This is a genomic window from Flavobacterium sp., assembly GCF_028689845.1.
Taxonomy (GTDB): Bacteria; Bacteroidota; Bacteroidia; order Flavobacteriales; family Flavobacteriaceae; genus Flavobacterium.
The window spans coordinates 1-41,350 of sequence record NZ_JAQVCH010000024.1 but is presented as its reverse complement, the minus strand read 5'-3'; the positions used below and the strand labels follow the sequence as shown (position 1 = coordinate 41,350).

Annotated in this window: 37 protein-coding genes; 15 read left to right on the top strand and 22 right to left on the bottom strand. The window is 33.4% G+C overall.

Features of this window, described 5'->3' with window-relative positions; all coding sequences use genetic code 11:
- On the top strand, positions 1–124 hold a 124-nt coding region (locus PHR76_RS13190; protein ID WP_366143590.1), incomplete at its 5' end, for an IS3 family transposase.
- Position 125: 1 nt separating this feature from the next.
- Here the strand turns inward: PHR76_RS13190 and PHR76_RS09880 are convergent.
- The 4 genes from PHR76_RS09880 to PHR76_RS09865 all read right to left on the bottom strand — a co-directional run bounded on the left by PHR76_RS09880 (position 126) and on the right by PHR76_RS09865 (position 5,070).
- Positions 126–827: a Fic family protein gene (locus PHR76_RS09880; protein ID WP_300061760.1), complete on the bottom strand. Its 702-nt coding sequence runs from the start codon at positions 825–827 to the stop codon at positions 126–128.
- Positions 828–955: 128 nt separating this feature from the next.
- On the bottom strand, positions 956–2,773 hold the full coding sequence (locus tag PHR76_RS09875; RefSeq protein ID WP_300061755.1) for a chloride channel protein: 1,818 nt from the start codon (positions 2,771–2,773) through the stop codon (positions 956–958).
- A gap of 33 nt (positions 2,774–2,806) precedes the next feature.
- Positions 2,807–4,489 carry a gamma-glutamyltransferase gene (gene ggt / locus PHR76_RS09870; protein ID WP_300061752.1) on the bottom strand — a complete coding sequence of 561 codons (1,683 nt, stop codon included), beginning with the start codon at positions 4,487–4,489 and terminating at the stop codon, positions 2,807–2,809.
- Positions 4,486–5,070: an acyl carrier protein phosphodiesterase gene (locus PHR76_RS09865; RefSeq protein WP_300061749.1), complete on the bottom strand. Its 585-nt coding sequence runs from the start codon at positions 5,068–5,070 to the stop codon at positions 4,486–4,488. The genes ggt and PHR76_RS09865 overlap by 4 nt, the downstream gene beginning before the upstream one ends.
- Positions 5,071–5,228: 158 nt before the next feature.
- On the opposite strand from PHR76_RS09865, the gene glmM reads away from it, so the two are divergent.
- Positions 5,229–6,614, top strand: coding sequence for a phosphoglucosamine mutase (gene glmM, locus PHR76_RS09860; protein WP_300061746.1), 1,386 nt, complete (start codon positions 5,229–5,231; stop codon positions 6,612–6,614).
- A 19-nt stretch (positions 6,615–6,633) separates the two neighbouring features.
- Here glmM and PHR76_RS09855 read toward each other — a convergent pair whose 3' ends face one another.
- On the bottom strand, positions 6,634–7,041 hold the full coding sequence (locus tag PHR76_RS09855; protein WP_300061744.1) for a 5-fold beta-flower protein: 408 nt from the start codon (positions 7,039–7,041) through the stop codon (positions 6,634–6,636).
- A gap of 151 nt (positions 7,042–7,192) precedes the next feature.
- On the opposite strand from PHR76_RS09855, the gene PHR76_RS09850 reads away from it, so the two are divergent.
- Together PHR76_RS09850 and rpsA are read left to right on the top strand one after the other, a co-directional pair.
- Entirely contained in the window at positions 7,193–7,996 is an 804-nt protein-coding gene (locus PHR76_RS09850; RefSeq protein ID WP_300061741.1) for an SDR family oxidoreductase, read from the top strand.
- A gap of 297 nt (positions 7,997–8,293) precedes the next feature.
- Entirely contained in the window at positions 8,294–10,069 is a 1,776-nt protein-coding gene (rpsA, locus tag PHR76_RS09845) for a 30S ribosomal protein S1 (RefSeq protein ID WP_300061738.1), read from the top strand.
- Positions 10,070–10,382: 313 nt separating this feature from the next.
- Here rpsA and pheT read toward each other — a convergent pair whose 3' ends face one another.
- From pheT to trmD, 5 genes are all read right to left on the bottom strand, one after another.
- On the bottom strand, positions 10,383–12,803 hold the full coding sequence (gene pheT / locus PHR76_RS09840) for a phenylalanine--tRNA ligase subunit beta (protein ID WP_300061735.1): 2,421 nt from the start codon (positions 12,801–12,803) through the stop codon (positions 10,383–10,385).
- A 180-nt stretch (positions 12,804–12,983) separates the two neighbouring features.
- Positions 12,984–13,517: a hypothetical protein gene (locus PHR76_RS09835; protein WP_300061732.1), complete on the bottom strand. Its 534-nt coding sequence runs from the start codon at positions 13,515–13,517 to the stop codon at positions 12,984–12,986.
- Positions 13,518–13,777: 260 nt separating this feature from the next.
- Complete coding sequence (gene recG, locus PHR76_RS09830; protein WP_300061729.1) at positions 13,778–15,895, bottom strand: ATP-dependent DNA helicase RecG; 2,118 nt, start codon at positions 15,893–15,895, stop codon at positions 13,778–13,780.
- 150 nt (positions 15,896–16,045) lie between these two features.
- Entirely contained in the window at positions 16,046–16,396 is a 351-nt protein-coding gene (gene rplS / locus PHR76_RS09825; protein WP_300061726.1) for a 50S ribosomal protein L19, read from the bottom strand.
- A gap of 225 nt (positions 16,397–16,621) precedes the next feature.
- Positions 16,622–17,296, bottom strand: a complete 675-nt coding sequence (gene trmD, locus PHR76_RS09820) for a tRNA (guanosine(37)-N1)-methyltransferase TrmD (RefSeq protein ID WP_300061724.1) — start codon at positions 17,294–17,296, stop codon at positions 16,622–16,624.
- A gap of 364 nt (positions 17,297–17,660) precedes the next feature.
- On the opposite strand from trmD, the gene PHR76_RS09815 reads away from it, so the two are divergent.
- Both PHR76_RS09815 and dcm read left to right on the top strand, forming a co-directional pair.
- A complete protein-coding gene (locus PHR76_RS09815; protein ID WP_300061721.1) occupies positions 17,661–20,150 on the top strand; it encodes a T9SS type A sorting domain-containing protein in 2,490 nt (829 codons plus the stop codon).
- A 634-nt stretch (positions 20,151–20,784) separates the two neighbouring features.
- Entirely contained in the window at positions 20,785–22,029 is a 1,245-nt protein-coding gene (dcm, locus tag PHR76_RS09810) for a DNA (cytosine-5-)-methyltransferase (RefSeq protein WP_300061718.1), read from the top strand.
- Here the strand turns inward: dcm and PHR76_RS09805 are convergent.
- Positions 22,005–22,769 (bottom strand): Eco47II family restriction endonuclease, encoded by a 765-nt coding sequence (locus PHR76_RS09805; RefSeq protein WP_300061715.1) that lies wholly within the window; start codon positions 22,767–22,769, stop codon positions 22,005–22,007. The genes dcm and PHR76_RS09805 overlap by 25 nt on opposite strands.
- Positions 22,770–23,063: 294 nt before the next feature.
- On the bottom strand, positions 23,064–23,864 hold the full coding sequence (locus PHR76_RS09800; protein WP_300061758.1) for a class I SAM-dependent methyltransferase: 801 nt from the start codon (positions 23,862–23,864) through the stop codon (positions 23,064–23,066).
- Positions 23,865–23,968: 104 nt separating this feature from the next.
- Here PHR76_RS09800 and PHR76_RS09795 point away from each other — a divergent pair, with 104 nt between their 5' ends.
- The 4 genes from PHR76_RS09795 (at position 23,969) to PHR76_RS09780 (ending at position 28,190) form a co-directional block, all read left to right on the top strand.
- A complete protein-coding gene (locus tag PHR76_RS09795; protein ID WP_300061712.1) occupies positions 23,969–24,901 on the top strand; it encodes a peptidylprolyl isomerase in 933 nt (310 codons plus the stop codon).
- Between the two features lie 252 nt (positions 24,902–25,153).
- On the top strand, positions 25,154–25,873 hold the full coding sequence (locus PHR76_RS09790) for a hypothetical protein (RefSeq protein WP_300061709.1): 720 nt from the start codon (positions 25,154–25,156) through the stop codon (positions 25,871–25,873).
- A gap of 200 nt (positions 25,874–26,073) precedes the next feature.
- On the top strand, positions 26,074–27,528 hold the full coding sequence (locus PHR76_RS09785; RefSeq protein ID WP_300061706.1) for an NAD(P)/FAD-dependent oxidoreductase: 1,455 nt from the start codon (positions 26,074–26,076) through the stop codon (positions 27,526–27,528).
- A 107-nt stretch (positions 27,529–27,635) separates the two neighbouring features.
- The gene (locus PHR76_RS09780) at positions 27,636–28,190 is read left to right on the top strand and encodes a hypothetical protein (RefSeq protein WP_300061703.1); all 555 of its coding nucleotides are present in this window, start codon (positions 27,636–27,638) and stop codon (positions 28,188–28,190) included.
- A 48-nt stretch (positions 28,191–28,238) separates the two neighbouring features.
- On the opposite strand, the gene PHR76_RS09775 is transcribed toward PHR76_RS09780, so the two are convergent.
- The 3 genes from PHR76_RS09775 to PHR76_RS09765 are packed head-to-tail and all read right to left on the bottom strand — an operon-like array spanning position 28,239 to position 31,492.
- A complete protein-coding gene (locus PHR76_RS09775; RefSeq protein WP_300061700.1) occupies positions 28,239–29,513 on the bottom strand; it encodes a glucose-1-phosphate adenylyltransferase in 1,275 nt (424 codons plus the stop codon).
- Positions 29,513–30,934 (bottom strand): glycogen synthase, encoded by a 1,422-nt coding sequence (locus PHR76_RS09770; protein ID WP_300061697.1) that lies wholly within the window; start codon positions 30,932–30,934, stop codon positions 29,513–29,515. The genes PHR76_RS09775 and PHR76_RS09770 overlap by 1 nt, the downstream gene beginning before the upstream one ends.
- Positions 30,935–31,492 carry a thioredoxin family protein gene (locus PHR76_RS09765; protein WP_300061694.1) on the bottom strand — a complete coding sequence of 186 codons (558 nt, stop codon included), beginning with the start codon at positions 31,490–31,492 and terminating at the stop codon, positions 30,935–30,937.
- 91 nt (positions 31,493–31,583) lie between these two features.
- On the opposite strand from PHR76_RS09765, the gene PHR76_RS09760 reads away from it, so the two are divergent.
- Positions 31,584–31,916: a tRNA-binding protein gene (locus PHR76_RS09760; RefSeq protein ID WP_300061691.1), complete on the top strand. Its 333-nt coding sequence runs from the start codon at positions 31,584–31,586 to the stop codon at positions 31,914–31,916.
- 33 nt (positions 31,917–31,949) lie between these two features.
- On the opposite strand, the gene PHR76_RS09755 is transcribed toward PHR76_RS09760, so the two are convergent.
- Together PHR76_RS09755 and PHR76_RS09750 are read right to left on the bottom strand one after the other, a co-directional pair.
- Positions 31,950–32,327, bottom strand: coding sequence for a PUR family DNA/RNA-binding protein (locus tag PHR76_RS09755; protein WP_300061688.1), 378 nt, complete (start codon positions 32,325–32,327; stop codon positions 31,950–31,952).
- A 69-nt stretch (positions 32,328–32,396) separates the two neighbouring features.
- A complete protein-coding gene (locus PHR76_RS09750; protein ID WP_300061685.1) occupies positions 32,397–34,157 on the bottom strand; it encodes an ABC transporter ATP-binding protein in 1,761 nt (586 codons plus the stop codon).
- Between the two features lie 201 nt (positions 34,158–34,358).
- On the opposite strand from PHR76_RS09750, the gene PHR76_RS09745 reads away from it, so the two are divergent.
- The 4 genes from PHR76_RS09745 (at position 34,359) to yajC (ending at position 37,348) form a co-directional block, all read left to right on the top strand.
- Positions 34,359–35,462, top strand: a complete 1,104-nt coding sequence (locus tag PHR76_RS09745) for a Glu/Leu/Phe/Val dehydrogenase (RefSeq protein WP_300061682.1) — start codon at positions 34,359–34,361, stop codon at positions 35,460–35,462.
- A gap of 79 nt (positions 35,463–35,541) precedes the next feature.
- On the top strand, positions 35,542–36,486 hold the full coding sequence (locus PHR76_RS09740; protein ID WP_300061679.1) for a transcription antitermination protein NusB: 945 nt from the start codon (positions 35,542–35,544) through the stop codon (positions 36,484–36,486).
- A gap of 10 nt (positions 36,487–36,496) precedes the next feature.
- Positions 36,497–37,060, top strand: coding sequence for a DUF1573 domain-containing protein (locus PHR76_RS09735; protein WP_300061676.1), 564 nt, complete (start codon positions 36,497–36,499; stop codon positions 37,058–37,060).
- A gap of 12 nt (positions 37,061–37,072) precedes the next feature.
- Positions 37,073–37,348 (top strand): preprotein translocase subunit YajC, encoded by a 276-nt coding sequence (gene yajC, locus PHR76_RS09730; RefSeq protein ID WP_300061673.1) that lies wholly within the window; start codon positions 37,073–37,075, stop codon positions 37,346–37,348.
- 169 nt (positions 37,349–37,517) lie between these two features.
- Here yajC and PHR76_RS09725 read toward each other — a convergent pair whose 3' ends face one another.
- From PHR76_RS09725 to PHR76_RS09705, 5 genes are all read right to left on the bottom strand, one after another.
- A complete protein-coding gene (locus PHR76_RS09725; RefSeq protein ID WP_300061669.1) occupies positions 37,518–38,300 on the bottom strand; it encodes a reverse transcriptase family protein in 783 nt (260 codons plus the stop codon).
- 55 nt (positions 38,301–38,355) lie between these two features.
- A complete protein-coding gene (locus PHR76_RS09720) occupies positions 38,356–38,712 on the bottom strand; it encodes a helix-turn-helix transcriptional regulator (RefSeq protein ID WP_300061667.1) in 357 nt (118 codons plus the stop codon).
- 736 nt (positions 38,713–39,448) lie between these two features.
- A complete protein-coding gene (locus tag PHR76_RS09715) occupies positions 39,449–39,643 on the bottom strand; it encodes a hypothetical protein (RefSeq protein WP_300061663.1) in 195 nt (64 codons plus the stop codon).
- A gap of 272 nt (positions 39,644–39,915) precedes the next feature.
- On the bottom strand, positions 39,916–40,323 hold the full coding sequence (locus PHR76_RS09710) for a hypothetical protein (protein WP_300061660.1): 408 nt from the start codon (positions 40,321–40,323) through the stop codon (positions 39,916–39,918).
- Between the two features lie 831 nt (positions 40,324–41,154).
- A partial coding sequence (locus PHR76_RS09705; protein WP_300061657.1) for an IS3 family transposase occupies positions 41,155–41,350 on the bottom strand: 196 nt, incomplete at its 5' end.

The window sequence follows — 41,350 nt, the reverse complement described above, 5'->3', positions numbered from 1 at the left end:
GGAACTAGAAATCTTTGAATACATAGAAATCTGGTACAACAAAAAAAGACGCCACAGTGCATTGAATTACAAAACAATAGAAGAATTTAATAATCAAAACAACATTTACAAAAATGTCGCTTAACTTACACTGTAATTTTTATTTGCATATCCAATGCTTCATCATATTTTTTTCGATCATTTTTTAAAATGATAGCAGGAGGAAAGCCTTTTCGCATGAGTAGTAAATTCATGACTAAACGGACAGTTCTTCCATTTCCATCAAAAAAAGGATGAATCCAAACGAGTTTGTGATGAAAAACAGTAGCAAGCTCAATAGCATTTAAATTTAATGGATTACGATTGACAAAATCAATTAATTCATCAACTAATTGTGAAACTTTAGAAGCATTCGGAGGGATAAAATTTGCTCCAGAAATTCGAACACCACCATTTCGAATTCTTCCGGCAAAATCATCTTCAATCATTCGCAACACTAATTCATGTAAAGAAAGTATATCAATACTTCTTAAAGAATAGGTTTCATTAACTAAGGTGTAAAGATAGTCAATAGCCTTTTCGTGATTTTTTGCTTCAAAATGTTCCCGAAGTGATTTTCCTTTAATAGTTATGCCTTCTTGTAGAATTAGCTTTGTTTCTCTAAGCGTAAGGGTGTTTCCTTCAATACTATTTGAGTTATAGGTCCATTCTATAGTAAGTGATTCTTTAATTTTTCGCAAGGCGATTGCAGGCAATGGTCTGCTTTGTTTTAAAACAGCCAATTTTTCATATAACCGATCAAATGTCGATTGAAATTCAGGACGATATGATGTATCAATATTCCACATCACTCCACAAAGATACTACTATCGTTTTGATAAAAAAAAACAACTAACCGATATTAACACTAATTTTAGCACTGTTTATAATTAGGTTATTTTTTGCTGATAAAATAAGTTGTAGAAAATGCAAAAGATTATTCAATAATTATTGTTTTGAGTTTTTCTCGATAAGCCTCTAATAACGCATTTTTAGAAATGAGACCAATAACCACTTTATTTTCAACAACGGGTAGAAAATCAGCCTGAGAACGTTCAAACTTTTCCATGATGGTTTCCGCAGTTTCGTCATAATTTATCATTTCTTTTGGTGGACTCATAATATCTTTTACAGCCGTATATTTTATTTTAAATTGATTGAATAAAAAGGGTTTAATCTCTTCAAAATTGATGATTCCAAGCAGTTCATTCTTATCATTGATAACAGGGAAAAGAACTTGATTGTGTCCAGCAATTTTTTCTACTAATTCCTCCAAAGTAGGTGCTAGTTTTATCGTTTGAATTTGCGTTTGAATTAATCGAGAAACAGTGATGGCAGACAAGATGTTTTTATCTCGATCATTCGTGAAAACATCACCTTTATCAGCTAAATTTTTAATATCAAAGGAATAAGGTTCATAACGTTTTGAAATAGCAAAACTAATAGAAGAAACTACCATTAAAGGAACCATTAAACTGTAGCCGCTTGTGATTTCAGCAATTAAAAAGATTGCCGTTAACGGAGCATGAAATAAACCACTTAAAATACCTGCCATTCCTACCATTGTGAAATTGCTAACTGGAAGTTTTACAAATCCTAACATGTTAAAAAAAGTGGCAATGACAAATCCTAAATAGGAACCTACAAAAAGAGAGGGAGCAAAGTTTCCACCATTTCCACCGCTACCAAGTGTAATACTTGTGGCGTAGACTTTGATGAATAGCGTTGCACCTACAAAAAGTAATAAAACCCAAGCATTGTCTTTAAAGTCCTGAAGAACAGTATTATCTAAAAGCTGTTGCGGATTTGAAGTCGCAAGAATTTTAATACTATTATAACCTTCACCAAATAAACTCGGAAAAAAGAAAATTAAAACGGCTAAAATACTAGCACCAAAAAAGGCTTTCCGAATAGGACCAATTCTCAGTCGGCTAAAGTAATGTTCGATTTTTCGAAAGGTTCTTGCATAATTAACTGAAACAAAACCAGATGCAATTCCTAAAATGATATAAAACGGGAGATTGTAATAATCAAATCCCAGTTGTTTGCTAAATGTGATTAAAATATCTTCGTCTAACACTATAGTAGAGACCAAAGCACCAGTAGCCGATGAAATCATAATCGGGATGAATGCCGTGATGCTTACGTCAACTAAAACAACTTCAATTGCAAAGAGAACACCTGCAATAGGTGCATTAAATGCAGCTGAAATCCCCGCTGCTACACCGCAAGCCAAAAGTAAGGTTCTGTCTTTGTAGCTTAAACGGTAATTTTGTGCAAAATTACTTCCAAAAGCTGCTCCTGTAATGGTAATTGGTGATTCTAATCCAGCGGATCCGCCCATCCCCACAGTTAAACTACTCGTAATAATTTGAGCATACATTTGCTTTTTCGGAATTATTCCCGACTTTTTTGCAACGGCATACATAATTTGCGAAGTTCCTTTTTCTAAGCTACCATCAAACATTTTTTTAACAACCCATGCGGTTAATACAATTCCAATGATGGGTAAGGTGCTATTGCTATAGGGTAAATGTAAAATAGTATCAATATATTGAGCAAAAACATAAACCCAATGTGCAAAAGTTTTTAAGATGATAACCGCTAATGCGGAAGAAATTCCGACTAAAAAACAAGATAAATAAATAAATTGTCTAGGTGAAAGATAGGCTTTTAAATAAAAAATAAATCCCTCTAATCTTCTGAAATTTTTTCGGAAGAATAATTTAAAATTGATTTTTTTTGGATTGGGCATGAAAGAGGGTTGAATCGCAAATATAAAACTAATTTAAAAACCAACAGCTTTGTCATCGCCTCTTTTATCTGCCCCACCTTCCAATTTTCCAGAAGGCAAATACAAAATAGCGTCTACTTTGCCTATAATTGGGGTTTCTTTTTCATTAATAAGGTATTTTTTCTTTTTTAAGCGTGTTAAAACTTCAGGTGAAAAGCCAATTGGTTCAAAAATTACCTCATCTGGAAGCCATTGATGATGAAAACGAGGAGCGTTAACCGCTTCTTGCATACTCATTTGAAAAATAGCCACATTTAAAAAGGTTTGTAAAACCGAAGTGATAATGGTTGAACCACCTGGCGAACCTAAAACCATAAACAAAGTATTGTTTTTTTCAATAATGGTTGGTGTCATTGAGCTTAACATTCTTTTTTGTGGAGCTATACTATTGGCTTCTGTTCCAACTAATCCAAACATATTGGGAACACCAGGTTTGGCAGAAAAATCATCCATTTCATTGTTTAGAAAAAAGCCTAATTCATCACAATAAAATTTAGAACCAAAAGCATCATTGATTGTCGTTGTAGCCGAAACAGCGTTTCCAAATGAATCAACGATAGAATAATGAGTTGTTTCTGAACTTTCATTAAACGAAATGGTGCCATGAGCAATTTCAGAAGAGACCGTAGCTTGATTAAATGAAAAACTCTTCATCCGATTTTTTAAATATGTAGCATCTAATAATTCTTTAGTTGGAATTTTTATGAAATCAGGATCGCCTAAAAAATGATTTCGATCGGCATAAGCCCGCCGTTCTGCTTCTACTAAAACCTGAATGTATGCTGCAGAATGATAGCCCATTTTTTCAAGATTGTAAGGCTCTATCATTTTTAAAATCTGCCCTAATGTAATTCCACCACTACTAGGAGGAGCCATTGAAATCACTTTGTAATCCTTATAAGTATAGACGATGGGATTTCTCCATTTGGCTTCATAATTTGCTAAATCTTCTAGCGTCATATTTCCACCTTTTGATTGCAGGTAATCGACTAATTTTTTGGCTGTTTCTCCTTCGTAAAACTCACTTTTACCATTTTTTAAAATACGTTCAAAGGTTTTGGCGAGAGCTTTATATTTAATGGTATCATTTTGCTTAAAAGCTTGAGCCAATAAGGTTTTGTCACCATTGGCTTTTATGATTGAGGCTCTGTATTTTTGAAGTCGCTCCTCTTGTTTGGCGGTTACAATCACCCCTTTTTTGGCAAGTGCAATGATGGGTTTTAAAAGTTCTTCCATCGGGAGTGAACCAAATTTTTCGTGAACGGCAAACATTCCAGCAATGGTTCCCGGAACACCTACCGCCAAACCGGATTCTGTACTTAAACCCTGAATAACATTCCCGTCTTGATCTAAAAACATATCTTTAGAAGCCGCCATTGGAGCTTTTTCACGGTAATCTAAGCTACCTACTTCGCCATTTGATTTTCGATATACCATAAAACCACCACCGCCAATATTTCCGGCATACGGATAAGCAACTGCTAAGGCTAATTCGGTTACGATCATCGCGTCAAAAGCATTTCCGCCTTTTTGCATGATTTCTGAACCTAATCGTGAGGCTTCTTCTCGGGCAGAAACCACCATTCCTTTAGAAGTAACTAAACCTGTGGGTTTAATTTGGGAGAATAGGAAGTTAACCGATACGAGAAGGAAAGCAAAAAGAATCGTTTTTTTCATAAGGTGGCTAATTTTTCTTGACAATGAATTTTTATTTCTTCAAAAAAGGCGGTGAATTCCGATTCAAATTCGGCATAAAATTGATTTAATTCGACTATCGACTCGTGCATGGCCACTCTTTTTTTGGTGCGATGATCCATTTGGTATAAAATTAAACTCAAACCTTCAAGTGTTGAGTAACTTATGAGCCAATTTTGAGAAATCAAATAGGGCATCATCTTTTTAACGGGTTCTGTTAATAAATCATAATGCCGTTGCAAATTATCATAAAATGCTTCTGCTGTTTGTTCTAATGAAATAGAGGAATAATTAGCCCAGTTTTTGGCTAAAAAATGATCATAAAAAATATCCATAATGACTCCAGAATAATGACCGTATTTTTCGTGTAAACGGTGTTTGCTCTTTCTGAAAATTGGATGAGCGTCGGTAAACGTATCAATTTCACGATGTAATAAAATTCCTTTAATAAGTGGAGGTGAATATAAAGTATAAGATTTTCCTCGAATGCTATCCGCCATAAAATTCCCAATTTGAATTAATTCATTCTCACCAGAAAGATAAATATGGGCTAGAAAATTCATATAATTGATTTATTGATATCAGTAAAAATAGAAAACTTAATCTATTTTTGAAGTTAATAACTTAAGAATCTACAAATAACATTAAAAACTCGATAAAAGACTACCCGATTTTACTAGTTCCTTTTTATATTTGTATCCTAATTTAAAAACCTATTTTAATGACGCTTATCAAATCAATATCTGGAATTCGAGGAACTATTGGAGGAAAAGTAGGAGATAATTTAACGCCTGTTGATGCCGTAAAATTCGCTTCGGCCTATGGAACGTGGCTTAAAAAGGCTCATTCAAAAGATAAACTAAAAGTTGTTGTTGGAAGAGATGCTCGCATTTCGGGTCCTATGATTCATAATTTAGTGGTCAATACACTTATTGGATTAGGGATTGATGTGATTGATTTAGGCTTGTCTACAACACCAACAGTAGAAATAGCCGTACCGTTAGAAAATGCGGATGGCGGAATTATTTTAACTGCTTCTCACAATCCAAAACAATGGAATGCGTTAAAATTGTTAAACAACAAAGGTGAATTTTTAAATGGAGAAGAAGGAGCTAAAATTTTAGCAATAGCCGAAGCCGAAGCTTTTGAATTCTCAGAAGTAGACGATTTGGGAGAAATTACAATCAACGATGCCTACATGGATATTCATATTGATGAGGTTCTCAATTTGGCTTTAGTAGATGTTGATGCCGTAGCTAAACGTAAATTTAAAGTAGTAGTCGATGGGGTGAACTCATCTGGCGGTATCGTAATTCCGAATTTATTAGAGCAAATGGGCGTTGAAGTCGTTAAATTATATTGTGAGCCTAACGGACATTTTCCACATAATCCGGAACCTCTAAAAGAGCATTTGGGTGATATTTGTGCATTGGTTCTGAAACAAAAAGCCGATTTCGGAATTGTAGTCGACCCCGATGTAGATCGTTTGGCTTTTATTTCAAATGATGGCGAAATGTTTGGCGAAGAATACACGTTGGTGGCTATTGCCGACTATGTATTGAGTAAAACACCAGGAAATACAGTTTCTAATATGTCTTCTTCCCGTGCTTTGCGTGATATCACACATAAACACGGCGGGAGTTATCAAGCAAGTGCTGTGGGCGAAGTGAATGTGGTTGAATTAATGAAAGCCACAAATGCCATTATTGGAGGAGAAGGAAATGGCGGAATTATTTATCCAGAATCGCATTATGGTCGTGATAGTTTGGTGGGTGTTGCTTTGTTTTTAACATATTTAGCTGGATTAGAGATGACTGTAGCCGAATTGAAAGCTTCGTTACCGCAGTATTTTATGAGTAAAAATAAAATTGAACTCACGCCAGAAATTGATGTTGACGCTATTTTAGTTGCGATGACAGAAAAATATAAGGACGAAGGGATTTCTACGATTGATGGTGTAAAAATTGATTTTGAATCAACTTGGGTACATTTGCGAAAATCAAATACAGAACCGATTATTCGTATTTATACAGAAGCAGCAACACAAACGGAAGCTGATACTTTGGCTTTAAGAATTATACAAGAGATTAAAGAAGTAGTTAATTGAAACTAATTTTTTTACGGATTTACTCCATCTCAAAAAAGAAAAACAAAACGGCGGCCCATTCTTTTGGGACGCCTTTTGCATATCCGAGCGTAGCATAATTTTGGTTTTGAACGGTACCGTTTTCTTTTATAAATCCTAAAGTTGCATAATTGTTATCTTGAACAGTGCCATTTTCTTTTACATAACCAACGGTTGCATAATTTTGATTTTGTATGGTTCCATTCTGTTTTATATAACCAATTGTGGCATAATTTCGATTTTGAATTGTCCCATTACTTTTGATATATCCAATAGTAGCATAATTTTGATTTTGAATGGTTCCGTCGCTTTTAACATAGCCTGTCGTTCCATAATTACTATTCTGAATTTTTTGAGCGTATGAAATGCTAAAAAGCATACTAAACAGTAAAATAATTCCTTTTTTCATCTTTCAATTGGGTTGAATTAATCAAAGTTACAATTATAAATAGAGTTACGGCTAAAATTTTGTTTTAGATTTAAAATCAAAAAATTGATAGAATTTATTCGATTGAATTGTAAAGTATCTTTACATTTGGAGTTCATTTAAAATAGGTAAAATGTTTAATTTTCATCATAAAAATGTGGTCATCACAGGAGGTGCCTCTGGAATCGGAAAATTGATGGGCGAAATCGTCCTAAAAAAAGGAGCAAACCTTATTATTTGGGACATAAATCAGCAGCATATTGATGAAACGTTACAGGTTCTTTCTCCTTTAGGAAAAGTTTCTGCCTATTTAGTTGATGTATCCGATACGCTAAAAGTAAATGAAACAGCTCAACAAGTTCTACTAGCTGAAGGTTTTGTAGATGTTGTTATTAATAATGCCGGGATAATTATTGGAAAATTTTTTCATGAACATTCTGAAGACGATGTAAAAAGAACGATGGCTATTAATACGATGGCTCCGATGTACATAACCGCCGCTTTTCTTCCTACAATGTTGAATGAAAATAAAGGAAACATTTGTAATATTGCCTCTTCCGCAGGATTAATTTCAAATCCGAAAATGGCGGTTTATGCAGCTAGTAAATGGGCTTTAATTGGATGGTCTGATAGTTTGCGATTAGAAATGAAACAACTCAAAAAGCAAATTGGGGTAACAACAGTCACTCCTTATTATATTGATACAGGAATGTTTGACGGCGTTCAATCCATTATTCCATTATTGAAGCCTGAAAAAGCAGCTCAACAAATTATTCGCGGAATTGAAAAGCAAAAAGTGTATGTAAGTATGCCTTGGAGCGTCGGATTTGTTCGGTTTTTTCAAGGAGTTTTACCGATTTGGTTTTTTGATTGGTTTGTTGGACGCGTTTTTAAAATTTATCATACAATGGATCATTTTGAAGGAAGAAAATTATAATTTTTTTAACTTTTGTAAGTGATTGACAGCTAATTTTATATCTAACGGAGAGTGTCTAAATCAGACTCATTTAGGCGTTGTTATATCCAGTAATGCGTAACCTACTTTTAGGCATTCAAAAAAGAACTTAATTCCCTCAAAAATAGTTTTGTAAATCAAAATAAACTTTGTAATTTTGCACACCTTTTGGCGAGTAAGAGTTTCCACTGGGTATAAACTATTTATCTAAACAACTTCTGTTGTTTTCTTTCGTGTCATGAAACTCTGGAGAGCACAGAATACAAATTTTTAATCAGCATGTCTGAAATTTTAAAAGAACAAGAAGCGTTTTTAGCAAACTTTAACTGGCATAATTTCCAAGAAGGAATTGATGTAGTAGATGAAAAAAACCTAAGAGAATTTGAAGAGTTAGTTGCTAAAACCTTCATCTCAACAGATAGTGACGAAGTAGTGATGGGAACTGTAGTTCGTGTTACTGATCGTGATGCTATTGTTGACATTAACGCGAAATCTGAAGGAGTTATCTCTTTAAACGAATTCCGTTACAACCCAGGATTAAAAGTGGGTGACAAAGTAGAAGTTTTAATCGATGTTCGTGAGGACAAAACAGGTCAATTGGTTTTATCGCACAGAAAAGCGAGAACAATCAAAGCTTGGGATCGTGTTATTGCTGCTAATGAAACAGGTGAAATCGTAAACGGTTTTGTTAAATGTAGAACTAAAGGGGGTATGATTGTAGACGTTTTCGGAATCGAAGCGTTTTTACCAGGTTCTCAAATTGATGTGAAACCAATCCGCGATTACGACCAATATGTGAATAAAATGATGGAGTTTAAAGTGGTAAAAATTAATCACGAATTTAAAAACGTGGTTGTTTCTCACAAAGCTCTTATCGAAGCAGATATTGAAGTACAGAAAAAAGAAATTATTGGTCAATTAGAAAAAGGACAAGTATTAGAAGGTGTTGTTAAAAACATTACTTCTTATGGTGTGTTTATTGACTTAGGTGGTGTAGATGGATTAATCCATATTACTGACCTTTCTTGGTCAAGAATCAATCACCCAAGCGAAGTTCTTGAATTAGACCAAAAATTAAACGTAGTAATTCTTGATTTTGATGATGAGAAAACAAGAATCCAATTAGGTTTAAAACAATTAAACGCTCATCCATGGGATGCTTTAGATGCTAACTTAAAAGTAGGCGATAAAGTAAAAGGTAAAGTAGTGGTTATTGCTGACTACGGTGCATTTATTGAAGTGGCTGAAGGTGTTGAAGGTTTAATCCACGTTTCTGAAATGTCTTGGTCTACACATTTACGTTCAGCTCAAGATTTTATGAAAATTGGAGACGAGGTTGACGCAGTTGTTTTAACCTTAGATAGAGACGAAAGAAAAATGTCTTTAGGTATCAAACAAATGTCGCAAGATCCTTGGACTGATATCACTTCTAAATATCCAGTAGGTTCTAAACATTCTGGAATCGTTAGAAACTTTACAAACTTTGGTATTTTCGTAGAATTAGAAGAAGGAATTGATGGGTTAATCTATATTTCTGACCTTTCTTGGACTAAGAAAATTAAACACCCATCTGAATTTGTAAATGTTGGTGAAACTCTTGATGTGGTTGTATTAGAATTAGATGTTGATGGTCGTAAATTATCTTTAGGTCATAAACAAACAACAGCTAATCCATGGGATAAACATGAAGATGCTTTTGCTGTAGGAACAATTCACAACGGAACCATTGCTGAAATTGTAGACAAAGGTGCTACAGTTGATTTTGGTGATGAGGTAGTTGCATTTGTACCAGCTCGTCATTTAGAGAAAGAAGATGGTAAAAAATTGAAAAAAGGTGATGTAGCTGACTTCAAAGTGATTGAATTCAATAAAGAATTCAAACGTGTAGTCGCTTCTCATACTGCCATTTTTAGAGAAGAAGAAGAGAAAAATGTAAAAGCTGCTACAGAATCTGTTGCTGCTAATAACAACTCTAATGCTCCTGCTCAAACCTTAGGTGAAAACAATCAAATTTTAGCCGACTTAAAAGCTAAGATGGAAAAAGGAGAGAAATAATAGTTCACACCCTTGAATAAATTAAAGAGTCCTCTGTAAAAAGAGGACTTTTTTTATTTCCTAATACGATCTTTAATTTAAAAATACCTTCAGAAGTTTTATAGCAAGGTTACTATTTAAAGCGTTAAAATTCCAGCATTGAAATTTGTTTATAGCATAAATCCCCACATTGTTCTTGCTTAATTTTAAGCTCACTGTTTGCTGATTATATAGGATGAAGCACTTTTTGAACTACTTAGTTTTGGGTGTTTACTAAAACAAAAAAAAACTGACCATAAGCCAGTTTTCTTCAATTCTTTTGTATTGGAATAATTTATCTTAAAACAGCATCGAATTCTTTTTCAAAATTCAACTTCAATTTATTCATAATTTTGTCAATTTGTTCATCGGTTAAGGTTTTCGAATTATCTTGGATGATGAAACTTAACGCATACGATTTTTTACCTTCCGGTAATTTATCTCCTTGATAAACATCAAATAAATTGATTTCTTTCAACAACGATTTTTCGGTTTGACGAGCTGTAGTATACAACGATTCAAACGTAACTTCGTTCGATAATAACAACGCAAAATCACGACGAACTTCTGGGTATTTAGGGATTTCTTGGTATTTAATTTTATTTGAAAGTAATTTTAAAATCAATTCCCAATTAAAATCGGCATAAAACACTTCCTGTTTAATATCAAAATGTTTTAAAATTGATTTTTTCACAGTGCCTAATTCTACTAAAATATCTTGACCAACTGCTAGAGCAACTCCTTCACCAAACAAATCGGAAGCCACCGGAACAGATTGTGTTTTTGGCAAAGTTAGTCTAGAAAAAACACTGTCCACATATCCTTTAAATAAAAAGAAATCACTTGTTTTTTGTGTTGAATTCCAACCTTCTTTCTGTCTATTTCCAGTTAAGAATAGGGTTAAGTGTTTATTTTCTTCATGTCCAGAAAGCAATTTATGGTAACTTTTTCCAAACTCAAACAATTTTAAATCCCCATTTTTTCGGTTAATATTATAAGAAACCGCTTCTAATCCAGAAAATAACATGGTTTGTCGCATGGCAGATAAATCATGACTTAACGGATTAAGCATCATTACATTATGCTCTTCTTTTAAACTTTCTGACAGTTGCACATAATCTGGAGTGGTCAATGAATTTGCCATCATCTCATGAAAACCTAAAGAATTCAGTTGATTTGCGATGATATTTTGTACTTTATAATCTTCTGTTCTTCCAGAATTGGCAACTGATGCATTGAGTTTTTTACTAAATTCAATGTTATTATAACCATAAACACGTAAAATTTCTTCAATCACATCCACCTCACGTTGCACATCCACACGATAAGCCGGAATGGTCAAACCTAATCCCGCATCTGAAACACTATTTACTTTAATATCTAACGAAACTAAAATCTTCTTGATTGTTTCTTTCGATATTTCCTGACCAATTATTTTATTTACTTTATTGAAATTTAAAAGAACTTGAAAATCTTCTATTTTCTTTTGATACACATCGATAATATCAGAAGTAATTTCGCCACCAGCAATTTCTTTAATTAAATTTGCCGCTCTTTTTAAAGCATATTCTGTAATGGTTGGATCGATTCCTCTTTCAAATCGGAATGAAGAATCTGTATTCAATCCGTGTCTTTTTGCCGTTTTACGAACAGAAACAGCATTAAAATAAGCACTCTCTAAGAAAATAGAACCCGTATTTTCTGAAACTCCAGAATCTTTTCCGCCATAAACACCAGCGATACACAACGGTCCTTTTTCATCGCAAATCATTAAATCTTCTTCATGTAAAATGCGTTCTACATCATCTAGGGTTTTAAATTTTGTGCCACTGGCTACTGTTTTGACTATGATTTTTCCGTGTATTTTTGACGCATCAAAGGCATGAAGAGGCTGACCTAATTCGTGTAATACATAGTTGGTTACGTCAATAATATTGTTTTTTGGACTGAGTCCAATAGCTTTTAATCTATTTTGTAACCAAGCTGGAGAAGGCTTAACATCAATTCCAGAAATCGTTACTCCACAATAACGTGGAGCTAATTTGTTGTCTTTTACTTCAACATCTATTTTAAGCGTTCTTTTATCTACTCGAAAACTCGATACCGAAGGCGTTATCAGCTCGGGATGAATATTTTTTTGTACCAATCCAGCTCGTAAATCTCTGGCGACACCCCAATGTGACATGGCATCTGCACGATTAGGTGTTAAACCAATTTCAAAAATTTGATCCGTTTCAATTTGCATCACTTTAGAAAAAAGTGTGCCCGTGGCTATATCCGAATCTAAAATCATTATGCCGTCATGATTTTCGCCTAAACCTAATTCGTCTTCAGCACAAATCATTCCGTGACTTTCTTGTCCTCGAATTTTTCCTTTTTTGATTTGAAATTCTTTCCCTTCTTTATCGATTAAAATAGTGCCAATTGTAGCGACTGGAACTTTTTGACCTACGGCAACATTCGGAGCTCCGCAAACAATTTGTACGGGTTTATCATCGCCTAAATCAACGGTTGTAATTCTTAAACGATCCGCATCTGGATGTTGTACGCAGGTTTTAACTTCGCCAACTACAATTCCTTTAAGTCCACCTTTGATGGATTCAAAAGTGTCAATTCCTTCCACTTCCAGTCCTAAGTCGGTTAGTACAGCAGCTGTTTCTTCTGCAGAGGAATCTAATTTGATGAATTGTTTGAGCCAGTTATAGGAAATACGCATTTTGGTTGATTTTATTAGTCTGCAAAGATAATAATTGTCTTTTTAAGCCTAACAAAAATAGGAAGGAAAATAAGGTGAATTTAGAATTATTATTAACAATAGCTGAATTTATTAACTAATATTCAAAAATCATTTTAGGATTCATGATTATAGCTTATCTGCAATCTAAATAAAAGAAAATTAATGAATGCAGTATAGAAAATAGGTTGACTTCGTTTCTTTTGGTAAATGATTTGAAACACATAATGCTCTTTCTAACTTATTGGATTCTAAGTTTTTTACTGTAAAATAGGTCGAAATGAATAGACAGCCGTTTTCATCCGTTTGAAGACGACTCTTTTTTACTTTATAAAAAATAGCAGGTGATTCGCTAGTTTCGATTGAGTTTAATTCTTCAGAATGTGTAAAAGCTGATTTATCTAAAAAATCTTGATTTAGTGGAAGTTTCTCATAAGTTCCTAAATAGAATGCGGTTTCCACAATTTGAAATTTTACATTGGTTTGACAAGAAATATAGACATTTTCATGGTCATCATAAACTTTTAAATCACCAATAATTTTGGAATCTTTATTCCATAAATCATAATTCATTTCATTTAGCTTTTCAACTAAAGTAGTTTTGTTAATAGTGGGATTTGAAACGACGATTACATCATCATTACTACAGTTTATAGCCAAAAAGGCAATGAAAATTACAAGTGTAATTTTTTTCATGTTCGGTTATGTTTTAGTTAGACTTGGGATCTAGCTCAAATTCAAATTGGGCAAACTTGATTTGATGAGGCTAAACTAAATGCAACATTGTCACAAAAAAAATTAAATCGATAAAAAACATAAATAATCGGTAATGAACCTTTTAGGATGGAAAATTATAATTCTGTAAAAACATAAATTAAAAATATGAGAAAATCTATTAAAACCGTAATCCATCAAAAAGTTGAAATTCCTTTCCACCTTTCACCGCCGACTTCAAGCTAACTAATATAATTCCAAATATTCTTCTTCTTGCTCATCTCTATAAAAACAGCTCGCATGGCTTGATGTTCTGGTAAAGACATTGGTGCGTCTTTTTTCAGGAGTTTAATAGCTTCATGTCGGGCAATTTGTAAAATATCTCGGTCGCGAACCAAATCGGCAATTTGCAAATTCAATACGCCGCTTTGTTGGGTGCCCATTAAATCACCAGGTCCACGGAGTTTTAAATCTACTTCGGCAATTTCAAAACCATCGTTGGTGCGACACATGGTTTCCATCCGAGTTTTTGAATCGTTACTCAATTTATGACTCGTCATTAAAATACAATAACTTTGTTCGGCACCACGGCCTACACGACCTCGAAGTTGGTGCAATTGTGATAATCCAAATCGTTCGGCACTTTCAATCACCATAACACTGGCATTCGGAACGTTAACACCCACTTCAATGACCGTAGTGGCGACCATAATATTGGTTTTTCCAGCTGCAAAGCGTCGCATTTCTTCTTCTTTATCCGCCGCTTTCATTTGACCATGAACAATCGATACGCTATAGTGTGGCAATGGAAAATCCCTGGAAATACTTTCGTAACCATCCATCAAATCTTTATAATCCATTTTTTCACTTTCGTTGATGAGTGGATAAACAATATATATTTGCCGACCTTTTGCGATTTCATCTTTTAAAAATTTCCAAACCTTCAAACGATTTGAATCAAAACGATGCACCGTTTGAATAGGTTTTCTGCCTGGTGGTAATTCATCAATCACTGAAATATCTAAGTCGCCATATAAACTCATCGCCAACGTTCTCGGAATAGGAGTGGCGGTCATCACTAAAACATGGGGCGGAATCTCATTTTTCTTCCATAATTTGGAACGTTGTTCAACGCCAAAACGGTGTTGCTCATCAATAATGGCCAAACCTAAATTTTGAAATTTCACTTTGTCTTCTAACAAAGCGTGCGTGCCAATTATAATATGTAATTCGCCTTTTTCTAATTCATCATGTATAATTTTTCGAGCGGCGGTTTTAGACGAACCCGTTAATAATTTAATATTGATGTTCATGTCTTTCGCCAATTCCGAAAGTCCGATAAAATGTTGGGTTGCTAAAATTTCGGTGGGAGCCATCAAACAACTTTGAAAACCGTTATCCAACGCCATTAACATCGACATAAAAGCGACGATGGTTTTTCCAGAACCCACATCGCCTTGCAACAAGCGATTCATTTGAGCATTACTTCCTAAATCATTTCGAATTTCTTTCAACACTCTTTTTTGAGCATTGGTCAATTCAAAAGGCAAATGATTTTGATAGAAATTGGTAAAATAATCACCTACTTTTTCAAAGGGATGTCCTTTGATTTTGTGTTTCCTAATCAGATTTTTGGTAATTAATTGCAGTTGGATAAAGAACAATTCTTCAAATTTTAATCGAAATTGAGCTTTTGCTAATAATTCTTGACTTTTTGGGAAATGAATATTGAACATCGCGGCATTTTTTGGAATTAGTTTTAATTCCTCTAACAGATAAATAGGCAATGATTCTGAAAATCGTGCTTGGGTTTCCATAAACAATTGCTGCATCATTTTGTTGAGTGTTCGATTCGAAATACCTCTTTGCGTTAATTTTTCTGTCGACGGATAAACCGGCTGTAACACTGACCTTAAGCTTTCCTGATGTTCTTCGAGTAATTCCAATTCGGGATGAGCCATATTGAAGATTCCCGAAAACGAACTTACTTTTCCAAAAATCACATAAGGAGTGTTGATTTTTAAACTTTCACGAATCCATTTTTGTCCTTGAAACCAAACGAGTTCCATTTCTCCTGTTTCATCCACAAAAGTGGCAACTAATCGGCCGCGGCCTTTTTGCTGTTCAACCGTTTTGATAGTTCTAATTTTGCCAACCAATTGCACTTCTGCATTGCTGCCCAATGAATGAGCACTTAATTCATTGATTTTATAATATCGCGTTCGATCAATATAACGATTCGGAAAAAAAGTTAACAAATCGCCATAGCGGTAGATGTTGAGTTCTTTTCGAAGCAATTCGCCACGAGAAGGACCAACTCCTTTAAGGTATTCGATAGGCGTTTGAAGAATGTCATTCATCTAAAAACAAATTTTGGCAAAATAAGATGTCAAGCGAAGATAGTTTTTTGAATGCTATTTTAAAAGTCAATTTTGAAGATTTGACTTTTTATTCAAAAAAAAATCCCGATATGAATTTCACATCGGGATAACTTATAAGTAGAAAAATGACTATCTTCTTCTTTCTTTGATTCTTGCTTTCTTACCAGTAAGTTCTCTAAAGTAGAATATTCTAGCTCTACGAACTTTACCTCTTTGATTTACTTCCACTTTTTGAAGAGCAGGCATGTTTACTGGAAAAATTCTTTCCACTCCAATTGCACCTGACATTTTACGAATAGTGAACGTTTCTGTAGCTCCTGAACCTCTTCGTTGGATAACTACACCTTTAAAGAACTGTGTTCTAGTTTTTTCACCCTCTTTAATTTCATAATAAACGGTGATGGTATCTCCAGCTCCAAATTCTGGAAAATCTTTTTTAGTAACAAATTCGCTCTCTACGAATTTCATTAAATCTGACATAACAATTAAGTTAAATAGTTGGTAATCAAAGCAACATACACGATTTTCGTCAGAGGTTGGTCTAATGTGGGTGCAAATTTACAACTAAAATCCAATTACACAACTTTTTTAATTCGTTTTCAACCACTTTTACGCTCTAAAAGAATGGAAATAGTAGATTTCCTTATAACTGCTACCTAAACTAAACACTATGGATGTAAACTTTAAACTGCAAACTAACCAAAACTATTCTAACAAATCTGGTCTTCTGTTTTTAGTATGTTCAAACGACATATTTTCTCGCCATTTGTCAATTTCTGCAAAATTCCCACTCAATAAAACAGCCGGAACTTTCCATCCTTTATATTCAGCTGGTCGTGTATAAATCGGACCAGAAAGTAAATTGTCTTGAAAACTATCCGTCAAAGCGGAAGTTTCATTACTTAAAACACCAGGAATCAAACGAATTAACGCATCTGCCAAAACTGCTGCTCCTAATTCGCCGCCCGATAAAACATAATCGCCAATCGAGATTTCTTTGGTAATAAAATGATCGCGAACGCGTTGGTCCACTCCTTTATAATGACCACATAAAATGATGATGTTTTTTAAAAGCGACATCGAATTGGCCATTTTTTGATTCAACGTTTCACCATCTGGCGACATATAAATGATTTCATCATAATCCCGTTCACTCTTTAAAAAGGCAATACAATCGTCAATCGGTTGAATCGACATGACCATGCCAGCACCACCACCAAACTGATAATCATCCACACTTTTTTGCTTATTGGTGGTATAATCACGTAAGTTGTGCACATGAACTTCGGCCAACCCTTTGTCTATTGCACGTTTTAAAATGGAAGCTTCAAACGGACTTCGTAAGAGTTCAGGTAAAACAGTGATAATATCAATTCGCATACTATTAATTTTTAGCAAAAATACCTTTTTTTTAGAAGCTAATCCGGCTTTTCACGACAAGTTTTTTTCAAAACAAAGGTTTTGTAAAGCGTTCTAAGTGCTTCGACATTTGTAAAGAACCATGTTGTTTTATAATTGGAATACTTCGATTGCCATCGAGTTTCGGGCTATTTTAAAGAGTGAATACTAGGATAGCTGGAGTTATTTGCTTTTAACCTATCCCCACTTGGTCCTTAAAAAGCAATTAGAAAATAATGTTATGCATTCCCTTAATTTTAATTACATTTGGAAACCAAAAACAACAAAAAGATTAATCCTATTTATTGGTTTATAAAAAACAATCTTACCTTATAATAACTATCAAATGAAAGCAAAATTACTTTTTACTTTATTTCTTTTCACTGCTTATTGTTCTGCTCAGATTGTTAATATTCCAGATGCCAATTTTAAATCGAAGTTGTTGGCGGCTAATTCTACTAATTTTTACGCTACAACCAACGCCGCAGTTTATAGTGCGTTTTATAATAATTGGAGTGGACTTGGCTCTCATGCTGTCGACACCAATGGTGATGGAGAAATTCAAGTTTCGGAAGCACAAGCAATTAAATGCTTGGATTTAAAAAATTCAAATATTAGCGATTTAACAGGTATTTCTTCTTTTACAAACTTAGAGTCGTTGCGAATTAATGGTAATATTTTAACTGCGTTAGATGTAAGTCAAAATACGGCTCTACTAAATTTGCGATGTGAATTTAACAATTTAACCACCATAAACCTATCCAATTGTACTACTTTACTTGATTTTGATTGCAGTAATAATCAATTACTAAATTTGGATGTAACACCTTGTACATCTTTACAAAAAATGTATTGTACTAATAATAGCTTAACTAGTTTAACTATTACGCAATCTCCTGCTTTGCAAATTTTGCATTGTTATTATAATAATATCACAAGTTTGGATGCCTCGCAATGTAATGGGCTTTTGAATTTACAATGTAACATTAATGAGCTTACTAGTTTAAATCTTGCTGGATGTTCAGCTTTGCAAATGCTTCAATGTTATAATAACAATTTAACAACTTTAGCTCTTACAGATTGCTCGTCATTAACCTATCTTAGATGCGAACTTAATCAATTAACCACATTAGATTTTACGCCATCTGTTGATTTAGAATACGTAGATTGTCACTCTAATCAATTAACTACTCTTAATCTTTCGCAATCTACTTCTTTAATGCAACTGCGATGTAATGATAACAACTTAATCAGTTTAGATGTTTCTCAATGTATTGCGATGAATAAATTACATTGTAATAATAATGAGCAACTAACCACTTTAAATTTAAAAAATGGTATTCCAGAATGGATTGATTTATATATTCAATATAATTCTAACTTGGAATATATTTGTGCCGACGAAGAGGATATTGAGTATTTACAACTTTTGATTGATAGCTATAATTTTAGTAATTGTCATGTTAACTCTTACTGCACTTTTACACCGGGTGGAACTTATTATAAAATTACAGGAAACACCTTGCTAGATTATACAAATGACGGTTGTGATAGCAATGATTTTATTTATAAAAATCTGAATTTTACCATCTCCGATAACGAAAACCAAAGTGTTTTCATTGCTAATGAATCGGGTAATTATTTTATTCCTGTGGGAACTGGTGTTTTTACTATTACTCCAAACCTAGAAAATCCGAGTTATTTCAATATTAATCCACCAAATTTCACGGTTGATTTCCCAGCGGAAGTGAGTCCGTTTACTCAAAATTTTTGTGTCACAGCCAATGGTTTACATTCTGATGTTGAAATTGTTATACTTCCTATTAACGCTGCTCGTCCAGGTTTTGATGCAAAGTATGAAATTATATATAAAAATAAAGGAAATCAAGTAGAAAACGGCACTATCTCGTTTACTTATAATGGAACTGTTTTAGATTTAATGATAGTAAATCCTATTTATGATAATGAAACATCAAATACGTTTACTTGGAATTATACGAATTTACAACCTTTTGAAACTAGATTGATTGAAGTTAAGTTTAATGTAAACGCTCCTACCGATATTCCAGCTGTAGAAATTGATGATATTCTTGATTATTCGGCAACTATTACCACTTTAAACACCGATGAAACACCAAATGACAACATTTTTTTATTAAATCAAGTTGTTGTTGGCTCTTTTGATCCAAATGATAAAACTTGTTTAGAAGGCAAGACAATCGTGCCAAGTAGCGTGGGTGAATATGTACATTATTTAATTCGCTTTGAAAATACCGGAACCTATCCAGCCGAAAATATTGTTGTAAAAGACATGATTGATGTGGATAAATTTGATGTTAATTCATTGGTTCCGATTGGTTCTAGTCACGATTTTGTTACAAGAATTAATGGCAATAAAGTTGAATTTCTTTTTGAAGGAATACAGTTGCCTTTTGATGATGCCAACAACGACGGTTATGTGGTTTTTAAAATTAAAACAAAATCAAGTTTAGTACTTGGCGATTTTTTTAGCAATGCTGCATCAATTTATTTTGACTATAATTTTCCGATAGAAACTAATAATTATAGTACAATCATTCAAAATGCGTTGGGATTAAATGAAAATGAATATGCTAAAACAATGGTTCTTTATCCAAACCCTGTGCTAGATTTTTTACATTTTAGTACGAATGAACAGGTGTTAAAAGTGGCCATTTACGATCTAAATGGAAGAATTTTACAGTTGGTTTCGGTTCATGAAAATAAGGTAGATCTGAATGCTTTAAAAACAGGAAACTACTTTGTAAAAATATATACCGAAAAAGGAATAGTGAACAGGATTATTATTAAAAAATAAGTACAGTCAATCTCCGAATGAGTTTATTTCCGGCCATAAATTAATTGTAATTTCTTTTAGGATGAGATATAGGTAGACATTTTATTGTCTATTCAACTTCTATTGGCGTGTTTTTTTTTAAAATTGATTTAACATACCTTTTAAGTTATTCAAAAACCTAAAAATATCAACTTCAGCTCCTCGAAGTCTCTCTATTAACACTTTGCTCTGCAAACGTTTTCAACTACGAAGAAATAATAAGTTTTATTTATGCGTTTTGTTGAAGACACAATAATCCAATCAGCTATTGTTGAGTGATATAATTTGCCAAACTTTAATCTCTGATGACATAACCTTCTTTGGTCTAAGACATTTATCAAATATAATAAAAAATAGATTTTTTTAACACTTGATGCACACGGAAGAGAACAGGTTTTTTTATTGTGTTAATGCGAAATAGGGATACTCCTGTGGTAAGAGAAATTTTATTTACTAGGAATTTATAAACAATTTACAGAGCATTGTGCTGTTTTAGAAGAAGTAAAATTTATATAGCTGTAAAATTAAATAAATGAAGTTGAATCATTTCTTGATTCTCACTTGTATATTCCATTTTTTAGTATAAATTTGTAACCATTGTGTAAGGTTAAGCAACTTGGTTATGGATGAATATATGACGCTTTCAGAAACTTCTGAATATATAGGTAAAAGTAAAGAAACGCTGCGACGTTGGGATAAAGAAGGAAAGTTAATTGCCGTTCGTGAACCTATGAGTAATTATAGGGTTTACAGAAAATCTGATGTTGACACTTTATTTGCAGATTTCTTGGATGATAATATTCAAGAAATAACATCAAATTATATTGAACCACATAATGAATATAATGTTTTAGAATTATTTGCTGGAGCAGGTGGATTAGCAGTTGGAATGGAAAAAGCTGGATTGAAATGTGTTGCTTTAAATGAAATTGACAAATGGGCTTGTAATACATTAAGAACAAATCGTCCAAATTGGAATATTTTAGAAGGAGATATTAAATCGTTTAGTTTTGTGGAATATACAAATAAAGTGGATGTTGTAACTGGTGGATTTCCCTGTCAAGCATTTAGTTATGCTGGAAAAAAACTTGGGCTGTCCGACGCAAGAGGAACGTTGTTTTATGAGTTTGCTAGAGTTGTAAAAGAAGTAAATCCGCCAATTTGTATTGGTGAAAATGTACGTGGACTATTAAGCCATGAAAATGGTAAAACACTCCAAGGAATGATTTCTATTTTAGATGAAATAGGTTATAATGTTGTTCCGGTTCAAGTTCTAAAAGCAATTAATTTTAATGTTCCTCAAAAAAGAGAACGACTGATTTTAGTAGGAATTAGAAAAGATATTGATTTGAAATTTGACTATCCAAAACCATATAAGAAAATATACAATTTAAAAGATGCTTTAAAAAAAGGAGAATTATTTGATTGTGATGTTCCAAAATCTGGAGGTTCAAAATATCCACAAAGTAAAATTGATGTTTTAGATTTGGTTCCACAAAAAGGTTACTGGCGTGATTTACCTTTAGATATTCAAAAAGAATTTATGGGTGGAAGTTTTCATCTCGGCGGTGGCAAAACCGGAATTGCAAGGCGGATAGGTTGGGACGAACCTTGTTTGACTTTAACTTGTAGTCCAGCACAAAAGCAAACCGAAAGATGCCATCCCGAAGAAACTAGACCTTTTACAGTTAGAGAATATGCGAGAATTCAAACTTTTCCTGATGATTGGAAATTTGAAGGTTCTATTGCTCAGCAATATAAACAAATTGGAAATGCTGTTCCGGTTAATTTAGGAAAAGAAGTTGGTTACTCTATCGTGAAGTTTTTGAACAAATATTACAATTTGTCAAAACCTAAATAGTAACTATAATTTTCAAAGGTTATTTGATCTATAATTGTCCTTTTTGAAATTTTGGTTTCTTTTTTGATTTCTTCTAATGCAGAATTTTCTTTTACAGATTGGTTTTTTTCAATGGAATTAAGGTAATCTTTCACTGCAACTGGAAGACTTTTATATAGCTGAAATAGTGCGTTTTCTTTTCCTGAAAGTAATGCATAAAATTGATCACCAGAAATTTTGTAAACACGACTATGGCTGTACTCTTTTCCATTAATATCTCCTTTCCAATGTTCACAAAAACTATTTTTTGCTAAAATTTGAACCCAATAGCATTTTGCTTTTTTGTAGTCATCTGCATATCTTGAAAGTTTTTGAAAAAGAGCTTCGGCGGAACTACTGTTCATAGTGTTGTGTTTGTTTTTTATATCTGCAAACAATGTGTCATCTGTCGCTTTTATATCAAATCCACTCAAATTTCCAATTTCAAAACCTTTAATCCCACCCAGTATTTGTTCATGAAAAGTACCTATAGAATTATTTATGGATTTGTCTATTTGTCGCAATATTTCGGCCTGAATTAAACTTTCTTCATCAATCGTATTAAATTCAGAATCAAAAGTTAACTTTATAGTATCAACTTTATTTGTATAAAAGTTCTTTTTCGTAATGTTGTTTTTAGCTTTTAAGTAGGCGAAATGAAGATTTGCAATGCAATCTAGAAAGTGTTTATCAGAAATAAAATCAACATACTTATTTTTCATGTTTCTTTAAATTTGTTTTTGTTTGCTAAACTATGAACTTAATTTGGATTTTTCAAAAGATCAATTTTCTAAGATTTTAAAGTGATAAATTGTTCGTTTGTGGGAAAAACCGTTACACCAAGTTTCTCAATTAACGCTTTGCTCTACAAACGTTTTCAACTTCCTCAACTCAAACTATTTGCTTTTCACATTTTGTCTATTATTCAATATCAATCAAATATATTAAAAATTGAACTATTTTATTTATTCGGGAATAAACATAATTCGCTTAATCATCTGTTCTTCATAAAATTTTTAACTTCGAGTCGCAACAACCGCATAAACCAACGGAATCTTATGCTTAAGCTGTTTGCTTCTAAATTTTTTAGGCTCAAATTCTTCCATTTCGCCTAAACAATTATAAGGTGAATAATCAAATTCCTCAAAAGAATTTAGCGTTAAACCATTTGCTAGCATCGCTTGTAAAACTTCAGAAATGGGATGATTCCATGTAATTGTTTTTGTAGTTAAAGCAGCATTTTTATCCGCATAAGTACCGGTTTCTTCTTCAATTATAGTTTCTACGTTAAAATAACTGTATACAATGTTTTTAACCTCATTATCAAACATCCAAACCATCGGATGAAATTCTACCAACACGATTTTTCCACCTGGTTTTAGCAATTTAGAAACAATTTCCGCCCATTTATTTAAATCTGGTAACCATCCTAAAACGCCATAACTGGTATAAATAATATCAAATTTTTCATCAAGGTGAGCCAAGGTTTCATACACATCACAACAAATAAAACGAGCGTTTAGTTGCATTTCTTCTGCTAATGATTTTGCTACAGCAATAGCTTCTTCGGAAAAATCGACACCCGTAACGTCAGCACCTAATCGGGCTAGGGATAGCGTGTCTTGTCCAAAATGACATTGCAAATGAAGGATTTTTTTATTTTCCACATCGCCCAAAAGTGAAAGCTCAATTTGATTTAACGACGATTTTCCGTTTTTGAAATTTTCCATTTCATAAAAATCAGATTCTACATGAAACTTTGTTTTGTGGTTCCATGTTTCTTGATTTATGCGGATGTAATTATCTTCTACTTTTATGATTTTTCTTTAAAAGAGGTATGAATTTCAAAAGTAGCCATTTTTGAATTTAGTATTCCGTTTTTTTATTCGTAATTTTGCACTTTATTTTAAAACAAAAAATGATGGAAAACGGAATTTACGCTAAATTTAATACCTCAAAAGGAACAATAACAGTTAAATTAACGCATGATAAAACACCTGGAACGGTTGGAAATTTTGTTGGTTTAGCCGAAGGACAATTAGAAAATGAAGCAAAACCAATGGGAAAACCGTATTATGACGGATTAAAATTTCACCGTGTAATTGCTGATTTCATGATTCAAGGTGGTTGCCCACAAGGTCAAGGAACGGGAGGGCCAGGTTATCAATTTGATGATGAATTTCACCCTGATTTACGCCATGATACGCCAGGCGTTTTGTCTATGGCAAACGCTGGACCTGGTTCGAATGGTTCACAGTTTTTTATTACACACGTGGCTACGCCTTGGTTAGATAACAAACATACTGTTTTTGGAAATGTGATAGAAGGTCAAGCTATTGTTGATGCTATTGCACAAGGCGATATGTTGGAATCGATTGAAATTGTTCGTGTTGGCGAGGAAGCTCAAAAGTGGAATGCGATTGAAGCATTTCGAAACTTTGAAGGTTCACGTGAAAAAAGAATGGTAGAAGAAAAACAAAAAGCAGAAGCTGCACTTGAAAAAATTGCTGCTGGTTTTGAAAAAACAGAAAGCGGTTTGCGATACAAAATGATTCAAAAAGGAAGCGGAAAACAAGCCGAAAAAGGTAAAACAGTTTCAGTTCATTACGAAGGTTCGTTAGAAAATGGACAAGTTTTTGACTCGTCTTATAAACGTAAAAAACCAATTGATTTTCCATTAGGAAAAGGTCATGTGATTGAAGGTTGGGATGAAGGAATCCAATTATTACAAGTTGGCGATAAAGCTCGTTTTGTCATTCCGTCCTATCTAGGTTATGGTTCAAGCGGAGCGGGTGGCGTAATTCCACCAGACGCAACCTTAATTTTTGACGTAGAATTGATGGACGTTAAATAAGGTTGTAGGTTGTAGGATGTACGTAGGTTTTTTTAAACGTATCGACAAAAAACGGACTATTTACAAAGCAAATAATTGAAAAGCATTTGAAATCGGATGCTTTTTTTATTTTTTTTGATACATAATTTGCTGCTTACAAAAAATGGTGAACCACTGTTGTCAGGCACTGTTTTAGAAGTTATTAACAATATTTGCAAAGTCTATTTTTATAAGATAAGTTTGCTTGATTTTAACAAAATTTATACGATATTTATGAAAAATTTCTTCTTCTTAGTAGTTCTTGGAGTGATGGTATCCTGCAGTAGTGATGATGGATTTGATGATGCAAATGGTAATGTTGCTAAAAAATATATTACCAAAATCACCACCGCTGGAAATGGCGATTCAAATGTTTCTACGGTTACTTATAACGGTGATAAAAAAGTTTTATCAGCATCGGATGGTCAACAAATTAATGCATTTACATACAATACAGATGGAAGTTTAAATAAAATTTCGGGAGGTGGAGATGCACTGTTCACAAGTGAAATAATGGGAACAATTCACCAGGCTTATGAAATTGGTGATATTTTAGGATATGATTCAAAGGGAAATCCAACGCTTTTAGAATTGTATGAAGATGACTATTACACCGGCGAACGATACACCTACAAGGCTACACTTACATATGACACAAATCCTTTCGCTTTCTATTATACTTTAGATGCAGCAGGAATTATTGATGTTTTGAATAATACACAGTTAAATTTTAGTATGATAGCGGCAAGTCCAGAGATTATTTTAGCCAAATTGCTTTTGCCAGTCAATAACCCAATTAGCGTTATAATTCGAGATGAAACGAACATCGAAGTGGCACGAATTGATGTAAGTTATGTGTATAATGCAGATAAATATCCAATTTCATCACAAGTTACTGTACAAGAAGACGGATTTGTCGACCAATATTCCGTGCTTTATGATTATTTACCATAATAAGTAGTAAGTAGTTTGTAATTTGTGTAGTGTTAGCTTCAATGCTTTTACTCATTCATAAGATGATAGGTACTACACCTTATATTTTAACAAAAAAGCATTCGAAATCGAATGCTTTTTTTGTACCATCAAAATAATAATAAACCTTATATTTACCAGCAAATTGCCAATTATAGTACAGTAAGTCAATATTAAAATAAGTGAAAAACGTGCAAAATGAAGCGATTAACTGGGCAGTTTGTCCAAATTGTAAAGGAAGCGGCAAAAAAAGCCAAAAGCTTCGCAAGAAAGTACGTTTAAATTATCAAAGAGAAGTTGAGCAATTTGAAAATTCCAAAACTAAAGGTGTAGCTCCAATTCGTCCGAAAGCACATGTAAGTTCTTGTTTACATTGTGCTGGTTCAGGTTTGTTTCAAGATGCTAATCCGCCAATAAGCAATTCAGATGACTATCCGCATGTTGCCATTATTGGTGCAGGAATCGGTGGAGTTGCTTTGGCAGTTGCTTGTTTGCATCGCAGAATTCCATTTACACTTTTTGAACGAGACGCCAACTTCGAAGAACGATCACAAGGTTATGGACTAACGTTGCAACAAGCCAGTAAAGCGATGGAAGGATTCGGAATATTTTCTTTAGAGAACGGCATAGTTTCAACTAGACATTTGGTTCATACGCCAGAAGGAAAAGTTGTTGGAGAATGGGGAATGCGAAAATGGATGCCATCCGACTCAAAAAAATCACCCAAGCGAACAAATATTCATATCGCACGGCAATCCTTGCGATTAGCTTTGCTTCAACAACTTGGTGGACATGAGTCTGTTCAGTGGGGGCATCAGTTTGTGAATTACAAAGTGCTTAAAGATGAAACGGTTGAATTAAAATTTCAAGTCGACGGAAAAAGTAAAATAGCTAAAGCTGATCTAGTTGTAGGTGCTGATGGTATTCGGAGTGCGTTGCGAAATGTTCTACTTGGCGAGGCAATTTCTCCTTTGCGGTATTTAGATTGCCTTGTAATATTGGGAATTTGTTCTTTGTCTGCACTAAAAAACAGTAAAAGTTCATTATTAGATTCGGCTACTGTATTTCAAACAGGAAACGGAAATGAACGAATTTATATGATGCCATTTACTAAAGATTCGGTGATGTGGCAACTCAGTTTTCCGATGTCTGAGCAAGAAGCAAAAGCCATAAGTTCAAAAGGGAATGCTGCTTTGAAGGCAGAAGCAATTCGGCGAACACCATGGCACGATCCGATTCCTGAAATTCTAAAAGCAACTTTGGTTTCGCAAATTTCGGGCTATCCGGTTTATGATCGAACAGTATTACAACCTGAATTACTTGAAAAAGAGAAGCAAATCACCTTACTTGGTGATGCTGCTCATCCGATGAGTCCTTTTAAAGGACAAGGTGCAAATCAAGCCTTGTTAGACGCACTTGCCTTGGCTCGTGGCATTGCGAAAGGGTGCCAAGTTGCATCAAAATGGAAAGCGGTAGGCATCCGAAAAACTGTTCTAACCGAATTTGAAACAGAAATGCTCGCTCGTAGTGCTGTAAAAGTTAAAGATTCGGCCAATGCAGCAGCATATCTACATTCTGAACTCGTACTTTATGAAAGTGATCAACCAAGAGGAAAACACTACAAAAACGAAGAGTAAGTTTCTAAGATGATTCATAAATCAATAGTAAAAAGAGTATTAACCAAATACTAATTGTTTTTGGTTTAGTAGTTGCTTTTGTATCTTTACAAAATCAGTTCGATACCATGAGAGCACTTTTAATTTTTTTATTTCTAACAGGATTTTCTACAACTGCACAAGTGATTGGCGTTCCTCATTGCGGTTACGATTTTACTTCTTATTTAGTCCTCAATGTCCATGAAAATGGAAAAGCAGATAATATCCAAAATCTCAGAATAACCATCGTGGACAGCAGTGGGGCAGAAGTGATTAATAAAAACAATCGTTGGAGTTGGGTAAACAATAATAAACCCTTGCTTTTTACACCTAATTATAAAATTGATAGCAACAATAAAAAGGTAGCACAAAATGCAACCGACGGAAAATGGTTTTTTCCGTTTGCGAAAGATTATTATTTGTTGTCAATTGTGACTACATTTCCTGCTGATCAATTTCAAGTTAAGATTGAAGACATCGATCAAGAAGAAAACGGAGGACATTTTGAAACCCAAATCATTCAACTATATCCGTTTAATATGTTTGTGTTGTGCTCTTCAGAAAATGAACGGCAAGCTCAACAATTTGGACCACGAACAAATCGTCCTGTTGAAGTTATTTTGAACAAAAAAAACAACCACTAAGCTTTACTATGCCGCTTATTGGTTGTTTTTTAGATTCATTTTATAATATTATTCTATTCGGAAACCATTGGGAAGAATTGCCCCTTTTTTTACCACAATAATTCCTTCTTTAATGGAATATAAAGGAGTGTTTTCGTCCTTTAGATGATGTCCGCCATTTAGATAAACGTCATCACCAATTCGGCAGTTTTTATCTACAATTGTATTATTGATAAAACAACGTTTTCCAATTCCTATATTGATGATTTCTCGGTGATTATTGGAGCTTATTTCATCTAAATTTTGATAATAATCGCTACCCATGACATACGAATTTTGCACGGTTGAATCTTCTCCAACACGCGAACGAATTCCAATAACGGAATGAACTACTGTAGCCGAATTTAAAATGCAACCTTCTGCCACAATCGAGCGTTCAATATAGGTTTTGCCTAATATTTTACTCGGAGGTAACACGCGAGCACGCGTATAGATTTTACTGGAATTATCAAATAAATTAAACTTCGGAATTGCATCGGTTAATCCTAAATTAGCTTCAAAAAAGGAGTCAATGTTTCCGATATCTGTCCAATATCCTTCATATTGATAACTTAAAATCTTCTCTTTACCAATGGCTTGCGGAATAATTTCTTTACCAAAATCTTTCGTATTTGGGTTTTTCATTAATTCGATGAGTAACTCCCGATTAAAAATATAAATTCCCATCGAAGCTAAGTAATGTTTGCCTTCCCGTTTCATTTCCTCACTTACATCTGAAGTCCAATCAGGTAATAATTCTGCTGCAGGTTTTTCGATAAAAGAAGAAATAAAACTCTCTGAATCGGTTTTTAAAATCCCGAATTCTGGAGCTTCTTTTGCAGAAACGGGCAGTGTTGCAATGGTAATGGTTGCTCCACTTTTTTGATGAGCTTCAATCATTAAATTAAAATCCATCTGATACAATTGGTCGCCCGAAAGGATTAAGGCATAATCAAAATCATGGTTTAAGAAATGTTGCATACATTGTCGCACGGCATCGGCTGTTCCTTGAAACCAAGTTGGATTGTCTGGCGTTTGTTCTGCGGCTAAAATATCGACAAAAGCCGAACTGAAATAACTAAAATGATAGGTATTTTTGATGTGTTGATTTAACGAAGCCGAGTTGAATTGCGTTAAAACAAACATGCGTGAAATATCAGAATTGATACAATTTGATATTGGAATATCCACTAATCGGTATTTTCCAGCAATTGGAACTGCTGGTTTTGAACGACTTTCCGTTAACGGATATAAACGTGAACCTTGTCCGCCACCTAAAATGATGGCTAAAGTGCTTTTTTTCATTAGTTGTAATTTTTTAAACTTTCATATAGGCTAAGGTATTCTTTGGCCACTTTTTCCCAAGAATGGTCAATTTGCATACCTGTTTTTTGTACAGCTTGAAAGGTAGGTTTGTCATTAAATAAATCAATTCCACGGGTAATTGAATGATTGACATCATAAACACTCACGTGGTCATGGCAAATTCCAAATCCGCCATCGCCAATGTCCAAAACCGTATCTTTTAATCCGCCCGTTCGACGAACAATTGGAATAGTGCCGTATCGCAACGCATAGAGTTGATTTAATCCGCACGGTTCAACGCGAGAAGGCATCAGTAAATAATCGGCAGCGGCATAAATTTGATGGGCGAGAGCTTCATTATAACCAATGTACGCATTATAATTTCCAGTATAAAATGGAATTAATTGTTTTAAATGATGTTCTACAGCGGGATCGCCTGAACCCAAGATTAAAATATTGATTTCATTTGGATTTCGATTTAAAGCAATACTACAAATTTCTGGTAATAAATCGGCTCCTTTTTCGCTAACAAACCGTCCAATAAAGGTGAAAAGAGGCTTAGAAACGTCAAGATTAAACTGTTCGCAAATCCATTTTTTGTTTTTCTCTTTTCCCGCTTTTACATTTTTTACCGAATAATGGAATTTAAGCATCTCATCGGTTTCTGGATTCCAAACTTCCGTATCAATTCCATTTAAAATACCCACACATTTCGGACGTTCAAAACGCAATAAATTTTCTAATCCATTGGCTTTTTCACTCAATTCTTCTAAATAACTTGGCGAGACAGTAGTTACTTTCCACGCACATTTAATCGCAGAAGCTAAGGGATTAATCATTCCGTTCCATTCTAAAAAACCTAAACGGGAATTAGAAACCTGTGGCAAATAGGCCAATTTGTCAAAACTCATCCAACCTTGATATTGTCCGTTGTGAATGGTTAAAACAGTGGGAATCATTTTAAAATGAGCATATAGCGGTGCGTGAGCCATCATAAACGGAATTAAACCCGTGTGATGATCGTGGCAATGAATTATAGCTGGCTGTTGATTGGTCTCGGTTAACCAATTTAAAAAGGCGACTTGAAATGCGGTAAATCGCTCACTGTCATCTTCATACGAATAAACATTTGGTCTGTCAAATAATTCAGGAATAGCAATTAAGTAGAGCTCAAACCCTAATTTATTTGTTTTTTCTTTATGAATGGTATACGAAAACTGAAACCATCCTAACTTTAATAAACCTTGGTGAATTTTTTCAAATTCATTTTCATGAACAAATTTGGTGTCATAACCGGGTACTACCACTTTGGCATGATGACCTAACTTGTTTAAATATTTAGGAAGAGCTCCAACCACGTCGGCGAGTCCGCCCACTTTTGCTACAGGATAGCATTCGGCACTAATATGAATTATTTCCATTTAAATTTTCCATTTAATATTACACCCTATACTTGGTTTTTGAACTTCGTTTAAATGACGATTATAGAGTAGACTATCGATTGCATTTCTTAAATCGCTACCGCTTAATGGAATTCCGTTACCGGGACGAGAATCATCCAATTGACCGCGGTAAATCAATTTATTTTGGAGATTGAAAAGAAAAAAATCAGGCGTACAAGCGGCATCAAACGCTTTGGCAACTTCTTGGGTTTCATCATATAAATACGGAAATTCAAAACGGTTTTCAAAAGCAAATTCCGACATGTTTTCTGGACTATCTTGCGGATACTTCACCACATCATTACTAGAAATGGCTACAATTCCAATTCCTTGAACGCGATAATCATTCGCGATTTTGACCACTTCGTCTATAACATGAATTACATACGGACAATGATTGCAAATAAACATCACTAAAGTTCCTTTTTCACCTTTACAATCTGAAAATGTAAAAAAGTCACTTGAATTGGTGTCTTTTAATAAAAAATTAGGAGCTATAAACCCGAGTGGAATCATTTTGGATGCAGTTTGTGCCATGAAAAGAAACGAATAAAAGTTAGTGTTAAAGTTAGTGATTTTTGAGGAAGTATTCTTATTTTTAAGCTTTAATTTTATCATAAAAATAGTCATGTTAACTTGGGAAGAATTTGAAAAAATAGAAATGCGAGTGGGAACCATTTTAGAAGTAAATGATTTTCCTGAAGCTCGAAAACCTGCATATCAATTGCAAATTGATTTTGGGAAAGAACTTGGAATAAAAAAAACATCTGCACAAATTACCAAACGCTATAAAAAAGAAGAGTTAGTAGGAAAACAAGTCATTGCAGTGGTTAATTTTCCTGACAAACAAATTGGGAAATTTATGAGCGAATGTCTGGTTTTAGGCTCTGTTGGTACTGATAATGATATTGTACTGTTGTCAACGGACTTAAAGGTTGAAAATGGCTTGCGAATAGGATAAAAAAAATCCCTTCGTTTGGAAGGGATTGTGTTTTTAAATATCATCAAAATTAATGTCTGTAAAACTGGCTTTCGGACTTCCATTTAAATCTGATTCTTCTTGAATAAATTCTTTTTTGAAATCTTTTTGATGTCTTTCAGAAATTACTTCTTCGCCTTTATGATCTAAGACATACGAAGTCATTTCGTCTAAAATTTCTCTAAAGGCTACAAAATCTTCTTTATATAAATAAATTTTGTGTTTTTTAAAGTGAAAAGAACCGTCTTCTTCGGTAAACTTCTTACTTTCTGTAATCGTGATGTAATAATCATCTGCTTTGGTAGCTCTAACATCAAAGAAATACGTTCTTCTACCAGCTCTTAAAACTTTAGAAAAAATTTCGTCTTTTTCTAACATTTCATTTTCTCTCATAATCTTTCTGTCAATTTAGTGTTGTAAGTGTAAATCAAAAATCTAAAAAATATTTGAATTATCAAACAATTATGACAATTCTTTTTCAGAAAGTTGTTTTAGATATAACTCTTTATAATAACCTTCTTGATTTACTAATTGAGAATGAGTTCCTTGTTGTAAAATTTCTCCGTCTTCTAGAATGATAATTTTGTCTGCATTTTTAGCAGAAGAAACGCGATGGCTCACAATAATTGTCGTTTTGTCTTTGCAAATTTCGAATAAATTATTCAAAATTTGTTCTTCTGTCTCCGTATCTACGGCTGATAAACAGTCGTCAAAAAGTAAAATTTCAGGGTTTTTAATAATCGCTCTGGCAATAGAAACACGCTGTTTTTGACCGCCAGAAAGCGTAATTCCGCGTTCGCCTAAAATAGTTTCATATTGTTTTTTAAAGTTGATAATATTATTATGAACGACTGCTTTTTTGGCGGCATCGATAACTTCCTCGTCTGTGGCATCTTCTTTTCCGAATTTGATATTATTTTTAATACTATCCGAAAACAAAAAAGCATCTTGCGGCACAATACCAATGCTATTTCGTAAATCATACAAATTTAAATCGGACAACTTTGTTCCATCCATGGTAATGGAGCCTGCTTCAACATCATATAGCCGACAAATTAGCGATAAAATCGTTGATTTACCTGAGCCTGTTTTTCCTAAAATCGCTAAAGTTTCGCCTTTATTTACCCTAAAACTCACCTTTTTTAACGCTTGAATATTTGTATCCTCATAAGTAAAACTTACGTTATCAAAAGAAATAGCTCCTTGAATAGGCGTTGGGTTCGGATTGTTATTTTGAATTTCAGGGTCAATTTTCAAAAATTCATTGATTCGCTTTTGTGAAGCTTCTGCTTCTTGAACCAAAGAGGAAACCCAGCCGATAGATGCCACTGGCCAAATAAGCATGTTGACATATAGTATAAATTCGGCAATAGTTCCTAGATTCGGAATCGTTCCATTAATATACATCATTCCACCAAAATAAATAACGATTAAGTTACTCATTCCGATTAATAACAGCATTAAAGGACCAAACATGGCATTGACAAATGCTAAATTCATGTTTTTTGAGCGACTTTCTTCTGATAAATTAGAGAATGTAGTATTGTTTTGTGTTTCTAAGGCATAGGCTTTGATGACACGGATTCCAGAGAAAATTTCCTGAGAAAAACTGGATAAATTAGATAGGTTTTCTTGATAAATTCGACTTCTTTTATTGATTTCGGTACTTAATTTAAAAATACAATAGGAGAGAAGTGGTAATGGAAGTAAAGTATACAACGTAAGTTTGGGCGATACATTATACATATAAATAATCACAATTGTAAAACGAATAAACGTATTAATGGTATACATTACGGCTGGACCAACATACATTCTGACTTTTCCCACATCTTCAGAAATCCGATTCATTAAATCTCCTGTTCGACTTTTCTTGTAAAAACTTTGCGAAAGCCGTTCATACTGTTGAAAAACTTCATTTTTTAAATCAAATTCGACATGACGAGACATCACAATTAACGTTTGACGCATTAAAAAAGTCAAAAATCCAGCGATTACAGTTGCACCAACAATTAAACCAAGGCTGAAAAGTAATTCGTGTTTAATAACCGAAGTATCTTGAACTGGGTTCTTGATATATTGCTCAATAATATTGAGCGATTTGCTGATTAATTTAGGCGTAAAAAGTGAAAAAATTTGTGCGACAATGGTTATTAAAATACCAGTTAAAAAACGGTATTTATATTTGATAAAATATTTATTTAAATACTGAAGTTCTTTCATTGTTTTTGTAAATGGGGCAGTTCTACGGATGAAATAATGTTAAAAAAATAAGAATTGTATAATGAATGATTCTACTGTAAATGCGCAAAATAATAACAAATTACTAAAATTATCGAATAATATTGTGTTCAGTTGATTTTAATCCTACTTTTGCTCTGTCTTTTTGACAAAGTCATAATTTTTACTTTAAAATTTTTAACTATGATAGCAGAAGTAACTACTCCAAATGAACTTCAAAAAATGGATCCTGTTTTCGGACAAATATCGTTTGATAACCATGAGCAAATTGTTTTTTGCAATGACAAAGATACTGGATTAAAGGCAATAATTGGTATTCATAACACAGTTTTAGGACCAGCTTTAGGAGGTACACGTATGTGGAATTATACTAACGAATGGGAAGCATTGAATGATGTCTTGCGTTTATCTCGTGGAATGACTTACAAATCTGCTATTACAGGGTTAAACCTAGGTGGTGGAAAAGCAGTCATTATTGGCGATGCTAAAACCCAAAAAACACCAGAATTAATGCGAAAATTTGGTGAATTTGTACATTCTTTAAGCGGAAAATACATTACCGCCGAAGATGTAGGAATGCAAACGGAAGATATGGATACTGTACGCGATGTGACACCTTATGTAACAGGAATTTCAGAATCTCGTGGTGGTTCAGGCAATCCTTCACCTGTAACCGCTTATGGCGTGTATATGGGAATGAAAGCTGCTGCAAAATATAAATTTGGTTCGGATTCATTAGCAGGCAAAAAAGTATTGGTGCAGGGAATTGGCCATGTGGGTACTACTTTAGTTGATTATTTAACAAAAGAAGGTGCTATTGTCACTATTTCTGATATTAATGAAAGTCGCTTAAGCGAAATAAGTGCTCAATATGGAGCTCAAATTTATAAAGGTTCCGATTTATATTCTGCCGATGTAGACATTTATGCTCCATGTGCTTTAGGGGCAACAATTAATGACGACACCGTTTTTAAACTAAAAGCTTCCATTGTTGCTGGTGCAGCAAATAATCAATTGGCAAATGAAAGTATTCATGGCAAAATTTTAAGAGAACGTGGTATTTTGTATGCTCCTGATTTCTTGATAAATGCTGGTGGAATCATCAATGTAAATGCTGAAATTGAGCATTATGACAAAGCAGAAGCAATGCGAAGAACAGAAAATATTTATAACACTACATTAGAAATATTTGACTATGCCGTGAAAAATAATGTTGGAACACATCAAGCAGCTTTAATAATTGCTCAAAATAGAATTGACCAACGCAAGAAAGAAAATGGCAAATAATTATTTGTTTCCAATAAAATAATATTATTTTTGTGACGCTCTTAGGGGCGTCACTAATTTTTAAAAAAGTTCTTACAACGTGTTAAATAGAAGACATATTCGGGTAAAAGTATTGCAAGTTATTTATGCAATGCATCTAAGTGGTTCTGAGGATTTGGAAAAAGAAGAAAAATTCTTGTTTTCAAGTATGGAAAGTATTCAGGATTTATATTTGATTGTGATTTCGGCACTTATTGAAATCAGAAAAAAAGAAGAACTTTTCTTAGAAAGAGCATCTAAAAAACATTTGGCAACACCACAAGATTTAAAACCAAATCGCAAGTTTAGTGGTAATAAAGTGTTACAGTTTTTAGAAGACAATAATTCTATTTCAATCGCTTTAGAAAAACGTAAAATTAATAATTGGAATCAGAATGATGATTTAATTTTAATTTTGTTAGAAGACATCAAAAAAAGTGCACTTTACGAAGCGTATTTAGCTAATCCAGACCAATCTTTTGAAGGTGATAGAAAATTTGTAGTAGAAATGTTTACCGAATTAATTGCGGCAAATGATAAGCTATATGACTATTTAGAGGATTATAAATTGACATGGGTTGATGATATTCCGTTAGTGAATACATTTTTGCTAAAACAATTGAAACACATTGAGGAAGATAACGAACAGTCGTTTAACGTTTTGCCGTTATATAAAGATTTAGAAGACAAAGATTTTGGGCGTGATTTATTTCGAAAAACGGTTTTAAATGAGAGTGAGTTGGCAAAAGAATATATTGATCGAACGCCAAATTGGGATCCCGACAGAATTTCTGAAGTTGATACCATTATGTTGAAAATGGCTATTTGTGAATTTTTGCGTTTTCCGTCCATTCCAATTAAAGTAACCATCAATGAATATCTTGAAATCGCAAAGGAATATGCCACTCCAAAAAGTAGTATTTTCATTAATGGGGTACTCGATAATTTAGTGAAAGATTTACAAAAAACAAATAAGTTAAATAAAACCGGTCGCGGTTTAATGTAATAGTTAAATTATGGTAAGAAAAATTATTTTAGGAGTTGTTTTATGTGCTTTTACCTCTTTGATTTCGTGTAAAAAAGAGGAAGCACTTTCCAAAATTGATCCAAAAAGCACGGATGTTCAAATGAATTATCAGTCAAATGTAGTTGATGCAGCCAATCCAGCAGCACCAGTTCAGCCAGAAACAACAGCAAATTCCCAAGCTCAACAAACGCCTTCTGCTCCAGCAGATGGAAAATATCCAGCCATGACTTTTGCAAAAAAAGAACACAACTTTGGAACGATTAACGAGGGCGATAAAGTAGAAACGGTATTTACATTTACCAATACGGGAGAAGCCGATTTAATCATTTCAAATGCCTCAGGTTCATGTGGATGTACCGTACCAGAATTTCCTAAAGAACCAATAAAACCAGGTAAAACAGGAAAATTAAAAGTTACTTTTGACAGTAATGGAAAACCCGGGAAACAACAAAAATCAGTAACAATTACGGCTAATACGCAAAGTACACGTGAAGTATTAACCATTAATGCCGAAGTTACGCCAAAAGTAAAAACAGAAGAAACTAAACAATAGTAAATTTAAAACATGGAAAATCTACAGTCTTTATTACCCTTTTTATTAATGTTCGTGGTCATTTATTTTTTTATGATCAGACCACAACAAAAACGTGCCAAACAAGAAAAAGAATACGAAAGTAGCCTGAAAGTAGGCGATAGAATTATCACTAAAAGCGGTCTTCACGGTAAAATTGCAGAAGTTTCTGAAGGAACAGTGGTTATCGAAACAATGTCTGGAAAATTAAAAATGGAGCGTTCTGCCATTTCAATGGAAATGAGTGCCAAATTATCTGAAAAGAAATAGTTTTTCAAATCTAAACTAAAAAAACCGATGCTTCAATAGACCAGGCTTTTTTTTGATAACACGTCCACAGTTGTAGCTAGTCGACTGAGTTTTGTCAATTAGGAGAAAAATGAAAATTTAAAAACAAACTAAGAATCAACCGAAAACCAGCAATTGCTTTTGACGCTTTTTACAGATAGCCTTTGTTCTTGTTAGTTTTCCGAATATTATTAAGATAATTTGTAATTGGTTTAAATGGAGAATCTATTTCCAATTCAGCTTTTTCTTTAATTTTTTGGGGAGCATCAATTTTATTTAAAAAGACATCAATACCCGTGATGTTTTGATTCCCTGAATATTTCGTTTTTCTATAACTTATTTTAAAACCACTGTTTATTACCAAGTTTAAAATTTCTTGAATTAAATGCTGAAAGTCTTTTTGACAAGAAAATGTCAAATCATCAATATATCTTGTATAAGTGATATTGTGAAGATTACAAAAATTAATTAACTCATAATCCGTCTGAAGAAAAACAACATTTGAAATGTGAGTACTTGTTGGAGTTCCTTGTGGCAACGAATATTTCCAGGTTGTAAGTTTGCATAAATATCCTGCAAAATGATTACTGTGTCCTAATTTAAGAAAAGTATCATAAACCTTTTGAGAAGTTATTGAAGGATAAAAATCTTGTAAATCGGTTGTCAACACATATTTTTTCCCTTGATGAGGTTTTGCATTTGTAATATTACTGCAACCTTTTACACCTCCATGAACATTTTTTGGTAATTCAATTGGAGTTAAAATTCTATTTTTTATTCGATGTTGTGCTAATTTCAGATCACTTGAGGAAGGTCTAATTACTCTTTGTTTTATCGTTCCATCTTTATATTTTTTGAAATCATTTTTTTTCTTATCAAACTTTTTTTCAAACCATTCTCTATAAAAAACATCAACATTGTCAATTAAATACAAAACCCTTTCTGGTGAAAACCCGATGATTGCACCAAACTTTTTTAGTTGATATTTTTTAAACTTCGAAGAAATCACTGATAAAGTTTTTTACAGTTGGACTAAGAATTTCGAAGGCTTCTCTTTTCTCTGGACTTATGTCTTGATCATTTAATGATAAAAAAAATAGAATAGGTAAGGGTACATCAAGATTCAAGCTTATTTCTTTCAAAGTTGAAAGATTTGGCTCTTTGAGATTACCTTCAATTTGTGATAGATAAGTTTGGGTGATACCGCATAAAGCGGCAAACTCTGATTGAGTTTGCCTTTTTTCTTTTCTAATATTTTTAATAACTGTGCCTAAATCCATGATTAATATTTTGGAAAAATTTAAGGAGCGTCGGAGTTTACAAAAGGTCAATACTAAAGTTTTCATGATAAATCTGTTTTAAGTGAAAAATTTACAAATTAATTCAACAATTTTAACTATCTCTTGTTTGAGATGCTTGTCGGTTAACCCTTTTTTACTTTTCAGACTTTGAAGTTTAGCAATTGCTTCATTTAAGACAATTAAGTCTTCTACCGAAAGAGAACACTGGCTCTTTGTGATAATAGTTTCGATACATAGTATGAAACTATCGATGTTTCGATTTCTTTTTAATCTTGACATTTGAAATTTTATTTAGTTAGGACAATATTGTCCTGCTTCATTGCCAATCTGTCCGAACTAAATGCGTAAACAATGTTCTCTTACACTCACTTAAAATATCCCTGCTTCAAAAAAGAATTTGAAACAGATTGAACAACATCTAATCTCTTTGCGTAATAACTTTTAATTGCTTAAGACGTATGACACTTTTGAGGGGTTGATGCCGCTAACTCACCTTATAAAGGTTATCTAATTACTTAGACTACAAATGAACTTCACTTAGTACCGACTCGAAACATATTTCAAAGAACTGAGTACAAAGATATACAAAATATATTACTGACAGTTAATAAATATATTTTTTTGGATTTTTTTTGAACACTAGAGAATAACTATAACGGTAACTTATATTTAGGTCTTACAATCATGAAATTAAATAGTTTCAAATTAATTTAAAAATAAATATTTAATTACGTTTCGATTGCTTATTGTTTTAGGAACACTTGATTATGAAACTCGTTTTTTATTCAACAGTCACTTTTATAGAAAAATCGAACATTTTGTTGTGGCAGGATGGGCAATAATTCCTTGTTGGATGGATTGTGATTTTTCCGTATTTGAATTTATCTATGTATTCCGGATGCTCGGATTGAAGTTCATAATCTGTGTATAATTTGTACACAATTGGGTCATACATTTTGTAGTTGATGGTCTCCATCTTCCCCGTTTTAGTATTAATCGCCGGACCTAAACACACATTTTGAAATTTAAGGCGACCACCTCCAAATTTGAATCTTTTGGAGTAGCTGCAAGAATTGCAAGTGCCTATCATTTCGTGTTCCATACCTTCGAGTTTAAGCTTTACTTATTTTCAAAAATACCTTTTAAAATGAATTTTTATGGATTTTAAAATGAAAGAATATTAACAAAATAGAGGGTTATCAACAAATTGAAAAAGCCTAGTCGACAGACCAGGCTTTTGCGTTTTAATTACCTTTTACAATACCTATACAAAATCACACGGCGTAAATCATTGATGACGTTAATGTTTTGATGGAATTGCTGCTCTTTTTCCTCTAGGAGTTTAAGAACTGCCACATTTTTTTTATGTTTTTCAAAATCAGCCATCATTTCATTGGCTTGAGCATTCAAATTTTTCGAAAAATCATTGATTCTAATGTACGGAATGACAGACCCGATTAAAAACTGGTGCCAGAATTTGACTCTCCATAAGCTGCTGCAGATGGATTCCATATTTTCATAATCTTCGCGACATTGGAAGATGATAACAAAGCAATTCGGGCAGGATTGCTTCATTGGTTTGCCTGTGTTTAATCCTTTGTTAAGGATAAAAAAGTGCGGGTTTGTGTAGGTTGTTCCGCTTGCGTGGTGTTTCATTTTAAAATTAATCATATCATGGCGTTTAAAGGATTTCTGAACTGGACACACTTTTTCATTAAAATTTTTTAAAAGAAAAAAAAGAAAAAAAAAGAAAGCAGTCTAGCCAAGTGGAGGGTTTCAAAAAAGCAAGTTTTTTAAAAAAAAATACTACCACCCTGATATCCCCTATGGAAGTCGGATTATGAATTTTGCTAGAAAAGTTGTTATTAAAAGATAGGGGGTGGTGGAGATTTTTTTTAAAACCCGTAGGGCTTGAACTTGTTTTTTTGTAAACCCGGAACTTAACTTTGCTACCTTTTTTTTTATTTTTTATTTTTTGATTCGGAGCACACTTTTTCTATGGAAGTCGGATTTTATGTTTCGGAGGAAGGTTTTTCCGCAAGGGTATCGAATTTTGGAGGCGGATAAAAAAACCAAAAAACAATAACAACGCTTTTTATCCGAAACCGAAATTTGATACTCTTGCTGCACTGTTTGATTTTTGAGGGTGCTTGATTTTTGTTTAAAGTTTAATGTTTAAACGTTTAATGTTGTTGCTACGGAGATGGGAAGCACCTTCAAAAAACAATGAAAACACTTCCGATTTAATTCTATTTGAAAGATGAATTTTGTTTCGGAGGATGTCTTTTTTTGTTTCGGAGGATGGTTTTTCTGCAAGGGTATCGAATTTTGGAGGCGGATAAAAAAACCAAAAAACAATAACAACGCTTTTTATCCGAAACCGAAATTTGATACTCTTGCTGCACTGTTTGATTTTTGAGGGTGCTTGATTTTTGTTTAAAGTTTAATGTTTAAACGTGGATATGCAAATAAAAATTACAGTTTAAGTTAAGCGACATTTTTGTAAATGTTGTTTTGATTATTAAATTCTTCTATTGTTTTGTAATTCAATGCACCGTGGCGTCTTTTTTTGTTGTACCAGATTTCTATGTATTCAAAGATTTCTAGTTCCATTTGTTGCTTCGTTATGAGTTTGTTGCCATAAATTAATTCGGTCTTTAATGATTTAAAAAAGCTCTCAGCT

What these genes read in the sequence shown, in the direction of transcription:
- PHR76_RS09880 (WP_300061760.1), bottom strand. Translation starts at nt 827, where the DNA reads ATGTGGAATATTGATACATCATATCGTCCTGAATTTCAATCGACATTT.
- PHR76_RS09875 (WP_300061755.1), bottom strand. Translation starts at nt 2,773, where the DNA reads ATGCCCAATCCAAAAAAAATCAATTTTAAATTATTCTTCCGAAAAAAT.
- ggt (WP_300061752.1), bottom strand. Translation starts at nt 4,489, where the DNA reads ATGAAAAAAACGATTCTTTTTGCTTTCCTTCTCGTATCGGTTAACTTC.
- PHR76_RS09865 (WP_300061749.1), bottom strand. Translation starts at nt 5,070, where the DNA reads ATGAATTTTCTAGCCCATATTTATCTTTCTGGTGAGAATGAATTAATT.
- glmM (WP_300061746.1), top strand. Translation starts at nt 5,229, where the DNA reads ATGACGCTTATCAAATCAATATCTGGAATTCGAGGAACTATTGGAGGA.
- PHR76_RS09855 (WP_300061744.1), bottom strand. Translation starts at nt 7,041, where the DNA reads ATGAAAAAAGGAATTATTTTACTGTTTAGTATGCTTTTTAGCATTTCA.
- PHR76_RS09850 (WP_300061741.1), top strand. Translation starts at nt 7,193, where the DNA reads ATGTTTAATTTTCATCATAAAAATGTGGTCATCACAGGAGGTGCCTCT.
- rpsA (WP_300061738.1), top strand. Translation starts at nt 8,294, where the DNA reads ATGTCTGAAATTTTAAAAGAACAAGAAGCGTTTTTAGCAAACTTTAAC.
- pheT (WP_300061735.1), bottom strand. Translation starts at nt 12,803, where the DNA reads ATGCGTATTTCCTATAACTGGCTCAAACAATTCATCAAATTAGATTCC.
- PHR76_RS09835 (WP_300061732.1), bottom strand. Translation starts at nt 13,517, where the DNA reads ATGAAAAAAATTACACTTGTAATTTTCATTGCCTTTTTGGCTATAAAC.
- recG (WP_300061729.1), bottom strand. Translation starts at nt 15,895, where the DNA reads ATGAATGACATTCTTCAAACGCCTATCGAATACCTTAAAGGAGTTGGT.
- rplS (WP_300061726.1), bottom strand. Translation starts at nt 16,396, where the DNA reads ATGTCAGATTTAATGAAATTCGTAGAGAGCGAATTTGTTACTAAAAAA.
- trmD (WP_300061724.1), bottom strand. Translation starts at nt 17,296, where the DNA reads ATGCGAATTGATATTATCACTGTTTTACCTGAACTCTTACGAAGTCCG.
- PHR76_RS09815 (WP_300061721.1), top strand. Translation starts at nt 17,661, where the DNA reads ATGAAAGCAAAATTACTTTTTACTTTATTTCTTTTCACTGCTTATTGT.
- PHR76_RS09805 (WP_300061715.1), bottom strand. Translation starts at nt 22,769, where the DNA reads ATGAAAAATAAGTATGTTGATTTTATTTCTGATAAACACTTTCTAGAT.
- PHR76_RS09795 (WP_300061712.1), top strand. Translation starts at nt 23,969, where the DNA reads ATGGAAAACGGAATTTACGCTAAATTTAATACCTCAAAAGGAACAATA.
- PHR76_RS09790 (WP_300061709.1), top strand. Translation starts at nt 25,154, where the DNA reads ATGAAAAATTTCTTCTTCTTAGTAGTTCTTGGAGTGATGGTATCCTGC.
- PHR76_RS09780 (WP_300061703.1), top strand. Translation starts at nt 27,636, where the DNA reads ATGAGAGCACTTTTAATTTTTTTATTTCTAACAGGATTTTCTACAACT.
- PHR76_RS09775 (WP_300061700.1), bottom strand. Translation starts at nt 29,513, where the DNA reads ATGAAAAAAAGCACTTTAGCCATCATTTTAGGTGGCGGACAAGGTTCA.
- PHR76_RS09770 (WP_300061697.1), bottom strand. Translation starts at nt 30,934, where the DNA reads ATGGAAATAATTCATATTAGTGCCGAATGCTATCCTGTAGCAAAAGTG.
- PHR76_RS09765 (WP_300061694.1), bottom strand. Translation starts at nt 31,492, where the DNA reads ATGGCACAAACTGCATCCAAAATGATTCCACTCGGGTTTATAGCTCCT.
- PHR76_RS09760 (WP_300061691.1), top strand. Translation starts at nt 31,584, where the DNA reads ATGTTAACTTGGGAAGAATTTGAAAAAATAGAAATGCGAGTGGGAACC.
- PHR76_RS09755 (WP_300061688.1), bottom strand. Translation starts at nt 32,327, where the DNA reads ATGAGAGAAAATGAAATGTTAGAAAAAGACGAAATTTTTTCTAAAGTT.
- PHR76_RS09750 (WP_300061685.1), bottom strand. Translation starts at nt 34,157, where the DNA reads ATGAAAGAACTTCAGTATTTAAATAAATATTTTATCAAATATAAATAC.
- PHR76_RS09745 (WP_300061682.1), top strand. Translation starts at nt 34,359, where the DNA reads ATGATAGCAGAAGTAACTACTCCAAATGAACTTCAAAAAATGGATCCT.
- PHR76_RS09735 (WP_300061676.1), top strand. Translation starts at nt 36,497, where the DNA reads ATGGTAAGAAAAATTATTTTAGGAGTTGTTTTATGTGCTTTTACCTCT.
- yajC (WP_300061673.1), top strand. Translation starts at nt 37,073, where the DNA reads ATGGAAAATCTACAGTCTTTATTACCCTTTTTATTAATGTTCGTGGTC.
- PHR76_RS09720 (WP_300061667.1), bottom strand. Translation starts at nt 38,712, where the DNA reads ATGAAAACTTTAGTATTGACCTTTTGTAAACTCCGACGCTCCTTAAAT.
- PHR76_RS09715 (WP_300061663.1), bottom strand. Translation starts at nt 39,643, where the DNA reads ATGGAGACCATCAACTACAAAATGTATGACCCAATTGTGTACAAATTA.
- PHR76_RS09710 (WP_300061660.1), bottom strand. Translation starts at nt 40,323, where the DNA reads ATGAAACACCACGCAAGCGGAACAACCTACACAAACCCGCACTTTTTT.